Raw genomic sequence first — 54964 nt, forward strand, 5'->3', positions numbered from 1 at the left:
CGCTCACTGTCCGCCGCATCCGGCTTGCCCGGGGCCTCGGTACGCGGCTCCCCGGCCTGCTTCGCGGCGGAACCGGAACCCGACTTCGCCACCCCGAACGCAGTCTTCTCCGGCTCACCCGACCCGGACGCCCCGGCCGAATCCCGGCCACCGGCCCCCGCCACACGGGAAGCCTCGGCCGGCTCCTCCTCCGACGCGGCCGCATCCCGCTTCACGGCACGGAAGACAGCAGTGCGCTCACTGTCCGCCGCATCCGGCTTGCCCGGGGCCTCGGTACGCGGCTCCCCGGCCTGCTTCGCGGCGGAACCGGAACCCGACTTCGCCACCCCAAACGCGGTCTTCTCCGGCTCACCCGACCCGGACGCCCCGGCCGAATCCCGCTTACCGGCACCCGCCACACGGGAAGCCTCGGCCGGCTCCTCCTCCGACGCGGCCGCATCCCGCTTCACGGCACGGAAAACGGCGGTGCGCTCACTGTCCGACGTCTCCGACCCGGTACGGGGATCCCCGGAGGGCCGCTTCCCGGACGGGGCCGAGGTCTCCTCCGACCCGGCGGAACCCGAGCCGGCCGGGACGGCAGGCGCGGCCGCGCCCGGCTTCACGGCACGGAAGACAGCAGTGCGCTCACTGTCCGCCGCCTCCGGCTTCGCGGCGGAACCGGAACCCGGCTTCGCCACCCCGAACGCGGTCTTCTCCGGCTCACCCGACCCGGACGCCCCGGCCGAATCCCGGCCACCGGCACCCGAAGCCGGCTCCGGCTCCTCCTCCGCCGAAGCGGAACCCGGCGCCGCGGCCGGCCGGCGGTCCGCGGAGTCCGCCGCAGCGGCGCCCGAGGCCGACTGCGCCTGGTCGCCCGCCGGAGCGGACCCCGACTTCTTCCGCTGGTCCGCAGACGCCCCGGCCGAATCCCGGCCACCGGCACCCGAAGCCGGCTCCGGCTCCTCCTCCGCCGAACCGCCGGAGGCACCCGTCGCGACCCAGGCCGCCACCGCTTCCTTCAGCGCGTCCCGGTCCCCGGTCCCCGCCGCCTCGCGCGGGCGCAGGACCGACAGCCTCGGGTCCCGCTCCGCGGACGGCGCGGCGGACTCCGCCGTCCCCGACGCACCTTCATCTACCGACTTGTCGGGGGACTCGCCCGCCACCAGTTCCTCCTCGTTCACCGTCCGGCCGCTGTCCGAACCGTCTAACAGTGTCCCGTCTAGGGGGCATCGCCCACCCGCTAGACGAGAACGACATAGCTGCCGGTTCCCCCACAAAGCGTCCAGGCGCTCTCGACAGATGAATGTGAGAGGCGTCACCCTGTCATTCATCCACGCGGGGAGGCATGGATGGGCAGGAGCCGCAGAACAATTCCGGAGGAGCTTCTGCTGCTCGCCTTGGACCCGACCACGGGAACCACGGCGCAGCCGCAGTCGCTCGACCTCGGCCTGGCCGGGGCACAGCTAGTAGAGCTGGCTCTGGCAGGACGGATAGCCCCTGACGGGGATCGTATCGCCGTGGTGATGCCACGGCCGACAGGAGATCCGACTCTGGACTCCGCACTGGAACTGCTGCGCAGGCGCGGCAGCCCGGTCCGGGCCGTTCATTGGATCGGCGGACCCCGGCTGGGGCTCCGTCAGATTTACCTCGCCCACCTGGAGCGCTGCGGCATGGTGCATGCCGTCGCGGGACAGATGTGCGGGGTGCTGCCGACGACTCGCTACCAGGCGACGGACACGGCGATCAGCCGGGAGATCCGTGCCCGGCTCGACAGTGCGATCCGCACCGGTGTACCGCCGGACCCGCGGACCGCGGCGCTCGCCGCACTGGCCCACGCGGTCGGTCTCGGCAAGCACCTGTACCCCGGCAACGAGGGGCGGTCGTCCAGGTCCCGGCTGCGGGACCTGATCCGGCACGACCCCATGGGCGGTCTCGTGGCGCACGCCGTCATGGACGTCCAGAACGGGGCGGCGGCACAGCCGAGGCGCGACCGCGCCCCGGTCACCGCGTCGGCAACGGCCTCGGCATCGGCGGCACCCACCGCCCGGGCCACCGCCGTACCGATGCAGCCGCGCCGCACGGGTGCGATGGCCCGGGTGCCCGCGCACTGATCAGCTCCACCCGCACCACCCGCACCGCGCCCCGCTACACCCCTTGACCACCAGCGGGCGCGCACCGCACGCACCACTGCGCCACCGCCGGAACCGGCCGTCCCCCAAAGACCCGGTTCGGGAGCCGCCAGCGCGCGGGGCGGCGGGGCCGGTTCGCCGGTCCCGCCGTCCCGCGCGTCTGTCTTTCCGGTCAGTTCCCCAGCGCCGTCGCACCCTTCGGTGGCAGTCTGCTGAACATCAGACACGCAGAGAGACAGAACCAGAAGAAGGCGGAGGTGCCGTCCCCGTGGCGTCCAATGTCAATCCCACCGTCCGACGCCGCCGACTGGGCATGGAGCTGCGCAAGTTGCGCGAGGACAAGGGCATGACGGCCGAGCAGGTCGCCGAGCGCCTGCTCGTCTCCCAGTCCAAGATCAGCCGGCTGGAGAACGGCCGTCGCTCCATCAGCCAGCGCGACGTCCGCGACCTGTGCGACGTGTACGAGGTCGAGGACCGCCGGCTCGTCGACTCCCTCATGCAGATGGCCAAGGACTCCCGCCAGCAGGGCTGGTGGCACGCCTTCGGCGACATCCCGTACAGCGTCTACATCGGCCTGGAGACGGACGCGGCCAGCCTGCGCACGTACGAGCCCCAGATGGTCCCGGGCCTGCTTCAGACCCCGGAGTACGCCCAGGCCCTGATCCGCGGTGCGCTGCCGGAGACCGCGCCGGCCGACGTGGACAAGCGCGTCCAGGTCCGGATGCACCGCCAGAAGCGGCTCTCCGAGACGGACAACAACAACCCGGACGTCGGGCCGCTGCGGCTGTGGGCGGTGATCGACGAGGCGGCGCTGCGCCGGCACGTGGGGGACGCCCAGTTGATGATCCGGCAGCTCGAATACTTGATAGAGCAGTCGGAACAGCCGTACATCACCGTGCAGGTGATGCCGTTCTCGATGGGCGCGCATCCGGGCGTCAACGGGCAGTACGCGATCCTGGAATTCCCCGACGCCTCCGACTCGACGGTGGTCTACATCGAGGGCGTGACGAGCGATTTGTACCTGGAGAAGGCCAACGACGTTCAGAAGTACAGCGTGATGTACGAGCACCTGCGTGCCCAGGCGCTCAATGTCGACCAGACGCGGCAGTTCATCGGCGAGATCATCGACCACTATTCGGGCAAGCGGAAGTAAAAGCGGAGGAAACCGTCCAGGTGGCGAGGGGGGCCGGTACGGTACACCGTCACCTCCCGGCCACAGAAGGTCTGAATGGAATATGCCACCCGGTCGAGTGAATGCCCACTTCAGCCTTCGGACGGTGCAGGTAGCGTCGATCACGTCAGCCGGAGTAATGGCTGGCGAGACCCGGAACTACTCGCTGAACCGGAGAGAAACATGGCTATTCGTCAGGGTGCTACGGAAAACTGGACCAAGTCCTCTTACTCCGGCGGAAACGGCGCCTGCGTCGAAGTCAAGTCGCCCGTCATGGACGCCATCGCGGTCCGCGACTCGAAGGTGCAGGACGGTCCGTCCCTCACCTTCGCGCCGGGGTCCTGGAACTCCTTCGTCACCGACGTCACCGAGGGACGGCTGGGACGCCTCGTCTGAGCGTGACGACGTCCGCCCCGACCGTCCGCACCACGACGACGGCAGTTGAATGAGGCCCTCTCGACCGGTCGCCGTCCTGGCCGAGGGGGCTCGGCCGTGCCCGCCGCACCGGCCGCCCCGACCCGCCGCGCCCCTCAGCGCAGCCGGTCGACGAAACGATCCGTCCCCGGCACCGTCGGGATGAACGGCGCCACCAGCTCCACCCGCCCCAGACCCGCTTCCGTGACCTCCGTGTCCAACCCCTCGAACCGGTGCCAGCAGGTTCGGGGATCGGCCTCCAGGAACCACAGCAGCGTCAACCGGGTGCCGACGCCCTCCACCTGCTTGACGTATGTCATCCGGTCACCCGGCAGCGGCGTGGGCCGGAAGACCGTCACGATCGCCGCGGGTCCGCCCGCCAGCCGCTTCGGGAGGGCCCGTGAGCGCAGCCACTCCAGCAGTCGCGCCCGCTGCTCGGGGCCGTCGGCGTCGATGACCTGGAGCACCAGCCCGGCGTACGGGTGGTCGAGGGCGTGGAAGTCCCGCGGTCCGGCGGCACCGTCGCGGTAGACGGTGGCCTCGTGGTCCTGGAAGGCCGTGAAGACGTGCGTGCGGTCCTGGTAGACGCGGCCGTCGCGGTTCAGCCGCTTGTTGATGCCGACGGTCCACTTCATGTGCTCGTCGTAGCGGCCCTCGGTCACCCAGTACGTCGACAGGTAGCAGCCGGCCGTGACGGGCTGGGCGACGGCCGACTCCTCCGGGTAGCGCAGCTCCTGGAGGTCCCTGGTGGCCACCCAGCGGCGCCCGGCGTACATCCAGGGCATGGCCATGGCACCGGCGTAGTAGTGGTCGTCCTCGTACCAGCGGTTGTACGCGAACTCGTGGCCCGGGTGCGGTTCGACCATGGTGATCAGCGCGTGGCCGGGGCGGACGCCGTACGGGCCCACTGCGGCGAGCGCCGCGTAGTCCTCGGCCCGGGTGTCGCCGTCGCCGTCGCGGCCCGGCAGGCGCGTCTCGTCTGTCGTCATGGGACCGGTCTATCTGATGCAGCGTCAGTTGGGGAGGGGGCCGACACCGTTTCGCCCGCCGCCCGTTCACCTGTCGGACAGGTAGGTGCCGTCTGCACCTTTCGTGGTTAGGCTGCGCGCACCCGCCGCCCGAAGGAGTCCCCGTGCCCCCCCCGTCACCGCCCTGCCGCTGCCCGCGTTCGCCGCCAGGACGGCCGCGGTGGCGGGTTCGCCGATCCGCGACATCCTCTCCCTCACCGACCGCCCCGAGGTGGTCTCCTTCGCGGGCGGCTACCCGGCACCCGAGCTGTTCGACACCGCCGGCCTGCGCGCGGCCTTCGACGCGGCCCTGTCCGCGCCCGGTTCCGCCGCCCGGGCCCTGCAGTACTCGACCACCGAGGGCGTGCCCGAGCTCCGTGCGACCGTCGCGGCGCGCGCCACCGCCCGGGGACTGCCGACCACCGCCGACCAGGTGGCCGTCACCACCGGCTCCCAGCAGGCGCTGGCCCTGCTCACCAGCGCCCTGCTCGACCCGGGCGACGCCGTCCTGGTGGAGAACCCGACCTACCTGGCGGCGCTCCAGGGCTTCGGTCTGGCCGGGGCCCGGGTCATACCAGTCCCCTGCGACGAGGACGGCATCCTCCCGGACGCCCTGGAGGAGATCGTGCGGCGCGAGCGGCCGAAGCTGCTGTACTGCGTCCCCACCTTCCAGAACCCGACGGGCCGCACCCTTCCCGGCGCCCGCCGTGCGGCGGTCGCGGAAGTCGCCGCACGGCTCGGCCTGTGGCTGGTGGAGGACGACCCGTACGGGGACCTCCGCTACGAGGGGGCCCACGTGCCGTGGCTCGCCGCGCACCCCGGGGCGGAGGACCGTACCGCCCTGCTCGGCAGCTTCTCCAAGGTCATGGCGCCCGGGCTGCGGCTGGGCTGGCTCCGGGCCCCGGCGGCCCTGCTGCGGGCCGCCGTGGTCGCCAAACAGGCGGCCGACCTGCACACCTCGACGGTGAACCAGCTGGCGGCGGCCCACTACCTGGCCTCGGCGGACCTCGACGCCCACATCGACGGGGTCCGCGCGGCCTACCGCATCCGCCGGGACGCACTGCTGGCCGGTCTGCCCGGGGCGCTCCCGGCCGGCTCGGAGTGGAACCGGCCGGAGGGCGGCATGTTCGTCTGGGCCCGGCTGCCGGCCGGTCACGACGCGACGGCCCTGCTCAAGTCCGCCGTCGCCCATGACGTGGCCTACGTCCCCGGGGCGCCCTTCTTCACCGGCGCCCCGGACCACCGGACGCTGCGGCTGTCCTTCGTCACCCACACCCCGGCCGAGATCGCCGAGGGCCTGCGCCGACTGGGCCGCGCCCTGCGGTAACCGGGCACCTCGGCGGCCGCTCCCGGGCGGGGGCGGCTCAGCCGTACAGCTTCTCGATCTCGGCGGCGTACCGCTCGGCCACCACCGCCCGGCGGAGTTTCAGGGTCGGCGTCAGGGTGCCCGCCTCGACCGAGAAGTCCTCGGCGAGCAGGTGGAAGGCGCGGATCCGGGCGGGGCGGGAGAGCGTGGCGTTGGCCGCCTCGACGTCCCGCGCCACCAGGGCCCGTACCGCGGGGTGTTCCGCCGGCCGGTCCAGGGCGTCCGGGGCGATCCCCTCCCGGGCCGCCCAGGCCGTGATCTCGTCCGCGTCCAGGGTGATCAGCGCCACGGGATGCGGGCGGTGGTCGCCGATCAGCACCGCGCGCGAGACGTAGCGGGAGGACTGGAGGGCGAACTCGACCTCGGTCGGGGTGATGTTCTTCCCCGCCGAGGTGATGACCAGCTCCTTCTTCCGGCCGGTGATCGTCAGGAACCCGTCGGCGTCGAGCGAGCCGAGGTCGCCCGTGTGCAGCCAGCCCCCGGCGTCGACGGTCTCGGCCGTCGCGGCATCGTTGCCGTGGTAGCCCGGGAAGACCATCGCACCCCGGGCCAGCACCTCGCCGTCCGGCGCGATCCGCACCTCGCAGCCCGCGACGGGCCGGCCGACCGTGCCGGGGCGGACCGATCCGGGGTGGCTGAGGCTGATCACCCCGGCGGACTCCGTCATGCCGTAGCCCTCGTAGACCGGGATCCCGCAGGCGCGCAGGAAGTCCGAGGTGGCGGGGGCGATCGGCGCGCCGCCGGTCAGCGCCCAGGTCAGCCGGCCCCCGAAGGCGGCGCGGACGGGGGCGTACAGCGATTCGCGCGCCGCCTCGTGCGCTGCCCGCGCCTCCTCGGGCAGTCGGCCCTCCGCGGCCAGCACGCCCAGCCGGACCGCCTCCTCGAACCGCTCCCGGCCGCCCTCCGCCGACTCCGCCAGCGACAGCACCACCGAGTGCAGCTTCTCGAACAGGCGCGGCACGGAGGGCAGGTGGGTCGGCGCCACCTCGGCGAGCTCCGCCAGGACGTTCTCGATCCGGCCGCCGAAGTAGCAGAGCTCACCGCCCTGGAGCAGCGTGGTGAACTGGATCAGCTGCGCCAGCAGGTGCGCGAGCGGCAGGTAGAGGTACGTCGTGTCCCCCGGGCCGCCCCGCACCACGGGCAGGGTGGCGTCCTGGACGGCGCCGAGGTTGCCGTGGGTGAGCCGGCAGCCCTTCGGCGGCCCGGTCGTCCCCGAGGTGTAGACGATGGCCGCGTCCGCCTGCGGGGTCACCGCCTCGGCGCGGGCCCGCAGTTCCGCCTCCGCGGCCGGGGGCAGCTCCGGGAGCGCGTCCAGCAGGACCACCGCCCGCACCGCCGGGAGCCGCCCGCGCAGCGCCTCCACCCGGGCCGCCTGGGCCGCGTCGTCGCAGACCGCCACCACCGCCGCGGAGTCCGACAGCACCCAGGCCAGCTCCTCCTCCCCCGCCGTCGGGTACACCGGCACCAGGACCGCGCCCGCCGCCAGCACCCCGAAGTGGGCGTACGTCCACTGCGGCCGGGTCTCCGCGAGGAGGGCCACCCGCTCGCCCGCCACTACCCCGAGGCCCAGCAGGGCCCGCCCGGTGCGCCGGACGCGGGCGCGGAGGTCCTCGTAGGAGAGCGTGCTCCAGCCGTCCCGCGGGGCTATGCCCGACCGGAAGCGGAGCGCGTTGTGGCGCCCGTACCGCTCCCCGGTCCACTCGGTGAAGAGGGCCAGCGTGCGCGGTCGCACCGGGTCCTGTACGGCGTCCATCGTGTTCGCCTCCTGGGGTGGGTACCCCGACGCTAGGCACCGGGGCGGCCCGGACGGCATGACCGGAAGCGTCAGCACCGCTGACCCCAGAGCTCATTGGGGTTACCGTCGGTCCCATGGGGAGGCGGACGATCACCGTGCACCACGTGCGTGCGCTGCTCGCGGGGGCGCGGCGGGCCGGCATCGACACCGTGCCGCTGCTGCAAGGGGCGCAGATCCCCCCGCTGTTGCTGGGGGACGACCGGGCGCGGATCACGCCCGCGCAGTTCGCCCGGCTGTTCCGGGCGCTGTACCGCACGACGCAGGACGAGTTCCTCGGCCTGGGCGCGGTACCGAGCCGGCCCGGCACCTTCGCCATGATGTGCTACGCCTCGCTGGGCTGCCGGGACCTGGGGGCGGCCGTCGAACGGGCCGCCGCCTTCTACGGGCTCTTCCCGGGCGGCCCGGAACTGGCACTTGAGGTCGCCGACGGCGAGGCCCGGTTCACCGTGCGCGGCCCCGCCGCCGGGGACGTGGCCGGCGACCGGGACGGGGAACGCTTCCTCGCCGAATGCGTGCTGGCGATCTGGCACCGGCTGAGCAGCTGGCTCATCGGACGCCGCATCCCGCTGCTGCACGCGGCCTTCGCCTACCCCGCGCCGCCGTACGAGGACGAGTACGAGGTGCTCTTCGACTGCCCGGTCCGCTTCGGCGCCGACCGGACGGCCGCCGCGTTCGCCGCGCACTGGCTGACCGCGCCGCTCGTCCGGGAGGAGCCCGCGCTCGACGCGATGCTCCGCCGGGCCCCCTTCGACCTGCTGTCGCGCCCTGAGTACGGGACCACGGTCGCGGAGCAGGTACGCCGGACCCTGACGCGGCGGCTGCGCACCTCGCCCCGGCTCCCGGAGCTCGGCGAGGTCGCGGCGCGGCTCGCGGTGTCCCCCGCGACGCTGCGCCGCCGGCTGCACCAGGAGGGCACGTCCTTCCAGCAGTTGAAGGACCACGTGCGGCGGGACGCGGCGATCGCGGGACTGGCGGAGAGCGGCGAACCCATCGCGGAACTGGCCGCACGGCTGGGCTTCTCCGAGGACACCGCCTTCCACCGCGCGTTCCGCCGCTGGACGGGCACCACCCCGGGCGCCTACCGGATCGCCTCGGGCGGCTGACGGGAGCCGAGGCGGGCTGACGACGGGCCGACGGGGCCTGCGGGGTGGCGGCTGGGGCCAGCAAAGGTGAGCTGCGCAGTCAGCGACATGCCGACCGGTCGGTCACTACCTTCTCCTCACCTGCCCCCACACGGACCCTCGGGAGAGCCGCCCATGCGTTTCCGCAGCACCGCCCTCGCCGCCGTGGCCGCCCTCGCACTCACGGCCTCGATGCCCGCGACCGCCACCGCCACCGCCACCGCGAACGCCGACACCACCGCCGACGCCGGTGCCGGCCGCCCCGGCGACCTCGTCAGCAGCGCGCCCTCCGCCTTCCACCCGCTGCCCGGCCAGCCCACCGGCACCAAGGCCTGGAAGGTCACCTACCGCTCCACCACCGCCGACGGCGCGCCGAACGTCGTCTCGGGCACGGTCATCGTCCCGCAGGACGGACGCACCGGCCCCCGCCCCCTCGTCAGCTACGCCGTCGGCACCGTCGGCATGGGCGACTCCTGCGCGCCGAGCAACAACTTCCCCAACGGCACCGCCATGGAGGCCAACCTCATCCAGCAGCTCACCCTGCGCGGCTGGGCGGTGGTCGTCACCGACTACGAGGGCCTCGGCACGCCCGGCGTGCACACCTACACCGTCGGCCCCTCCGCCGGCCACGCCATGCTCGACGCCGCCCGCGCCGCCCTCCGCCTCCCGGAAGCCGGGCTGCCCGCGAACACCCCGATCGGCATCATGGGCTACTCCCAAGGCGGCCAGGCCAGCAGCTGGGCGGCCGAACTGCAGGGCACGTACGCACCGGAGTTGCAGGTCGAGGGCACGGCGACCGGCGGTGTCCCGGCCGACCTGATGAAGGTGGCCGACTTCAACAACGGCTCCTACGGATCCGGCCTGATCTTCATGGCGGCCGCCGGACAGGACGCCGCCTTCCCGGAGCTGAAGCTCGACTCCTACCTCAACCCGGCGGGCAAGGCCCTGGTCGGCGGCATGCGCGAAGGCTGCGTCGCCATCGACGCCATCGCCGGCTCCTTCAAGCGGATCTCCGACCTGACCACCCGCGACCCGCTCGCCCAGCCCGACTGGCGGGCCCGGCTCGCCCAGAGCAGGCTCGGCGGGACCGCCCCGGCCGCGCCCGTGTACCAGTACCACGCGCTCGGCGACGAGCTGATCCCCTACGCCGTCGGCCGCGAGCTGCGCTCCGAGTGGTGCGCGCGGGGCGCGGACGTGGAGTTCGACACCGTCTGGGTCGGCGAGCACGTCAGCGGCGTCATCACCCACTCCCCGGCAGCCGCCGACTGGCTGGCCTCCCGCTTCGCGGGCCGCCCGACCCACCCCAACTGCTGACCCCGCCGCCCGGCGCCCCGCGTTTCAGTCCCGCCGGCGTTTGAGGCGCGGGGTACGGGGCGGAGCCCCGGAAAGCCCGGCGCAGTTGGGGCCGCTCCGCGCCACGGTGCCGCACCCGCACGGGCTACCGCCCCCGGTACATCGCGTCGATCTCCCGCGCGAACTCCCGGCCGATGACCCCCCGCCTCAGCTTCAACGACGGCGTCAAGTGCCCCCGCGCCTCCGTGAACTCCCCTTCCAACAGCACGAACCGCCGTATCGACTCCGCCCGCGACACCAGCGCGTTCGCCTCGTCCACCCCGCGCTGCACGTCCGCCCGCAGCTCCTCGTCCCGTACCAGCTGCCCCACCGGCACCCCCGCCTTCTTCCGCATCTGCCTCCAGTGCGCCAGCCCCTCCCCGTCCAGCGTGATCAGCGCGGCGACGTACGGCCGGTTGTCGCCGACCACCAGGCACTGGGCCACCAGCGGGTGCGCCCGCAGCGCGTCCTCCAGGACCGCCGGAGCGACGTTCTTGCCCCCGGACGTGATGATCATGTCCTTCTTGCGCCCGGTGATCGTCAGGTACCCGTCCTCGTCCAGCTCACCGATGTCGCCGGTCGCGAACCACCCGCCGTGCTCCGCCGCCCCGCCGTTCCAGTAGCCCGCGAAGACGTGCGGCCCGCGCAGCAGCACCTCCCCGTCCTCCGCGATCCGTACCGCCGTCCCCGGCAGCGGCCACCCCACCGTGCCCAGCCGCGGCCTGAGCGGGGGCGTCACCGTCGCGGCCGCCGTCGTCTCCGTCAGGCCGTAGCCCTCGAAGACCTCCACCCCCGCCCCGGTGTAGAACGCCGCCAGCCTCGCCCCCAGCGGCGAGCCCCCGCTCAGGACGTACCGCACCCGCCCGCCCAGCGCCGCCCGGATCCGCCGGTACACGAGCGGGTCGTACAGCGCCCGTGCCGCCCGCAGTCCCCATCCCGTCCCGCCGGTCTCCCCGTACCGCCGGGCGATCTTCGCCGCCCGGTCGAAGGACGAGGCGCGGCCCATCTGTTCCGCCGTCGCCCGCGCGGTGTTGTAGACCTTCTCCAGGACGTACGGGATGGCCAGCAGGAACGTCGGCCTGAACCCGGCCAGGTCCGCCAGCAGGTCCTCCGTACGGATGCTCGGCGCGTGCCCCAGCTTCACCCGCGCCCGCATGCAGCCCACGGCCACCATCCGCCCGAACACGTGCGACAGCGGCAGGAACAGCAGGGTGGAGGCCGGTTCGGTGCTCGCGGCCCGGAACACCGGGTGCAGCAGCTCCACGGCGTTGTCAACCTCGGCGAAGAAGTTCCCGTGCGTCAGCACGCACCCCTTCGGCTGCCCGGTCGTCCCGGACGTGTACACGAGCGTCGCGACGTCCTGCGGCGTACGGACCCGCCTGCGCTCGTGCACCAGCGCCTCCGGGATCCGCTCCCCGGCCTTGACCAGCCGGGCCACGGCGCCCGTGTCGAACTCCCACAGGTGCACCAGCCCCGGCAGGTTCACCCGTTCGGCGCTGATGATGCGGGCCTGCGTGGTGTCCTCGACGGCGCAGGCCACCGCCCCCGAGTCCTGGATGATCCACCGGGCCTGGGCCGCCGAGGAGGTCGGGTAGATCGGCACCGTCACCAGGCCGGCCGCCCAGCCCGCGAAGTCCAGCAGGGTCCACTCGTAAGTGGTGCGCGCCATGATGGCGAGCCGGTCGCCGGCCCGCAGCCCCTCGGCGATCAATCCTCTGGCGACGGCCAGCACCTCGGCCGCGAACTCGGCGGCGCTCACGTCGCGCCAGCTGCCGTCCGGCTCCTTGCGCGCGAGCACGGCCTCGCCGGGCGCCCCGGCCGCGTTGTCGAACGGGATGTCACCGAGCGATCCCCGGCCGGGCGGCCCGACGAGTGCGGGCACCGCCACCTCCCGCACCACCCCGTCGATGACGGTCTTCACGGGCTGGACCAGCTGTGGCTCGGCAGGCACGGGCGTGCTCCTCGGCTCGACTCCGGAGTTACCGCCGGTAATCTACGCACGGGTAACGGCCGCTGACCAGCCCCTGAACAGGCCCTGACCACCGCGGACACGAGTCCTCCACCGGGCGCGCACGCCACGCCTTTCGCCCCGCGCTCGGCGCGGGACGAAAGTCGGGGGCTGTGGTGGGGTGCGGCGCTAGTCGGTGCAGTACCTGTTGATCGCCGCGTTGAAGGAGCTGTCGAACGCCGTCTTGTACGCCTCCTTGGCCTTCTGCTGGGCCGCCGTGTCGGCGGTCAGGCCGTTCATGTTCTGCTGGGGCGGCTTGGGCTGGGCGTTGCAGGCACCGGACTGGGCCACGGTCTTCCCCTGGGCGAAGCCCTCCTTGGCGCCGCGCGCCTGCTCGGAGGCGATCAGCTTCTGGTTGACCGCGTCCTGGGCCGCCGCGCCGCCCAGGCAGTTCGCACTCGAACCGCCGTTCTGGAAGGCCTTGTACTTGCCGGCCGGCACGTCACCGGAGGTGAACTTGCCGTCGTCGCCCACGGTGGCGGTGCCCCCGCCCGCGCCGTCGGTCTGGTCGAGGAAGGCCTTGCCCTTGGCCTTGTCGAACCCCTCGCCGGTGACGATCACCTTCGTCGCGTCACCGGCCTTCGGTTCGACGAAGCACTCGGCCGCGGCCGGGGCGGCCGGAGCGGCCTTCGGGGTCGCGGCCCATCCAGTCGCGGCCGTACCGATGGCGAGCGAACAGGCCATGAGGGGGGTGAACAGAGTGATGCGGGTTCGTTGGTTCATCGTCGTTCCTCACCTGTGGTGGGGGAGGCTGATGGAGCCACGGGGCCTGCACTGCCGGCGGGCGCACGGACTTTGCGCCCCACAGGGCCGACACAGTGCACGGGAGCGGTTGCGCTGCAACGCGTACGTCCCGATGGGCCTCCGGAAGGAGTCCGTCCGACCCATCGTCCCCCGCCCCTCCGGACCTGTCGACCGGAGCCGCTCCGTCCTAGGCCGCCGCGGCCTCGGGGGGCGGGCACTCCCGGCAGCGGCCCGGTTCCGGGGCGCGGAAGGCCCGTTCGCAGCCGTCGCAGGTCTGGAAGGGGTCCGGGCGGGCGGCCGGGCGGCCAACCGGGGCCGCGGGGAGGGGTGGCGGGACCAGCGAGGTGATCCGGTAGGCCAGGACGGCCGCCGCGCTGCGCAGGCCGTCGGGGAGGTCGGCGGCCAGCTTCCGCCCGATGACGTCGGGCGCGACCCCGCGTTCGAGCCAGGTGGACAGGCCCGGTGCGAGGCGCAGGACGTCCCGTTCGGACAGCAGCAGCCGCGGGTCGAGCGCCCGCAGCCCGGCCAGCAGGCCGATGGCGGCGGGGTGCAGGGGCGCGACCGGCTCCGGCTCTGCCTCGGGATCCGGTTCCTCGGCCTCGGGGTCCGGCTCTTCGACCTCCCACTCGGGTTCCGGCTCCGGCTCGGGCGCGGGCCGGGGCCCGGCCGCGGGTTCCGGCACCGGCTCGTGCCGTACCCGCCTCGGGCGGGGCTCGGCGGGCTCTTCCGCTTCCGCGCCCGGCTGCTCGTAGTAGTACGTCCGGGTCACCATCCGCCCGCTGTCCAGCCGTACGACGCGCCGCTCGATGTAGCCGAACTCCTCCAACTCCCGCAGCGCGGCAGCCAGCCGGATCTCCCCCTCGGGGAAGTGCGCGGCCAGCACCTTGATGCCGACGGGTGCGCCGTCCCGCATCGACTGGACGTACACGGCGACGCCGAGGGCCGTCGCCGACAGCTGGGCGTGCTGGGCGAGGTGGTTGCCGACGACCGTGAAGCGCTTGCGGTGCCGGGACTTGACGTGAATGACGCCGGATCGGTGATTCCCGGGCGTAACCCGGGCCGCGGCGCGGGGCAGCGCCCTAGAATGCGTGAGAGCCATTGGGAAGCCGTTTACTTCCTAGTTGGTCAGGCCCTCGCCCGGGATGCCAGTCCCGGCGGGGGCCGTCTCATGTCTGAGGTTGTCGGCCAGAGCATATGCCAGGCAACCCATAGGAAATCCACCCCAGTTGGCACGGTTCACCCGTCCGAGCGACGGGAGGCCGGGAGGGTTGGTCGGGTGGTCGTTCACCCTCTTCGTATGGGAAGTACAGGAACCAACCCGACCGGGTCCCGCCCCACCGCGACCCGGTGAACCGCCCCCGCACCCCCACCGACATTCCCCCACGAACCACCCGCGCCACCACGCCTCCCCCGCCGCCGCGGACCATTACCACGCGGCGACCGTCAGGGGGCGTCGGCCGCCAGCAGGTCCACCACGATCTCCGCGCCCAGCGCGTACGCCGGGACGCCCGAGGTGATCAGGGCGGTCTCGGCGACTCCGATGAGGTCGGCGACCGTCGCGCCGGCGTGCAGCGCGCCCCGGGCGTGGATCCGGGCGGGGTGTTCGCGCCCGAGCGACAGGAGCTGGCCGAAGTGGACCAGCTGCTGCACGCGCGCGCCCAGCGGGTTCTCGGTCAGCACGATGTGCCGCAGCGCCGCGAGCGCCTCCTCGGTGGGCAGCCGGTCGAAGTCCCGTGCCAGGCGGAGCCGGTCCTGCACGCCCCCCGGGACGCCGCCGAGGGTGGAGTGGTAGCGGGCCCGTACGGCCTCGGTACGGGCCTCGGGCGCCGTCGGGTCGCCCGTCATGACGCGACCCGCGCGATCGAGGCGCGCACGGCGGCCAGGGCGCCCTCGGGGAAGTCCACGGCCCCGCCGATCGCCGCCGCGGCGATCTCCGCCTCGGCGCTCTCCTCGATGGCCACCACCAGGTGGGCGGTGGCCGCCGAGTCCGGGCCGAACACCAGCAGCCCGTGGTTGGCCAGCAGGGCCGCGGACGTCGTCGGACACCGCTCCAGGACGTCGGCGATCCCGCGGACCGATACGTCGGACCCGCGCGGCCCCCACGGCACCACCGGCACCTCCTCGGGCTGCCCGAAGCGCAGCATCGGCTCGGTCCGGCACGGCAGCGGCCTATGGGCCACGGCGAAGGCGGTCGCGGAGGGCGAGTGGGTGTGGATGATCGCGCCCACCTGCGGGCGGGCGCGGTAGACGGCGCTGTGCATGGCGATGATCTCGGCGCTGACGGACCGCAGTTCGCCCGCCAGGACCCGCCCGTCGAGGCTGACGGTCGCCAGGTCCCCGGGCCGCAGTCCGCGAACGAATCCCGGCGTCAGCAGGAAGCTTTCGGCGTCGAGCCGGGCACTGAGGTTGGCGTGCCCCGAGTGCGACATCACCCCCGCCGCGAACAGCGCTTCCGCCGCCTCGACCAGCTCGTTCGCCCGCTCGGTCCCTGTCTGTGTGGTTGCCATTGCGGCACCTCCGAAGTCTGCTGCCAGCGGCTCTTCCGTTCGCCGCTGTCCTCGCGCTCCCCACTCTTCAACTTGAACTAAGGTTTAAGTCAAGCGGCGGACCGACGTACCGGTCGGGAACGGGAGGAGCGGGCCCATGCGCATGACCATCGGACAGCTCGCGGAGCTCACCGGAGTGCCGGCGTCGGCCATCCGGTTCTGGGAACGCCACGGCCTGCTGCCCGCGCCCGAGCGCCAGAGCGGGCAGCGGCGCTACCCGCCGGAGGCGGCGCAGCGGATCGTGGTGCTGCGCAAGTGCCAGCAGGCCGGGCTGACCCTGTCGGAGATCGGCGAGTTCCAGGAGGACCAGCCGCGCAGGCAGGCGATGATCCGCGCCAAGATCGCCGAGGTCGAGCAGCGCATGATCGACCTCGAACACGCCCATCAGCTCCTGGTGCACGCCCTCCAGTGCGGCGAGGAGGACATCGTCAGCTGTCCCAAGTTCCGCGATCAGATGGCCGCCTGGCAGACGCCGTCGCGCTAGCCCCGGTCCAGGAGACCTCCGCCCACACCGCCTTCCCCGGCGCGGGCCCTTGCCGTACGCCCCACCGGTCGGCGTACGCGTCGACCAGCACCAGCCCCCGCCCCGGGGCCCGCCGCACGGGCAGCAGGTCACCCCGCGTATCGGTCACCTCGATCCGCAGCAGGCCCGGACGTGCGAGCAACTCCAGGCGGAACCCCCGCCCCGGCACCCGCCCGTGGGTGACAGCGTTGGCGGCCAGCTCGGCCACGATGACGCGGGGCGCGTCCAAGGGCAGGCCCCAGCCGCGCAGTTGCTCGACGGCGAGCAGCCGGGCGAGCCGGGCCGCGCGGGGGGTGGCGGACAGGAGGACGTCATAGTGCCGGGCGTCGAGCGCGGGTCCGGCGAATTCGCTGTTCACCTCACAGAGCGTGGCGGTGCGTGCGTAGCGTGAGAAGGCGCGACGCCCTTGCGTCCGGGCTTTGTCCGGACGTTGTCCGGTGCTGTCCGGTCGGTCCGCACCGTTGCCCCGGGTAGGGGGCGTTGAGGACATCGGCTCGTCGGAGGTAGCGCGCATGGGCGTGGACAGTGACGGTACGGAAGACGCCGGCTGGGACGTCGATCCCGAGGACGAACAGGGGGTCGCGGTCCTGTCCGCGCTGGGCCGCCAGCTGCGGACCTGGCGGGAGCAGGCGGGGATGCGGGTCGCGGACCTGGGCGTGGCCATGGGGTACGGGGAGGACCTGGTCCGCAAGATCGAGTCGGGCAAGCGCATCCCGCGCCCGGAGTACCTGGACAAGGCGGACGAGGCCCTGGGGGCGGGCGGCAGGATCCGCGCGATGAAGCCGGACATGGAGCAGGTCCGGTACCCGAAGAAGGTCCGCGACTTGGCGAAGCTGGAGGCGAGGGCGGTGGAGCTGTCCGCCTACGGCAACCACAACCTGCACGGCCTGCTCCAGACCGACGCCTACGCACGCGCCTTGTTTGAGATGGCGCAACCTCCCCAGTCTCCCGAGGAAGTGGAACGGGGGGTGGCCGGACGGTTGGCTCGTCAGTCGATATTCGAGCGTGTACCCGGGCCGGCCCTCAGCTTCGTCCAAGAAGAGGTGACCCTTCGGCGGACCATCGGGGGCAAAATGGTTCTACGTAGGCAGCTCGAACGCCTGCTGGAATTGGGGCAGTTGCGGAACGTTACGATCCAAGTGATGCCGACCAACTGTGACGACCACGCCGGGATGGGAGGCCTGATCCAAGTGTTGAAGTTCGGTGACGGCACAGCGGTCGGACGCTCGGAAGGCGTGTTCAACGGCCGCCCGGTATCCGAGCCCCGCCAGCTCCAAATCTTAGAGTTGCGCTATGGCATGATCCGGGCCCAGGCTCTCTCGCCACGGGCATCCCGGGCCTTCATCGAGCAATTGCTGGGAGAAACATGACCCTCACGTCCGAAGTGCAGTGGTTCAAGAGCAGCTACAGCGACAGCAGCGACATCAATGACTGCGTTGAGGTGGCCTGGGTCAAGAGCAGTTACAGCGACAGCAGCGAAGGTGACGACTGCGTCGAGGTGGCAGCCACCCCCGCCGCCGTCCTCGTCCGGGACTCCAAGGACACCCGGATCCCCCATCTCGCCTTCGGCCCCGCCGCCTGGGCCGGGTTCGTGGCGTCCGCCCGCTGAGCCGGGAAACACCGCGGCCCCCGCCCGGACGGGGGCAGGGGCCGCGGTGCGTGCGTACGGGCGTCAGGCTGCGACGGCCACCGGGGTGCGGGCCGGCTCCTCCAGGGGGGAGGACGAGGCGGCCGCGTAGGCCTTCTTGTCCAGGATCCCCTCGCGGGCCGAGACGATGACCGGGACCACGGCCTGGCCGGCCACGTTGGTGGCGGTGCGCATCATGTCCAGGATCGGGTCGATCGCCATCAGCAGGCCGACGCCCTCCAGCGGCAGGCCCAGCGTGGAGAGGGTCAGCGTCAGCATGACCGTGGCGCCCGTCAGACCCGCCGTGGCGGCGGAGCCGACCACCGACACGAAGGCGATGAGCAGGTACTCCTTGATGCCCAGCTGGACGTCGAAGATCTGCGCGATGAAGATCGCCGCCAGCGCCGGGTAGATCGCGGCGCAGCCGTCCATCTTGGTCGTGGCGCCGAACGGGACGGCGAAGGAGGCGTACTCCTTCGGGACGCCGAGGCGCTCGGTGACCTTCTGGGTGACCGGCATGGTGCCGACCGAGGAGCGGGAGACGAAGGCCAGCTGGATGGCCGGCCAGGCGCCCTTGAAGAACTGGAGCGGGTTGACCTTGGCGACCGTCGCGAGGAGCAGCGGGTACACGCCGAACATCACGAGGGCGGAGCCGACGTAGACGTCCGCGGTGAAGGTGGCGTACTTGCCGATCAGGTCCCAGCCGTAGGTGGCGATGGCGGTGCCGATGAGGCCGACGGTGCCGATGGGCGCGAGCCGGATGACCCACCACAGGGCCTTCTGGAGCAGCTCCAGGACGGACTCGGCGAGGGTGAGCACCGGCTGCGCCTTGGTGCCGAGCTGGAGGGCTGCGATACCGGCGACGGCGGCCAGGAAGACGATCTGGAGGACGTTCAGCTCCGTGAACGGCGTGACGATGTCCTTCGGCACGATGCCGGTCAGGAAGTCGAGCCACGAGCCGTGGTGCTTGGGCAGCTTGCCGTCCTGCGGGGTGAGGCCGGTGCCGGCGCCCGGGTTGGTCAGCAGGCCGATGGCGAGGCCGATGCCGACCGCGATCAGCGAGGTGATCATGAACCACAGCAGGGTGCGGGAGGCGAGCCGCGCGGCGTTGTTCACCTTCCGCAGGTTGGTGATCGACACCAGGATCGCGAAGAAGACGAGCGGGGCGACGGCCAGCTTGAGCAGCTGGATGAAGATGTCGCCGATCTGCTCCAGCGTGGTGCCCAGCCAGCTGATGTCCTGGCTCTTGGCGAGCCAGCCGAGCAGCACGCCGAGCGCGAGACCGGTGACGATCTGGGCCCAGAACGGGAACTTGAACGAGGCCTTGGCGGCCGGGGCCGGGGCCTGGGGGGTGGCGGACACGGACACTCTCCGGGGGTGACGCGTACGGGACGACGCGTGAAAACGTGGCGAACGGGGACGCGCGGGAACGGACGGAAGGTTCCTGCGGCGGTGACGGGGGCGGTGTTGACGACGCGGTGGTGACACGGTGCGGCAGCACCCGGAAAGCGCCGGGCCGGCCGGGACCGCTGCTGTGTCGTCAGCGACAACAGCAACAGGCCGCGGACACGCGGCGGCAGAGGTCGACGTGCAGGCGCGCCACGAGCGGAACGCTCGCGGTCATCTGGTGCGCAACTGTGGTCAACATGTTGAACACGCTAACACTTCTCCTTTGAGAATCTCAAAGGCGCCCTTTGAGCCATGGTCGCGCCGGAACGCACGAACGCCCCAGCGTTACGGGTGGTGTTCCCGTGACTGGGGCGGTTCGGAGTGTGAGGAAGGTAACCGGGCAGCTGCCCGGAGCGGCGCGCTACGCGGCGCGGGCGGCGTCGTCGGCCGCGTCCTCCTGGCCGCGGTTCTCGGCGAGCTTCTGCTTCGCGCCCGCGACACGTCCGGAAATCTGCACGGACATCTCGTCGCGCTGCTTGCGCAGGAGTACGAAGGACAGCGGCGCGGAGATCAGCAGGGCGAGCAGCACGATCCAGGCGAAGTTCGCGTCGCCCAGTCCGGCGGGCACCCAGCCCAGGTTGACGAATACGGCGACGAGCACCAGGCACCCGACGAAGATGCCCAGGCGCATCGCGGTGTAGCGGATCGTCGCGCTCGGCTTGAGGGACACGGTGACCCCTTCTCTCTCGTCTTCGTACGGCGGCACGTGCCCGTCCAGTGAAGCACGCCGCGGCCGGGCTCCGGTCCGCCGGGGTCGGCGGCCCCGCGCGCCCGCCGTCAGTGCAGCGGGAGCAGCATCGTGATGTCGTCGCGGTCGTCGCCGGGGGCCACGCGGATGGCGTCGGGGACGCGGCCGACCTCCTTGTAGCCGCAGGCCGCGTAGAAGTGCTCCAGGCCCAGGCCGCCGCGGCAGGTCAGACGGATCGCCTCGATGCCGTCCAGGGACCGGGCGGCGTCGGCGACGGCCGCCATCAGCGCGCGGCCCGCGCCCCGCCCCTGGAGACCGGGGGCGATCATGACGGTGTAGGCCGTCACCCAGTGCCGCATCAGCCGGTGCGGGTTCAGGGCGAGGACGGCGGCGGCGACGACCTCGCCGGTCCCGTCCCGGCCCACGATCAGGCGGTGGTTGCCCTCCACCATCGCCACCAGGTGCTTGACCAGCGAGGGCCGCACGTCGTCGGTGGTGACCGGCGGGACGAAGCCGACCGCGCCGCCCGCGTTGCTGACGTCGGTCCAGAGTTCGAGGAGTCCGTCGCGCAGGGCCGGGTCGACGACGGGGTCCAACGTGAAAGTAAGGGTCATATCCCAAGAATATCTATTACCAAACGGGCCCGGCAATGCTTTTTCGGCGCCTCTTGCGGCGCCCGGGAGCGGCGCGAGCCCCGGTCCACCAGGACCGGGGCTCGCCACCTCCGTACAACCCTCGTGCGCGTCAGACGCGCATCGCCTGCGGCGACTCGCGCAGGTCGGCGTCCGGGCCGGGGTACTCGCGGATGATCTCGTAGCGCGTGTTGCGCTCGACCGGACGGAAGCCGGCTTCCCGGATGAGCTCCAGGAGGTCGTCCCGGCCCAGCTTGTTCGGGGTGCCGTAGTTGTCTGCGTCGTGCGTGATCTTGTACTCGACGACCGAGCCGTCCATGTCGTCCGCGCCGTGCTGAAGCGCCAGCTGGGCGGTCTGCACGCCGTGCATCACCCAGAAGACCTTCACGTGCGGCACGTTGTCGAACAGCAGGCGCGAGACCGCGAAGGTCTTGAGCGCCTCGGCGCCCGTCGCCATCGTCGTGCGCGCCTGGAGCTTGTTGCGGACCTTGCCGTCCTGCATGTCCACGAAGTCGTGCTGGTAGCGCAGCGGGATGAAGACCTGGAAGCCGCCGGTCTCGTCCTGGAGCTCGCGCAGCCGCAGTACGTGGTCCACGCGGTGGCGCGGCTCCTCGATGTGCCCGTAGAGCATGGTCGAGGGGGTCTTGAGGCCCTTCGAGTGCGCCAGGCGGTGGATGCGCGACCAGTCTTCCCAGTGGGTGCGGTGGTCCACGATGTGCTGGCGGACCTCCCAGTCGAAGATCTCGGCGCCGCCGCCGGTCAGCGACTCCAGGCCGGCCTCGATCAGCTCGTCCAGGATGTCGGAGGCCGACATGCCGGAGATCGTCTCGAAGTGGTGGATCTCGGTGGCCGTGAACGCCTTCAGCGAGACGTTCGGCAGCGCCTCCTTGAGCGCGGAGAGCGAGCGCGGGTAGTAGCGCCACGGCAGGGTCGGGTGCAGGCCGTTGACGATGTGCAGCTCGGTGAGGCTCTCGTTCTCCATGGCCTTGGCCAGGCGGACGGCTTCCTCGATGCGCATCGTGTACGCGTCCTTCTCGCCCGGCTTGCGCTGGAACGAGCAGTACGCGCAGGACGCGGTGCACACGTTGGTCATGTTGAGGTGGCGGTTGACGTTGAAGTGGACGACGTCACCGTTCTTGCGCGTGCGCACCTCGTGGGCGAGGCCGCCGAGCCAGGCCAGGTCGTCGGACTCGTAGAGGGCGATGCCGTCCTCACGGGTCAGCCGCTCGCCGGAACGGACCTTCTCCTCCAGCTCACGCTTGAGCCCAGCGTCCATGCCGGTCCTCTCTTCTGTCTGTCCTGATCTGTCCTGCACTGCCCGTGCCCTGCGCGGTCGCCGCGCCGACCCGTGTCCGGGCGGCCGCAACCGCCACCCACCGTACTCTCAGCCCTCTTCGGGCAGTTCCCCGACCCGGTTCTCCCACTTGGTGGAGAGCACGATCGTGGTGCGGGTGCGCGAGACGCCCTTCGTGCCGGAGAGCTTTCGGATGATCTTCTCCAGGCCGTCCACGTCGCTGGCGCGCACCTTCAGCATGAAGGAGTCGTCGCCCGCGATGAACCAGCAGTCCTCGATTTCGGCGAGGTCGCGCAGCCGGCGGGCCACGTCCTCGTGGTCCGCGGCGTCGGAGAGGGAGATACCGATCAGCGCGGTGACGCCGAGGCCGAGCGAGGCCGCGTCCACGGTCGCGCGGTAGCCCGTGATCACGCCCGCCGTCTCCAGGCGGTTGATGCGGTCGGTGACGCTGGGGCCGGAGAGGCCCACGAGACGGCCCAGCTCCGCGTACGAGGCACGTCCGTTTTCCCGGAGTGCCTGGATGAGCTGCCTGTCCACCGTGTCCATTACGTGGAGCCTTCCATTATTCGGCGATTCTGCGAGTCTAGGTATAGAATCTAAGGCACACAGGGGTCAACACCCTGTGATTTCATTCAACAGATCAAAGACGATCTTCAGGAGTGGTTCACCGTGTACACGATCGAGATGGCCTACGCGCACATGCGACAGCTCCAGGAGCTGGCCAACCGATCCCGCACCGACCAGCCGTCCGCCGCGCACCGCGTCGACAAGATGCGCAAGCCGCGCACCGACAAGAAGCGCTAAGCACCGCTCGCCTCCCGGGGAGCACGGGAACCTCCCAGCTCCCCCTCCCACCTGCGGTACAGCCGGTGCGGCACGCCTGCCGCGTCCAGCACCCGCCCCGCGACGAAGTCCACCAGGTCCTGGATGTGCGTCGCACCCGCGTAGAACGCCGGAGAGGCGGGCAGCACGACCGCGCCCGCCTCGTCCAGCGCCACCAAGTGCTTCAAGGTCTGCCCGTTCAGCGGGGTCTCCCGCACCGCGACCACCAGCCGGCGCCGCTCCTTGAGCGTCACGCTCGCGACCCGCTGGAGCAGGTCCTTGGACAGCCCCAGCGCCACCCCCGCCACGCACGCCGTGGACGCGGGCACGATCAGCATCCCCTTCACCGGGTACGAACCCGAGCTCGGGCCGGCGGCCAGGTCCCCGGCCCCCCAGTGGCGTACGCCGTCCAGCGTGGGCGGGGCGAAACTGCCCGGCTTGCCGTCCGCGCCGCGTTCCAGCCACTGGGCGAGGTCCTCGCGCCAATGGGCGTCACGGAACGCGATGCCGGTTTCGTCCAGCAGGGTGAGCCGCGAGGCCCGGCTCACCACCAGGTCGACGCTTTCCCCCGCCGCGAGGAGCCCGCGGAGCACCGCCGCCGCGTACGGCGTCCCGGACGCCCCGGAAACCCCGACCACCCACGGGGTGCGCTTGCCGTCAGTCATGGCTCCGAGACTATCCGGCCACCGCGAGCGGGCACGGAGTAAGGTGCCCGGACGTTCAAGGGGTGGACACGAAAGACGGGGGCGTTCGCCGTGAACCAGGTGCGCGCGGGGCGGGAAGGGCAGGCGGGACGAGCCGTACGGCAAGGGCGGGGATGCATGGGGCCGGCCCGATCGGGCCGGGGCCGCCGCGAAGCTGATGCTGGGCTGGGTCGCGCTGCTGTGGCTGGTCGAGGCCGTGGACTACGCGCTACAGGGTCAGGCCCCGCGCGGCCAGGTCCAGGACGGCGCAGACGAAGAGCGCGATCCCGATGAAACCGTTCACCGTGAAGAAGGCGCGGTTGAGCCGGGACAGGTCGTGCGGCGTGACGATCGTGTGCTCGTAGAGGAAGGCGGCCACGACGATCACCAGGCCGGCCCAGAAGAACACCCCGGCATGCGTGGCCACCGCGTACCAGGCCAGCAGGCCGGTGGTCACGACGTGCGCGCCGCGCGCCCCCCACAGCGCGGCCGGGATGCCGAAGCGGGCCGGCACCGACTTCACGCCCTCGGCGCGGTCGGCGGCCACGTCCTGGCAGCCGAAGATCAGGTCGAAGCCGCCGATCCACACGCCGACGGCCAGACCCAGGATCACCGCGTCCCAGGACCACGTACCGGTGACCGCCAGCCAGGCCCCGACCGGACCCATCGCCTGGGCCAGGCCCAGGATGGCGTGCGGGAAGTTCGTGAACCGCTTGCCGTACGGGTACACCACCATCGGGATCACGGCGAGCGGCGCGAGCGCCAGGCACAGCGGGTTCAGCAGCGCCGCCGAGCCGAGGAACACCGCCAGCGCCACCCCCGCCCCGGTCCAGGCGGAGCGCACGGACACGGCGCCCGTGACGAGTTCGCGCCCGGCGGTGCGGGGATTGCGGGCGTCGATCTCCCGGTCGATGATCCGGTTGGCGGCCATCGCGAAGGTCCGCAGGCCCACCATGCACACCGTCACGAGCAGCAGCTCGACCCAGTGCATCGTCCCGTCGAGCTGGAACATGGCGGTCAGGGCCGCGATGTAGGCGAAGGGCAGCGCGAAGACCGAGTGCTCGATCATCACCAGCCGCAGGAACGCCTTGACCCGGCCGGGGGCCCGCGGCGCGGGACCGGAACCGACCACCCCGTCGGCTGTCGTCATCATGCGAGGCTCCTGCGGAAGTCTTCGAGATCGGCGCGCAGCGCGTCGGCGTCCACGGCCGGGATCTCCAGCGTGAGCGGGGACAGCTCCTCGCCCTCCGGCGGGGTGATGGTGGACAGGAAACGGCAGTCCGCGCCGCCCGCACCGGGGTAAGCCTGGAGGCGCAGCACTTCGCCCGCCCCGACGATGAACGGCCCGGTCTCGAAGGACAGCTCGGCCAGCAGGCGGCCGGCGAAGTCCTCGGCCTCCGCGTCCCTGAGGCCCGGCAGCTCGAAACCGCCGCCCTCACCGGTCTCGTCCTCCCACATCAGCGCCCAGACGTTGCCGGGCCCCGCGAACTCCTCCGCCGAGACGCCCGCTTGTTCGGCGGCCTCGCGCACCTCCGGGTCGGCCGGGTCCAGCGTCGGTCGCACCAAGGCCACGTAGGCCGTGTCGGTGCCGATGAAGAGCTCGGGTCCGCTCACACCGATCGGGCTCACAGGCCGTACTCCTTCCAGCGGCTGTCGACCAGGGCGGCCGTCGCGGGGTCGGACTCCACCATGTCGGGCCAGCCGCCGTCGCGCGTGTAGCCCTCCTCGGGCAGCTTCTTCGTCGCGTCGATGCCCGCCTTGCCGCCCCAGAACTGCTGGTAGGAGGCGTGGTCGAGATGGTCCACGGGACCCTCCACGACCGTGAGGTCGCGGCTGTAGTCCGTGTTGCCGAGCGCCCGCCAGGACACCTCGTGCAGGTCGTGGACGTCGCATTCCTTGTCCACCACGATGATCAGCTTGGTCAGCGACATCATGTGCGCGCCCCAGATGGCGTGCATGACCTTCTGGGCGTGCTTGGGGTACTTCTTGTCGATCGAGACGATCGCGCAGTTGTGGAAGCCGCCGGACTCGGGAAGGTGGTAGTCCACGATGTCCGGGACGATGATCTTGAGCAGCGGCAGGAAGAAGCGTTCCGTCGCGCGCCCCAGCGGCCCGTCCTCGGTCGGCGGGCGGCCGACCACGATCGACTGGAGCAGCGGGCGCTTGCGCATCGTCACGCAGTCGATCGTCAGCGCCGGGAAGGGCTCCTGCGGGGTGTAGAAGCCGGTGTGGTCGCCGAACGGCCCCTCCGGCAGCATCTCGCCCGGCTCCAGCCAGCCCTCGATGACGACTTCGGCGTTCGCGGGCACCTGGAGCGGGACCGTCTTGCAGTCGACCATCTCGATGCGCTTGCCCGCGACGAACCCGGCGAACAGGTACTCGTCGATGTCCCCCGGCAGCGGCGCGGTGGACGCGTACGTCACCGCCGGCGGGCAGCCGAAGGCGATCGCGACGGGCAGCCGCTCGCCGCGCGCGGCGGCGACCGCGTAGTGGTTGCGGCTGTCCTTGTGGATCTGCCAGTGCATGCCGATGGTGCGCTTGTCGTGGCGCTGGAGGCGGTAGAGGCCGAGGTTGCGCACGCCCGTCTCCGGGTGCTTGGTGTGCGTCAGACCGAGGTTGAAGAAGGAGCCGCCGTCCTTGGGCCAGGTGAACAGGGCCGGGAGGCGGTCGAGGTCCACGTCGTCGCCGGTGAGGACGACCTCCTGGACGGGGGCGGAGTCGCCCTTCACCTTCTTCGGCGGCACGTGCACCATCGAGCCGAGCTTGCCGAACGCCTCGCGCACCCCGATGAAGCCCTGGGGCAGCTCGGGCTTGAGTAGCCCGCCGATCTTGTCGCTGATCTCGGCGTACGACTTGAGACCGAGGGCCTTGAGCAGCCGGCGGTCGGTCCCGAAGACGTTCATGGCGAGCGGCATGGCCGAGCCCTTGACGTTCTCGAAGAGCAGGGCGGGCCCGCCGGCCTTGTTGACTCTGTCGACGATCTCCCCGACCTCCAAGTAGGGGTCGACTTCGGCCTTGATGCGCTTGAGGTCGCCCTCCCGCTCCAGAGCCCGGAGCAGCGAGCGGAGATCGTCGTAAGCCATGGGGCCCAGTATCCGTCACCTACTACCCTGGGGGCGTCACCGGGGCTCCGCGTGGGCCCGCCGCCACTGCCTGGGAGTCGGTCCCGCACCGTGCTGCGCTACCTGCCGTTCCTGCTGATCATCGCGCTGACCATCTACGCCTTCATCGACTGCCTGAACACGCCGGAGGAGGAGGTCAAGCACCTGCCGAAGGTGGTGTGGGTGCTGATCATCCTGCTGTTCTCGATCGTCGGACCGGTGGTGTGGCTGTTCGCGGGCAGGACCCGGACGGCGTCCGGCGGCGGCCGCTCCCGCCGCACCGAATGGGTGGCCCCCGACGACAACCCGGAGTTCCTGCGGTCCTTGCGCGAAGAGCGCGACAAGAACGAGGACAAGGACAAGGACTGACCGCCGGCGCCCCCGCTCAGGGCCGTCGGGTGAGGGGGCGCGCGTAGGAGTCGCGCAGCTCGGCGCGGCGGGCGCGCGACCAGCCGGCGGGGGCCGTCAGCGCCGCTTCGAGGAGTTCGAAGTGCTGGTGCCAGTCCGCCAGGACCTCCGGCGGGCCGGGGCCCGGGCCCTCGCGTTCGTTCAGGAACCGGATCACCGTCGAGTCCGTGCCGACCGGCTCCAGGTGGAAGCGGATCCGGCCGAGCCCGCCGAGGGTGTACTCCACGACCCGTTCGACGTCCCAGGCCGTGATCCGGCCCGATGCCGCCGGGCCGCCGTCGAGCGGGCGCAGGGTGACGGCGCCGTCCAGGTGCCGCTCCAGGACCTCCGCCTCGCCCAGCCAGCCGCGCAGCCCGTCCGCCGTGGTCAACGCGGGCCAGAGGGCCTCGTACGCGTACGGCAGGTGCGGCTCGAAGCGGATCAGCCGGCGGTCCTCGCCGCGGCTTTCGCTGGTGCCATGGCTCACAGGAGACATGACACCAGCGTCCCACTCCCGCCGGTCAGACGCCCGCGTACGAGTGCTTGCCGTTGAGCAGGATGTTCACGCCGTAGTAGTTCCAGATCCAGCAGGCGAAGGCGAACAGCGCCAGGTAGGCGGCCTTGCGGCCCTTCCAGCCCGCGGTGGCCCGCGCGTGCAGGTAGCAGGCGTACGCGACCCACGTCACGAAGGACCAGACCTCCTTGGGGTCCCAGCCCCAGTAGCGGCCCCACGCGTCGCCCGCCCAGATGGCGCCCGCGATGATGGTGAAGGTCCACAGCGGGAAGAACGCCGCGTTGATCCGGTACGAGAACTTGTCGAGCGTGGCCGCCGAGGGCAGCCGCTCCATGACCGAGGTGACGAAGCGGCCCGGCTGCTCGCCGCGCTCCAGCCGGGCCTCGTAGCCGTCGCGGAAGAGGTACAGCAGCGTGCCGGTCGCGCCGATGTAGAAGACCGCGCCGCAGATGATCGCGGTGGAGACGTGGATCCACAGCCAGTACGAGTGCAGGGCCGGGACCAGTTGGTCGCTGGCGGTGTAGAGCCAGGTGGTGGCGATGCCCAGGTCCAGCAGGACGGTCGTGACCAGGATCAGACCCATCCAGCGGACGTTCTTGCCCAGCAGCAGCAGGATCAGGTACGCGGCGACGGCCACCGTGGAGAAGGTGAGCGAGAACTCGTACATGTTGCCCCAGGGGGCCCGCTTCACCGACGTCGCGCGCGCGACGACGCCGGCCGCCTCGATGAGGAACGCGAGCGCGGTCAGCGAGACCGCGATCCGCCCGTACAGGTCGCCCTGCTCGGTGCCGCCCGCGGCGCCGGGGCCGTCCGGGACGTCACGGGTGCCGGCAGCGGAGCGGGTGACGACCTTCGGCCGGTCCAGGACGGTGGTGCCGCCCTTGGCGCGCACCTGCACCGCCGGGGCCGCGGCGGCCTTGGCGCCGGTCAGTGCGGCGGCCGTACGGCCGACCTTGCTGCGGCTGCCGAAGATCCACTCGGCGATGTGGGCGAGGAAGGCGAGCGTGTAGACCGCCATCGACGAATAGACCAGGTAGTTGCTGATCTGGGCCAGGTTCTCATTGGCCTCGGCTGCGAGCGGCGTCATCCGCGCTCCCCTTCAACGGTTTCCTTGACAGGTTGGTCGGGCGCCGAGGGCGCCTGCTGGTGGAGCACGGCGGCGAGCGCGGCCAGCTCCTCCGGGAGCTTGGTGGACTCGCTGCGGCCCAGGGCCGCCATCTCGACCACGGTCACCCCGTCCTCGCCCCTGACCGCCCGGACCCAGATCCGGCGGCGCTGGATGAACAGGGAGGCGGCCAGGCCGCCGATGGCGGCGACGGCGCCCGCGAGGGCGAGGCCGCTGCCGGGCTGGTGGGTGATCGAGAAGGTGGCCCAGCGCTCGATGCCCTCGAACTTCACGGTGCCCGCGCCGCCCGGCAGGGTCATCGTCTCCCCGGGCAGCATCTTCTGCTTGAACAGCTGGCCCGAGTCGTCCTTGAACATCTGCATCTTCGACGTGTCGAGCTGGTAGACGTTCTGCGGCAGACCCGAGTCCACGCCGAGGCTGCCGTGCCAGGCGCTGAGCATGAGCGCCGGGAAGTCCAGGTCGGGGAACTGGGAGAACATCGTTCCCTTGCCCTCGCCCGCGTAGGTCGGCACGAACATGGCGCCGAAGCCGAGCTGTTCCTTCTTGCCGTCCTTGTCCTGGTAGCCGTCGGTGACCTTGACGGCGCCGGAGGAGGTCAGGTTGGAGTCCTGCGGCAGCATCGGCACGGCGTCCTTGAAGATCACCTTGCCGGTGGGGTCGGTCACCGAGACGATCGGCGCGTAGCCGTGGCCGAGGAGGTAGACCTTCGAGCCGTCGACCTCCAGCGGCTTGTTGACCTCGATCTCCCGCTTGTGCGGTGCGCCGTCCGCACCGTCGCGGAAGGTCACGTACGCCTTGAAGTCGCGCGCGGTGCCCTTCTGCGGGCCGGTCTTGGCGTACGAGGCGTCGAACCGGTCCAGGGTGAAGGAGAAGGGCGGCAGGTCGTCGGGGGTGAAGAAGGACCCCGACTTGAAGTCGTCGTACTGGGTGAGCGTGTTGGAGAAGCCCTTGCCGCGCAGGACGAGCTTGCCGCCCTCGGACTTGTAGAGCTGCCCCCAGGCGAAGGCCACGAGCATGACGATGAGGGCGATGTGGAAGGCCAGGTTCCCGGCCTCGCGCAGATAGCCCTTCTCGGCGGCCACCGAACTGCCGGCCGTCTCGGTGCGGAAGCGGCTGCCGCCGAGCACCTTCCCCGCCGCCGCGATGACCTCGTCGGCGGGCTTCTCCGTACGCCACGTCGTGTACGCGGGCAGCCGGTCCAGCCGCCTCGGGGCGCCGGGCGGGCGGCCGCGGAGCTGGCCGACGAACTGCCAGGAGCGGGGCAGGATGCAGCCGATCAGCGAGATGAACAGCAGCAGGTAGATCGCGGAGAACCACACCGAGCTGTAGACGTCGAAGAGCTGGAGCTTCTCGGCGACGGTCACCCAGGAGGCGTGCTCCCGCTTCCAGGTGGCGACCTTCATCGCGTCGACCTGGGTCTGCGGGATGAGCGAGCCGGGGATGGAGGCGAGGGAGAGCAGGAACAGCAGGATCAGCGCCACCCGCATGGAGGTGAGCTGGCGCCAGAACCAGCGCAGCCAGCCGGTCAGGCCGATGCCCACGGGGCCGCCGGGGGCGTCCTCCAGGGGGGCGGTGGACAGCTGCGCCCGGGCGGCGGCGTCGTCCGTCTGCTGGGACGCGTCGGTCTTCCGGGAGGCGTCGGTCTGCTGGGACGCCTCGGGGGACGCCTTGTCGGTCGTACTCATGTCCGTGTAGTCCTCAGATCCCCACCGTGAAGCCGTTGGTCCAGCTCTGCATGTCGCTGATGAGCGTGCCCCACCAACCTGTGACGAGCAGCAGTCCGGTGACGATCAGCATGCCGCCGCCGATCCGCATCACCCACGCGTAGTGCCGCTTCACCCAGCCGAACGCGCCGAGCGCCTTGCGGAACGCGAGCGCCGTGAGGATGAACGGCACGCCGAGGCCGAGGCAGAACACCGTGGTCAGCAGGGCGCCGCGGCCCGCGGTCGCCTGATCGATGGAGAGCGTGTTGACGGCGGCGAGGGTGGGCCCCATGCAGGGGGTCCACCCGACGCCGAAGAGTACGCCGAGCAGGGGCGCGCCGATCAGACCGGCGGCCGGCTTCTTGTGGAAGCGGAACTCGCGCATCGTCAGACCGGGGATCGCCCCCATGAAGAACAGGCCGAGCAGGATCACCAGGCCGCCGAGGACGCGGGCTATGACGTCCTTGTTCTCCGCGAGCGTGTCGCCGAAGTAGCCGAACAGCGCGCCCGTCGAGACGAAGACCGCCGTGAAGCCGAGGACGAACAGGCTCGCGCCGGCCAGCATCCGGCCGCGCCGGGCCTCGGCGAGGTCGGCGCCGCCGACGCCGGTCACGTACGAGAGGTAGCCCGGGACCAGCGGCAGCACGCAGGGCGAGAAGAAGGAGACCAGGCCGGCCAGCAGGGAGAGCGGCAGCGCGAGCAGCAGCGCCCCGTTGAGGACGGTGGTGTTCACGCCGGTCGCCTCGGCGGCGAGGAGGTGGAGCTCGGTGCCCACGGGGTCACTTCTCCGCGAGCAGCGGGTCGATCATCGAACGCAGCCGGCTCTCGTTGAGCGCGACCAGCGTGCGGGCGGCGATCTTGCCCTCCTTGTCGAGGACGACCGTGGAGGGGATCGACTGCGGGTTCAGCGTGCCCTTGGGGAAGCGCAGGATCAGCCGGCCGTCGGGGTCGTAGAGGCTCGGGTAGGTGATCCCGAAGTTCTCTTCGAAGGCGGTGGCGTTCTGCTTGCTGTTGTCGCGGATGTTCAGGCCGACGAAGGCGACGTCCTTGCCGCCGTCGGCCAGCTCCTTCGACACCTTCGCGAAGTACGGGGCCTCGGCCCGGCACGGCGGGCACCAGGAGCCCCAGACGTTGAGGACGACGACCTTGCCCTTGAGGGTGGTCGTGTCGAGCGTCTTGCCGTCGACCGTCTCGCCGTCGAGCTTGGGCGCCTGGGTGCGCTCGCCCTTGGCGACGGTGGAGATGCCGCCGGAGCCCGCGACGTAGTTGCCGCCGGCCGAGCCGGAGGGCTTGCTGCTGGCCGAATCCCCGCACGCCGTAAGGGTGAGGGCGCTCGCGAGGGTCACCGCGGTCAGCAGGCTGACGCGGCCGCTGGTCGAGCGGCGGCTACTTCGGCGGGCAAGCGCGCGGCTAAGGCTCATGTGAAAAGTTTCGCATGACCGATTTGCGGATCTTCCGCGCCCCCCGGGCGTGTGTTAAGCCGCTGGTCAGCTGAGGGAGAGATACGTGCGCCAGCCACCGGCCGGCTCCTGGCCGGGGGTGAGGGCGCGCAGCTTGGCGAGGAGGCGCGGGTCCTGGACGTCGAGCCAGTCCGCGAACTGCCGGAAGGATACGAGCCGTACGTCCCTTTTGTCCGACATGCCCTTGAGGGCTTCCTCGACGGCGTCCATGTAGATCCCGCCGTTCCACTCTTCGAAATGATTTCCGATGAACAGGGGCGCGCGGTTCGTCTCGTACGCCCGCTTGAAGCCGCTCAGGTAGGCGCCGGTGGCCTGGGTGCGCCAGAACGGGTAATTGCCGGGAACGCCCCGGGTGGTGTTGACGGACTGGTTGGCGAGGATGTTGTAGTCCATCGACAGCACCTCGAAGGAGTGCCCGGGGAAGGGCATCGACTGGAGGGGCAGGTCCCACATGCCCTCCCGCTTCTGCGGCCACCGCTGGTCGCCGCCGGGCGAGGAGGCGTCGTAGCGCCAGCCGAGCTTGCGGGCGGTGGGCAGCAGGTTGTCCTGGCCGAGCAGGCAGGGGGTGCGGGCGCCGACCAGTTCCTTGCCGTAGTCGAAGGGCAGCGGTTCGAGGTCGGCGAAACCGGTGTTCGTCCGCCAGTTGGTGACGAACGACACGGCCTGGTCGATCTCGCTCCGCCAGTCCTCCTGGCTCCAGTGGGCGACGGAGCCGGAGCCGGTGCAGAAGTGGCCGTTGAAGTGGGTGCCCACCTCGTGGCCGTCCAGCCACGCCTGGCGCACGTGGGTGAGGGTGGCGCGGATGTGCTCGTCGCTGAGGTAGCCGATGTCGGAGGCGCCGACGGGGTTGCCGGGCGGCCGGTAGAGGTCCCGCTTGGACTCGGGCAGCAGGTAGAGGCCGGAGAGGAAGAAGGTCATGGCCGCGCCGTGGTCCTTGGCGACCTTGAGGAAGCGCGGGAAGAGGCCGTTGCCCACCTCGCCGGCGCCGTCCCAGCTGAACACCACGAACTGGGGCGGGGTCTCGCCCGGCTGGAGCGGGACGGGCGCGGCCGGCTGGTGCGGCTGCGGGCCGGTGTCGGCGGTGGAACCGTCGCCGATCGGCTTGACGGGGGACGCGCCGCCCCCGGTGCCGCCCCGGGGGTTCGCGGGGCCGGGGCTGCCCGGGCCGGGCGCGCCGCCGCCGCACCCGGCGAGGCCGGCCGCCGCGGCGCCAAGTCCGAGGCCGAGCAACGCCCTTCGGCTGAAGTCGCGCACATCGCTCATGAAATGTCATACAAGCGGACATTCACGGGGAGCGGGAGAGCGACACGGCCCCCCGGAGCGACTTGTACGAAAATAGGCCAATCCTTGGCCCATCCCAGGCCGGGCCCGCGGTGGCGGGAGGCGCGGGTCCGGGACGGTGCCGGGCGGCCGGGGCCCGCAGCCCCGTACCGCCCGGCCGGGGCCTACGCGCCGAAGGCCTTCGACTTCCCCTTCACCGGCTTGGCCCCCGCCAGCAGGTGCGCCGGGACCAGGTCCCGGGCCGGCTCGCTGTAGCCCACCGACACCAGCGCATCGCCCTGGAACGTGAACGAGGTCAGCGACGCGAGCGTGCACTGACGGCGGCGCGGGTCGTGCCACAGCCGCCGCTTCTCCGCGAAGCTGCGCACGATCCAGATCGGCAGCTGGTGGCTCACCGCCACCGCCTCGTGCCCGCGCGCCGCGTCGCGCGCCGCCTCCAGCGCGCTCATCATCCGCACGACCTGCTCGACGTACGGCTCGCCCCAGGACGGCCTGAACGGGTTCGTCAGGTGCTTCCAGTTCGCCGGCTTGCGCAGCGCCCCGTCACCGACGCCGAACGTCTTGCCCTCGAAGACGTTCTCCGCCTCCAGCAGCCGCGCGTCGCTCGCCACGTCCAGGCCGTGCGCCTTCGCGACCGGCGCGGCCGTCTCCTGCGCCCGCTCCAGCGGGGAGGACACGACGTAGGTGATGTCGCGCGACTGCAGGTGCTCCGCGACCCGCTCGGCCATCTGCCGGCCCAGGTCGGAGAGGTGGTAACCGGACCGGCGGCCGTAGAGCACGCCGTCCGGGTTGTGCACCTCGCCGTGCCGCATCAGGTGGACGACGGTGATCTCGCCCGGTGTGCTGCTGCTCATACGGTGGCCTCCGCGGCGGCGCGGGCGGCGGCGGGCAGGGCGGCGGCGATGCGCTCGACGGCCTGCTCGTCGTGGGCGGTCGACACGAACCACGACTCGAACGCCGACGGCGGCAGGTAGACGCCCTGCGCCAGCATCGAGTGGAAGAAGCCGTTGAAGCGGAAGGCGTCCTGCTTCTTCGCGTCGTCGTAGTTCTTCACCTCGTCCTCGGTGAAGAACACCGAGAACATGTTGGAGGCGGTCTGCAGCCGGTGCGCGACGCCCTCCTTGGCAAGCGCCTCGGTGACCAGCCCCTGGATCTGCCGCGACACCGCGTCGACCTTCTCGTACGCCGCCTCGTCCAGCAGCCGCAGCTGCGCGAGGCCGGCGGCGGTGGCGACCGGGTTACCGGAGAGCGTGCCCGCCTGGTAGACCGGGCCGGCCGGGGCCAGGTGGCCCATCACGTCGGCGCGGCCGCCGAACGCCGCGGCCGGGAAACCGCCGCCCATGACCTTGCCGAAGGTCATCAGGTCCGGCTTGACCCCGTCGACGCCGTACCAGCCGGCGCGGGAGGTGCGGAACCCCGTCATCACCTCGTCGGAGATGTACAGGGCGCCGTTCTCCCGGCACAGGTCGGCCAGGCCCTGGTTGAAGCCCTCGCCGGGGGTGACCACGCCCATGTTGCCGGGCGCGGCCTCCGTGATCACACAGGCGATCTCGCCGGGGTGCGCGGCGAACGCCGCCCGGACCGCCTCCAGGTCGTTGTAGGGGAGCACGATCGTGTCGCCGGCCTGAGCGCCCGTGACGCCCGGGGTGTCGGGGAGCGCGAAGGTCGCCAGCCCGGAACCGGCGGAGGCCAGCAGCGCGTCGACGTGCCCGTGGTAGCAGCCGGCGAACTTGACGACCTTGGCGCGGCCGGTGAAACCGCGGGCCAGCCGGATCGCCGACATGGTCGCCTCGGTGCCGGACGACACCAGACGCACCTGCTCGACGGGTTCGATGCGCGCGACGATCTCCTCGGCGAGCGCGACCTCGCCCTCGCCCGGCGTACCGAAGGACGTGCCGCGGGCGACGGCGGCCTGGACCGCCTCGATCACGGCGGGGTGGGAATGGCCGAGGATCATCGGCCCCCACGAGCAGACCAGGTCGACGTACTCGCGGCCATCGGCATCGGTCAGATACGGACCGGTACCAGACACCATGAACCTGGGCGTACCCCCCACGGCGCGGAACGCGCGCACGGGAGAGTTCACGCCGCCGGGCGTCACTACGGACGCGCGCGCAAACAGGTTCTGCGAGACTGGGGCTTCATACGGATACGGGTAGCTCACACCAGCCATGGTCTCAGAGGCCGCGACGGACTTGCGGACGGGCGTTTCACCGCGCCGCCCCGGGGGAGGTCACTGCCATGATGATCAGGCTGCGTGGCGGGGGCCACGGGGCCGGGGCAGGTAATACCAGTCGGGTGGAGATATGCAACGCGGTGGTGGACCGGGCGAGGGTACGGACGGCCTGGACCCGCAGCGCGCCCGTGATGCCCGCCGTCGCGGCAAGCACCGGCGGCGCGGCACCGAGGCCGCCGATGCGGTACCCGAACCCGTCCGGCCGCCGGACGACCTGCCCAAGGGCCGCGGCATGGGGGTGACGTACAAGTACTTCGGCGCCCCGGACGGCGCCACGGCGGCGCGCGTGCCCGTCACCATGCGGCCCGAGGAACTCGGCGGCGACGAGCTGGGCATGGGCGGCCTGTTCACCAAGATCAAGCCCGAGACGATGGCGGCCATGGTCCTGACCGGCATCGAGGGCATACCCCTGCACAAGGTGCCCCCGCTGGAACTGGTCGTCCTGCACCCCGACTACGCGGTGGTCAAGCTGCCGATGACGGTGGTGGACCCGCTGCGCGGCGTCGGCGAGGAGTCGGTCGGCGCGGCTGCCTTCATCTGGTCCACGGTCCCGGACCGCGGCGGTCCGAGTGACGCGTTCAACGTCTACCAGCTCCTGCACGAATGGCAGGACTTCTCCCACCGCCTCCACGAGGCGGGCCACCAGGCGTACTGCCTCGTCTGGCCGTGAGGCGCGGCCTCACCCGGTCAGGGTCTTGAGGGCGCGTTCGCGCAGCGGGGCCAGTCGGATGCGGGGGGCGCCGTTGTGGACGGCGTTGGTGGCGATGACCACGTAGCGGCCGGTGGCGGGGGCGAGGTAGAGGCTCGTTCCGGTGAAGCCGTGGTGGTAGGCCACCGTTCCGCCGGCGGCGAGGACCCAGCCCAGGCCCCGGTAGAGGCCCGGCTCGATCTCGGCCTGCGGGGCGAGGCTCTCGCGCAGCCACCGGCAGAGCGGGCTCGCGTCGGCGGGATCCCCGGTGGCGGGGTCCGCGTGGGCGGGGTCCGGGTGGGCGGGGCTCGGGTGGCTGGGGCGCGAATGGCCGCCCAGCAGGTGCTCGGCGTAGGTGGCGAGGTCGGCGGCGGGCGCGAACACCCCGGCGTGGCCGGCCACCCCGCCCATCGTCGCCGCGTTCTCGTCGTGCACCCAGCCCCAGAGGCGGTCGTGGCCGTCGGGGTGCTCGGTCGGCGCGACGTCGGGCGCCTGGGGGACCGGACCGTAGCTGGTGCGGCCCATGGCCAGCTCGGCCCAGAAGGCCGCGGCCTGGCGGTCCAGCGGCTCGCCGCCGACATGGGCGAGGGCCAGGCCGAGCAGGATGTAGCCGCGGTTGATGTAGCGGTGGGTGCCGGGCAGGTTCTCCATCAGCTCGCGGCAGATCAGCTCGTGCAGGGGCCGCGAGGTGAGGTCGTACAGGTCGAGGCGGGTGGCGGCCTGGAGACCGGAGGTGTGCGACAGCAGCTGGCGAATGGTGGCTTCGCCGCTGGGCATGTGGCCCTCCATCGGCGGCAGGTACGCCCGTACCGGGGTGTCGAGGTCGAGCAGCCCGTCCGCGACGGCCCGGCCCACGAGCGGCCAGGTGGCGGTCACCTTCGTCAGCGAGGCCAGGTCGTAGACGGTGTTCTCGTCCGGGGCCTTGGGGTTGGTGTACGGGGAGACGACCCCGGCGGAGATCACGGTCCGCTCCCCCGTGGCCGTACCGCAGACGACGACACCGCCGGGGGTGGCGCGGGCGGCGACGGTCTCGGCCAGCGTGTCGCGCAGCCCGTGGGTCTCGGCGGTCGTGAACGGTACGGCCTGGGTCATCTCTGCCTCCGGGGTCGTGCTGGGCGGTGGTGATCTCCGCACTTAGCGTGGCCAGCGCGGGCACGGCCCGCCCGCCGCCGCGCCGGACCGTCCGCCGGGTCCCCCGGGCGGGTGCTCCCCGTACGCCCCACGTCCTTCGGCTCCTGCGCGGGGTCAGCGGCGCAGGGCCGTCGCCCGGCGCATGTGTGACAGTTTCTCGGGATTGCGCACGGCGTAGAGGCCGGTGATCAGGCCCTCGTCCATGCGCAGCGCCAGGACGGTGTCGAGTTCGCCTTCGATGTGCAGGACCAGCGCGGGGTGCGCGTTGACGTGGGCCGGCCGCAGCGCCGCCGCGGTGAGCCTGCCCAGCCCGGCGGCCAGCAGCCGGGCCACCTTGTCGGCGCCCACGACGGGCCGCAGGACGGCCTGCTTGATCCCGCCGCCGTCGCCCAGGAGGACCACTTCCGGCGCGAGGAGGTCGAGCAGGCCCTGTAGGTCACCCGTCTCGACCGCACGCCGGAACGCCTCGAACGCGTCGCGGGTCTCGGTCGGGGAGACCACCCCGCGCGGCCGGCGCGCCGCGACGTGTGCCCGCGCCCGGTGGGCGATCTGGCGGACCGCGGCCGGGCCCTTGCCGACGGCGTCGGCGATCTCGTCGTACCCCAGGTCGAACACCTCGCGCAGCACGAACACCGCCCGCTCGGTCGGCGCGAGCGTTTCCAGCACCAGCATCATCGCCATGGAGACGCTGTCGGCCAGCTCGACGTCCTCGGCGACGTCCGGTGCGGTCAGCAGCGGCTCGGGCAGCCACTCGCCGACGTACGTCTCCTTGCGCCGGCCGAGCGCGCGCAGCCGGCTCAGCGCCTGGCGGGTGGTGATCCGGACCAGGTACGCCCGCCGGTCCCGCACCGCGGCGAGGTCGACGCCGGCCCACCGCAGCCAGGTCTCCTGGAGGACGTCCTCCGCGTCGGCGGCCGAGCCGAGCAGCTCGTAGGCGACGGTGAACAGCAGGTTGCGGTGGGCGACGAACGCCTCGGTGGCGGGATCCGGGCCCGCGCCGCCCGCGGGTCCGCCGTACTCGCTGTGCTGTCCGCTCTCCACCGGCTGCTCCTCGCCCGTTCGCTCCGACGCTGACACGCGCACAAGACGCCGCTCCCCCGGAGTCTGTGACACCGCCGCGTCGTGGCGCTCGTCACAGGGCCGCACCTGTCACACGGAGCGGGCCGCCGGCATCTCTTGTGCGTCCCGGCAACACCACGAGTGAGGACGACGTCATGGAAACCCGGTTCAACCTGTTCGAGAACGAGATCGCGCTCAAGTTCGCCAAGCGGTTCGCCAACACCGCTCTGGTGACCCATCAGTCGCCGCTGGCGAAGTCCACGCAGGAACTGGTGTCGCTGCGCGCCAGCCAGATCAACGGCTGCGGCTGGTGCGTCGACATGCACACCAAGGAGGCCGCGGCCGCCGGTGAGACGGCGGTCCGGCTCCACCTGGTCGCCGCCTGGCGCGAGTCCACCGTGTTCACCGACGCCGAGCGGGCGGCGCTGGCGCTCGCCGAAGAGGGCACCCGGCTCGCCGACGTCCACCAGGGCGTGTCCGACGAGACCTGGGCCGAGGTGCGCAAGCACTACGACGACGACGAGACCGCCGCGCTGGTCTGCCTGGTCGCCCTGATCAACGCCGCCAACCGGCTCGCGGTGATCGTCCACCAGCAGGGCGGTTCCTACGACCCCGGCGCGTTCGCCGCCGCCCTCGGCTGACCACCACCCCGCGCCGGGGCGGCCCGGCCGGCCGCTACGCCGGTCGCGGTCGCGGCCGGTCCCGGCAGGTCACCGGCGCCGGTCGGGCGGGGGCCGTGGCCTGATCGGCCGCTGCGCCGCCGCGCAAGCGCCCCCGGGCTCCGCCCGGGCCTCGCGGGGCTCCGCCCCGCACCCCGCGCCTCAAACGCCGGCGAGGCTGAAAATGCCACCCCCACCACCGTGCGCGGCGCGGGTCCGGGCGGAACCCCAGCCCCTCACCGCCGGCGGCGCGGGGGCGGGGGCGGGGTCCGCCCGGACCAGCGGGCGGGCGGGCCGAGCCGACGGGCGGGGCGGGGAGGCGGGCGGGGCCGGGAGGCTTCGGCGGGCGGGGCCGGGAGGCTTCGGCGGGCGGGGCCCGAAATTCCCACCGGACCGCCGGAGGCCAATGGCATGCTGGCAGGGTGAACGGACCCGGCATTCAGCTCACCCTCGCACCCGAACTGCACGTCTTCGCCGCGCCCAGCCGGCGGGCCGAGCGGGTTCCCACCGTGACCGACGGCGCCTCCAGCCTCGGGCACGTCGTCGAGTCCGCCGGCGTCCCGCTCACCGAGGTCGGCCGGCTGCTCGTCGACGGCCACGAAGTGCCCGTCTCGTACGTGCCCCAAGCAGGCGAGCTGGTCGAGGTGTTCGGCGTCGACCGCCCCCAGCGGATCCCGCAACACAGCGACGACGGCACCACCCCCCTCCGGTTCCTCCTCGACGTCCACCTCGGCACGCTCGCCCGCCGCCTGCGCCTGCTCGGTGTCGACGCCGCCTACGAGAACGAGGACATCGGCGACCCCGCCCTCGCCACCCGCTCCGCCGCCGAGCACCGCATCCTGCTCTCCCGCGACCGCGGCCTGCTGCGCCGCCGGGAGATCTTCGCCGGGGCGTACGTCTACAGCGACAATCCCGACGAACAACTGCGCGACGTACTCAGCCGCTTCGCCCCGCCCCTCGCGCCCTGGACCCGCTGCACCGCCTGCAACGGACCGCTCCGCGAGGCCGACAAGGTCAGCGTGGGCGACCGCCTCCAGCACGGCACGCAGCGCTCCTACGACGTGTTCGCCCAGTGCACCGACTGCGAGCGTGTGTACTGGCGCGGCGCCCACCACGCCCGCCTGGAGCGGATCGTCTCCGACGCCCTGGCGGAGTTCGGCGACGGCAACAGCAGCGCCGGCGGCAGCTCCAGCAGCAGCGGCAAGAGCCATGGCGACGGTGACGCCGCCGCGTGACGTGCGGCAGACTGCCGAGGCATGACTGCCGCTGAGGACCACACCCCCAACGCCGTCGTCGACGTCGCCGTCGTCGGCGCCGGCCCCACCGGGCTCCTGCTCGCCGGCGACCTCGCCGCCGCCGGCCTCTCCGTCACCCTCATCGAGCGGCGCCCCCGCACCGCCGCCAATCTGACCCGGGCCTTCGCCGTCCACGCCCGCACCCTCGAACTCCTCGACGCGCGCGGCGTCGCCGACCAGCTCGTCTCCACCGGCCGACGGATCGACCGCTTACGCCCCTTCGGTGGCATGGCCCTCTCCCTTCAACGGCTGCGCTCCCGCTACCCCTTCGTACTGATCACCCCCCAATATGAGACAGAGAAACTCCTGGAGCGCCGAGCGCTGTCCACAGGGGCGGTCATCCGATATGACTGGCAAGTCACCGGCCTCCACCAGGACGACGACACCGTCACCCTCGACGTCACCACCCCCACCGGCCCCGTGCGGCAGACCGCCCGCCACGTCGTCGGCACCGACGGCGTCCGCTCCACCGTCCGCCAGGCCCTCGGCCTCCCCTTTCCCGGCCGGGCCGTCGTCCGCTCCATGGTCCTGGCCGACGTACGGCTGACCGAGCCCCCCGAGGACTTCCTCGCCGTCAACGGCAGCGCCGACGCCTTCGCCCTCGTCGTCCCCTTCGGCGACGGCTGGTACCGCGCCATCGCCTGGCACCGCCACGGCCGCGCCGCCGACACCGACCCCGTCGGCCTGGAAGAGCTGCGCACCATCGCCCGCGCCGCCCTCGGCACCGACTACGGCATGCACGACCCCCGCTGGATGTCCCGCTTCCACAGCGACGAGCGCCAGGTCCCCCACTACCGCGTCGGCCGCGTCTTCCTCGCCGGGGACGCCGCGCACGTGCACTCCCCCGCCGGCGGCCTCGGCATGAACACCGGCCTCCAGGACGCCGCGAACCTCTCCTGGAAGCTCGCCGCCGCCCTCGGCGGCCACAGCCCCGACCCCGAGGCCCTCCTCGACAGCTACCACCGCGAACGCCACCCCGTCGGCCGCCTCGTCCTGCGCGCGAGCGGCGCCCTCGTCCGCACCGCCATGGTCAGTGACCCGGCCCGCCGCGCCGCCCGCGCCCTCGGCGCCGCGCTCCTCGCCCGGCTGCGCCCGGCCCGGGAACGCGCCCTCGGCATGATCTCCGGCATCGGCATCGCCTACCCGCCCCCGCCGGGCACCCGCCGCCCCACCGCCGCGGGCCGCCGCGCCCCCGACCTGCCCCTCGCCGGCGGCCTGCGCCTCTACGAGGCCCTGCGCACCGGCAGCTTCGTCCTCATCACCCCTCCCGGCCGGCCCACCCCGCCCGGAAGCCCGCTCGCCCACCACCACTGGCCCACCGGGCGGCGGACGGCGGCCGTCCTGGTGCGCCCCGACGGCTACGTCGCCTGGAGCTCCGCGCAGGCCGACGACCCGGCCACCGCCGCCGCCGTCGCGTCCTGGCTCCTCCCGCAGCCCGCACCGCACAAGGAGCGGCCCGTCCGTCCGCAGGAGGAGTAGCCACCCGCAACCGCCTCAGAACGAGTACGCGTCCCCGGTGTCCAGCGCGAGCACCGCGTGCTCGTTGTTGCCGCTGTTGCGGTCGGATGCGCCGCCGTCCCACCAGGTGTCGACCCGCACCACCACCTCCGGAACCCGCTCCCGCAGCCCGAGCAGCAGCCCGATGTGCCGCCCCTGCCCGTGCGCGGGCAGCGGGCCGGTCTCGCAGACCACCTCCCGCCGCCCCGCCCGCGCGCAGCCCTCGGCCAGCTCCTGCCGGTCGCCGAGGTCCGCCGACAGCCGTACCCGCAGCGTGGCGTCGGCCACCGCGTTCGGCCCCTCGTTGTGGGGGACCAGCCACACCCGCAGCCGCCCCCGGTCCAGCAGGACCCGGCCGTGGTACGAGACGTCCGCCTCGGGCTCGGGCGTCCGGGCCCCGGCACCGCCCACGCTCCCCGCACCGCCCAGCACCAGCAGGCCGGCCACCACCACACTCCGTACGGCACCACGGCGCACCGCCACCACCTCCACGCGCGGACGCTAGACCGCCCGGACGGCCGCCGGTCGGACCATCACACGAACGAGGGCGTGCCGCACCCCCTCACGGCGGCCAACCAGCGGCACCGTGCCATCCGCCTATGCTGGCCGGGAATCGCCCGTACGAACGAACGACGAACGAGGAGCACGCCCATGAGCCCCGCCACCCGGACCGCCGTCATCACCGGCGCGAGCAGCGGCATCGGCGCGGCCACCGCCCGGCAGCTCGCGGCGGCCGGCTACCACGTCGTCCTCACCGCGCGCCGCAAGGACCGCATCGAGGCCCTCGCCGCCGAGCTCGCCGCCGCCGGGCACGAGGCCACCGCCCACGCCCTCGACGTCACCGACCGCGCCGCGGTGGACGCCTTCGCGGCCTCCCTCCAGCGCTGCGACGTGCTCGTCAACAACGCCGGCGGGGCGATCGGGGCCGAGCCCGTCGCCACCGGCGACCCGGCCGACTGGCGCACGATGTACGAGGTCAACGTCATCGGCACGCTCAACGTCACCCAGGCCCTCCTGCCGGCCCTCGTCGCCTCCGGCGACGGCACGGTGGTCGTGCTGTCCTCCACCGCCGGGCACTCGACGTACGAGGGCGGCGCCGGCTACGTCGCCGCCAAGAACGGCGCCCGCGTCCTCGCCGAGACGCTCCGCCTGGAGATCGTCGGGCAGCCCGTCCGCGTCATCGAGATCGCCCCGGGCATGGTCAAGACGGAGGAGTTCGCGAAGACCCGCTTCCGGGGCGACGCGGAGAAGGCCGAGAAGGTCTACGCGGGCGTCGCGCACCCCCTGTCCGCCGACGACGTGGCCGACACCATCACCTGGGCGGTGACCCGCCCCAGCCACGTCAACATCGACCTCCTGGTGGTCCGCCCCCGCGCCCAGGCCTCGAACACGAAGGTCCACCGCGAACTCTGAGCCCGGCCGCATCACTGGTTCCCGAGGGCGGCCACGAGGAGCCCGAAGACGTGGTCCGTCTCGGGGATCAGCGTCGCCTCGATCCCGTCGTCGGTGTGCCCGGCGAGGGTGAGTTCCTGGATGCGGCGGAACAGGAGGCGGTCCGCCGCCGCGATCAGGGCGGCCGCGGCCCTGGGCGCGATGGCCGGGGCCGCCTCCGGGGTCAGGCCGGCCAGCGCCGTGGCGAGGGCCTCCTCGCGCTGGTCGTGCAGTTCGCGCAGCCGGGCGCTGAGGGTGGGGCTGTCGGCGACCATGCGGGCGAACGCGGGACCGGTGAACCCGACGACCTGGCTGTGCTCCAGGAGCGCGGCGCGAAAGGCCCGTCCCACCGCGCTGAGCGGCGCCTCGCCGGGAGCGCACCCGGCGACGCTGCGGGCCAGCCCCTGGGTGAACACCTCGTGGTGGTCGAGGGCCAGGTCCTCTTTGCGGGGGAAGTAGTTGGTGACCGTCTTCTTGGCGACGCGCGCCGCCGCGGCGATCTCCGCGACCGTGGTCCGCTCGAAGCCCTGCTCGATGAAGAGCCTGGTGGCGCGGTCCGAGATCAGCTGCCTGGTCTCCTGCTTCTTGGACTCACGGAGCCCCGTTCCGTCAGCACGCATGAGCAAATCTTACCCTCGGCGTAAAAATCCTCTTGCCAATGACGGCCTCTCCGCCTAAATTTACCCTCGTCGTAAATTTACCCCCAGCGCACGGCCCGCCAGGCGCCGTGGCACGGGCAGGAAACACGTCCGGCCGGCGCGCCGCCGACCAGTAGCCGAAGGAGTCGCCATGCGCGTCACGACCACCACCCTGTCCCTCACCGTCGCCGACGTCGACGCCTCGCGGGAGTTCCTCTGCGCCCACCTCGGCTACCAGGTCGCCACGGCCGCCGACGGCTTCGCGTCCCTGGCCCGCCCCGAGGACGACGCCGCGGCCGACGTCGTCCTGCTCCGCCGCGGCAACGAGGTGCTCCCGCCCGAGCAGCGCGACCGGCAGGCCTCCGGCCTGATCCTGGCCCTCACCGTCACCGGCATCGAGGCCGAGGAGCGGCGCCTGCGCGACGCGGGTGCGCCCATCACCATGCCGCTGCGCGAGGAGCCCTGGGGCGAGCGCCTGTTCCAGCTGACCGACCCGAACGGCATCGTCGTCCAGCTCGTCGAATGGGCCGCCCCGCAGCCGCCGGCGTCCGCCCCGTACGTGATCACGCCCACCGCCGAGAACGTCACCGAAACACCGAACGCCCGCATGACCGCCCTGGCGGGCCCCAGCCGCGGCAGCACGGAACTCAGCACGTGGACCGTCTCGATGGCGGGCGGCCAGAGCGGCCCCCAGCACTCCGTCACCCGCGAGCAGGTCTGGACGGTGACCGCCGGCGCCCTCGAAGTCACCTCTGCCGGCCGCACCGAAAAGGTCACGGCCGGCCAGACGCTCATCCTCCCGCCGCACACCCTGCGCCGGGTCCACGCCCCCCAGCCGGCCGAGGCCCACGTCGCGATGCGCTCGGACGCGGCGGTCTCCGTACCCGGCACCCCGGGCACCCGCGCCCTCCCCTGGGCCCGCTGACCCCGCGCGCCGGAGCGCCGGAGCGCCTTCTCAGCCCTTGACGCAGATGACCTGCTTGAGCTTGGCCACCACCTCGACCAGGTCGGTCTGCTGGTCGATGACCTGCTCGATCGACTTGTACGCGCCCGGGATCTCGTCCACGACGCCGGAGTCCTTGCGGCACTCCACGCCCTTGGTCTGCTCCGCGAGGTCCCGGGCCGAGAAGCGCTTCTTGGCCGCCGTCCGGCTCATCTTCCGGCCGGCGCCGTGCGAGGCGGAGTTGAAGGACTTCTCGTTGCCGAGCCCCTTCACGATGTACGAACCCGTCCCCATCGAGCCGGGGATGATCCCGAAGTCACCGCTGCCGGCACGGATCGCGCCCTTCCGGGTGACCAGCAGGTCCATCCCGTCGTACCGCTCCTGCGCCACGTAGTTGTGGTGGCAGCTGATCTCCTGCTCGAAGGAGACCTTGGCCTTGCGGAACTCCTTGCGGACGACCTCCTTGAACAGGCTCATCATCACGGCGCGGTTGAACTTCGCGTACTCCTGCGCCCAGAAGAGGTCGTTGCGGTACGCCTCCATCTCCGGGGTCGCCGCCAGGAACACGGCCAGGTCCCGGTCGACCAGACCCTGGTTGTGGGAGAGCCCGCGGGCCACCTCGATGTGGAAGTTCGCCAGCTCGTTGCCGATGTTGCGGGAACCCGAGTGCAGCATGAGCCAGACCGAACCGGACTGATCGAGACAGAACTCGACAAAGTGATTCCCTGATCCCAGCGTTCCGACCTGCTTTGCAGCCCGTTCCCGGCGGAATTTGACCGAATCGGCGAGGTAGTCGAACCGCTGCCACAGGTCGTCGTAGGCCGCCTCCTTCGCTCCGAAGCCGTACAGCCGCCCCGGGTCCACGGGCTCCTTGTGCAGGCCCGCACCCACCGGGATCGCGCGCTCGATCTTCGACCGCAGCACCGACAGGTCGCCCGGGAGGTCGTTCGCCGTGAGGGAGGTCTTCACCGCCGACATGCCGCAGCCGATGTCGACGCCGACCGCCGCCGGGCAGACCGCGTCCTTCATCGCGATCACCGAACCGACCGTGGCGCCCTTGCCGTAGTGGACGTCCGGCATGACGGCCAGGCCCTTGATCCACGGGAGCGTCGCCACGTTGCGCAGCTGCTGCATCGCGTGGTCCTCGACCGACGCGGGATCGGTCCACATCCGGATCGGAACTTTCACCCCGGGCACCTCTACATACGACATAACAGCCTCAAAACCCCGTTAAACACAGGAAAGTCGGAATACGCAAAAAGCCTCGCTCATGGCTCCAAAGCGGACAAGGAACCGGCGCCGGCACCAGCGTGTGCGATAGACATTGTGTCCAGCCGTGCCCCAGCCACGGCAAAGCAATTTTCCTGACCGCCGGGCAGCCGGCCGGCCGAAGGGAGCCATGGGACGTGCAGCGCAAGGCAGTACGACGGCGGGCCCTGCCAGGCGTCGCGATGCTCACCGCGCTCGTGGCCGGGGTCACCGGCCTCACCGGGTGCACCGAGACGAGCAAGCCCGGGATCACCACCGACGCGAAGGCCGGCGGCAGCACCGTCCCGCCCGCGCAGCCGGGGAAGTACCGCTACCTGCCCGCACCGTGCAAGGCCGTCGACGCCAAGCGGCTGCGGGCCATGCTGCCGGCCGACGAGAGCCTCACCGGCGAGCAGCGCGAGCAGCTCTACGCCGGGACCGCGGACGCCTCGTACGACGCCGACCGGCGCGTCGGCTGCCGGTGGACCGCGCAGACGCCCTCGGAGACCCGGCTGCTGTCCGTCGGCTTCGAGCGCGTGGTCTCGTACGACCGGGCCGCCGCGAGCGACGACGACAAGGCACGGCAGGTGTACGTACGCCGCCTCACCGACGCGCACCTGCCGTTCCCCGGCGCTTCGGCGACACCTCCCACGCCCGCCGCGCCCGCCGCGCCCGCCGCCTCCAGCGCGCCCCCGAACCCGGGCGGCGGCCCGGGCACCAGCGCCGGCCCCAGCCCCGTCCCCACCGCCGCGCCGGAGCTCGGCTCCCGCGTCCTGGAGGGACTCGGCAACGAGGCCTACATCGAGGACAAACTGAGCCCGGCCGGCACCACCGCCCCCCAGTCGCGCACCGTGCGGACGGTGTTCCGCACTTCGAACGTCATCGTCACCATCGAGTACAGCGTCCAGCCCGCCCAGCCGGGCGCCGCCCCTTCCAGCGCGGAAACCCAGGACAAGGTGAGGCAGTTGGCGCAGGCGCTCGTCGAGCGCTTCAACGACTGACCGCACGCGCCGGCAGGGGGCGTGCGCGGCCCGCGTGACGGCGCGCACAGCAGCCGGGCGCCGGGTCGGGCTACCGTTGTTCGAGTCCCGCGCCCGAACCGCGCCGACACCAAGGGCCGCACAAGGGCCGCAGCAAGGCCCGCACGAAGGCCGTAACAGGCCCCGTGAGACGGCCCCAACGACTGAAGGAACCATGCACCGATCAGCCTCGCGCCTCACCCGCGTCCTCGCCTGCGCAGCCGTCCCGGTGATCCTCACCGTCGCCGGATGCTCCTCCGATTCGGGCAAGGCCTCGGGCTCGGACGGCAAGAAGTCCGATTCCTCCGCATCCTCCAAGCCGGGCGGGAAGAAGGCGCCCGCTCTGGAGAAGGTGGCGTTCAGCACGCTGCCGGAGCCCTGCAAGGCGGTGCAGACGAAGACCATCGACGCCCTCGTGCCCGAGGCGAAGGACAAGAACGGCACGGCGACGAAGTCGAACGACCTCTCCAGCCGTGCCAGCTGCTCCTGGAACGGCCTCGACGAGGACGGGCTCAAGGGCTCGCAGTACCACTGGCTGTCGATCTCGCTGGTCCGCTACGACTCCCACGCCTCCCTCGGCAGCGGCAACAAGCGCGCCGAGGACCAGTACAACAAGCAGGTCGAGACGGCGAAGAAGGTCGACGGCGCCCACGACGTCAAGGTGGAGCAGGCCGGCGGGATCGGCGACCAGGGCACGTCCGTCGCCTACGGCGTGAAGAAGGACGTGGACTTCTTCAACACCACCGTCGTCGTGCGCGACAAGAACGTCGTGATCACCCTCGACTACAACGGCGCCGCCTACGAGGGCGCGGCCGCCCCGGACCAGGGCAAGCTGCTCCAGGACGCCATCGCCGCCGCCAAGGAGACGGCCGCCTCGGTCGAGGCCGCCGGCACCGGCCAGCCGGCCCCCAACCAGCCCGCAGGACAGCCCGCCGCGAGCCAGCCCGCCCCCGGACAGGGCGCGCCCCAGGGCGGCGCCCCGCAGCCGTCGCAGTCGGCGCAGGAGTCCAAGTCCCCGGAGCCCTCGAAGTCCGCGGAGCAGTAGGAAACGGCGGGGGCGGGGGCAGCGGTAGGGCTGACATCCAGTCACCCGTACTCTGTGCCTGCCCGGGCTCGTAACAGCTCCCGGCAGCAGCTCGTAGCACGTCGAAGGGGAGGGGATCACGGGTGGCCGCGATGCAGCTGACTCGTACGCACCGGATACTCATCGGGGTCGTGGTCGCCGGAGCCGTGGTCATCGCGGGCATCGGTTTCGCGGGTTCGTACTCCGCGGTGCGCGCGCTGGCCTTGAAGAAGGGTTTCGGCAACTTCTCGCTGGTGTTCCCCATCGGCATCGACGCCGGCATCTGCGTGCTGCTGGCGCTCGACCTGCTGCTGACGTGGATCCGCATACCCTTCCCGCTGCTGCGCCAGACGGCGTGGCTGCTGACCGCCGCGACGATCGCGTTCAACGGCGCGGCCGCCTGGCCGGATCCGCTCGGTGTCGGCATGCACGCCGTGATCCCGATCCTGTTCGTGGTCACCGTCGAAGCGGCCCGGCACGCGGTCGGCCGGATAGCCGACATCACCGCCGACCGGCACATGGAGGGCGTCCGGATCACCCGCTGGCTGCTCTCCCCCGTCCCCACGTTCAAACTGTGGCGCCGGATGAAGCTGTGGGAGCTGCGCTCGTACGAGCAGGCGGTCGGCATGGAGCAGGACCGGCTGATCTACCAGGCCCGCCTCCAGGCCCGCTACGGGCGTGCCTGGCGCCGCAAGGCCCCCGTCGAGGCGCTGATGCCGCTGCGCCTGGCCCGCATCGGCGTGCCGCTCGCCCACACGGCCCCGACGGGTCTCGCCGCGGCCGGCATCGAGCCGCTGCTGCTGCCCCCGGCCGAGCCGGAAGCGGCGCCCGCGGCCCCGGCCCTGGAAGCCGTGCCGCAGGCCGAGGTGCCCGGAACCCCCGCCCCGCAGGCCCCGGCCCCCGACACCCGGCCCGGCGCCACCGAGCCCGTGGTCCCCGGCCCCCTCCCCGCGCAGCTGCCCTTCGCGGTGGAGCCGACCGCCATGCCCGCGGCCCACAACAGCGCCTGGTTCGCCGCGCCCCTGGCCCCCCAGGCGGCGTACGAGGGCGGCTACAACCCCCAGTACGTCGAGGGCCTGGAGCCGACCCCGGTCATGCCCCCGGCCGGCCCGGACCAGCCGGAGCAGGCCCCCGGGCCGCAGACCGCCCCGGACCCGGACATCGACGAGGTGAAGTTCGCGGAGGCCGCCTACGAGGTCTTCCGCGCCTTCCTCGACGAGCACTCGCAGTTCCCGACCCCGGAGCAGGTGGACATACACCTCTCGGACCGCCACGGGATAGTGCACCCGCGCAGCGCCTCGATGATCCGCCGCCTGATGCCGGAGCTCAAGCTCCGCTACCAGCGCGACCTGGAGAACGAGCACATCGCGTAGGCGGGCCGGCCACGGCGGAAGGGCCCGTACCCCCGGTCGGTTCCAGGGGTACGGGCCCTTCTCAGGTCCTGCGGACCGGTACTGCGGCCGCTCAGGCGGCGAGCAGCTTGCGCACCCGGTCCGCCCCCACCGCCAGCAGCAGCGTGGGCAGCCGCGGCCCGGTCTCCCGGGTCACCAGCAGCCGGTACAGCAGCGCGAAGAACGTGCGCTGCGCGACCTTGAGCTCCGGCGTCGGCTTGGCGTCGGGCTCCAGCCCGGCCATCACCTTCGGCACGCCGTAGACCAGCGTGGTCAGCCCGTCGAGCGACCAGTGCGAGTCCAGCCCCTCCAGGAGCAGCCGCAGCGACTCCCGGCCCTCGTCGTCCAGCGAGGCCAGCAGCTCGGTGTCCGGCTCCTCGCGCACCAGGGTGCGCTGGTCGGCCGGGACCTGGGTGGTGATCCAGTTCTCGGCGCGGTCCAGCCGCGGCCGGACCTCGTCCAGCGAGGCCAGCGGCCGCTCCGGCTCCAGGTCGGACAGGATGCGCAGCGTCTGCTCGTCGTGCCCGGCGGTGATGTCGGCCACCGAGGCGAGCGTGCGGTACGGCATGGGGCGCGGGGTGCGCGGCAGCTCGCCCGCGGCGGTCCGCACGGCGCGGGTGTGCGCGGCGGCGTCGGCGGGCAGTACGGAGCCGTCGGCGACCTTGGCCTCCAGCTTGTCCCACTCGTCGTACAGCCGCTGGATCTCCTGGTCGAAGGCGATCTTGAAGGACTGGTTCGGGCGGCGGCGCGCGTACAGCCAGCGCAGCAGCTGCGGCTCCATGATCTTGAGCGCGTCGGCCGGGGTCGGGACCCCGCCCTTGCTGGACGACATCTTGGCCATGCCGCTGATGCCGACGAACGCGTACATCGGTCCGATCGGCTGCTCGCCGCCGAAGATGTGCACGATCTGCCCGCCGACCTGGAACGACGAGCCGGGCGAGGAGTGGTCGACGCCGGAGGGCTCGAAGATGACGCCCTCGTAGGCCCAGCGCATGGGCCAGTCGACCTTCCAGACCAGCTTGCCGCGGTTGAACTCGCTGAGCGCGACCGTCTCGGTGAACCCGTCCTCGGAGCAGACGTAGGTCAGCTCCGTGGTCGCGTCGTCGTACGAGGTGACCTTGGTGAAGTCCTTGCCGCACTGGCCGCAGTACGGCTTGTACGGGAAGTACTCCGCGCCTTCGGCGCTGCCGTCGTCCTCGGCGGCGGCGCCCGAACCCTCGGCGGCCTCCAGCTCGGCCTCGTCCACCGGCTTCTGCTGCGGCTTCTTGCCCGGCTTCTGCTTCGTGCGGTACTGGTCGAGTACGGCGTCGATGTCCGCGCGGTGCTTCATCGCGAACAGCACCTGCTCGCGGTAGACGCCGGTGGTGTACTGCTCGGTCTGGCTGATCGGGTCGTACTCGACGCCCAGCTCGGCCAGCGACTCGACCATGGCCGCCTTGAAGTGCTCGGCCCAGCTGCCGTACGCGGACCCGGCCGGGGCCGGGACGGCGGTCAGCGGCTTGCCGATGTGCTGCGCCCAGCTCTCGTCCACGCCCTCGACGCCCGCCGGCACCTTGCGGTAGCGGTCGTAGTCGTCCCAGGACAGGACGTGCCGGACCTCGGTGCCCCGGCGGCGGATCTCGTCGGCGACCAGGTGCGGGGTCATGACCTCGCGCAGGTTGCCCAGGTGGATCGGGCCGGACGGGGAGAGTCCGGACGCGACGACGACAGGTTTGCCGGGTGCTCGGCGCTCCGCCTCGGCGATGACCTCGTCCGCGAAACGGGAGACCCAGTCGGTCTCGGTGCTGCTCTGAGCCACGACACGTCCTTCTATCTCGAATGCTGGCTTACGCCATTCTCCCAGACGGAACGGGCCGCTTCGGGGTTGCTTTTCTCCCGGGAAACCGCAGGGCCTCCCGTGGGATACTCGGGCTTTGTCGGAACAACCAAGTTCACCTCCAAGCGTGCCCCCGGGCGCGACCTCACAGGAACGGCAGCTCATGGCCTCGGTCCCTTCCCTCGCTTCGTCCGTCAACCAGCGCGTCGCGGACGCCCTCGCCTCCGCGCTGCCGGAGGCCGGTGCCGCGGACCCGCTGCTGCGACGTAGCGACCGGGCCGACTTCCAGGCCAACGGCATCCTGGCGCTCGCGAAGAAGGCCAAGGCCAACCCGCGCGAGCTGGCGGCGGGCGTGGTCGGCGCGATCCCCACCGGTGACCTCATCCAGGAGATCGAGGTCTCCGGACCCGGCTTCCTCAACATCACGATCACCGACCGGGCGATCATCGAGACCCTGGCCGCCCGCGCCGCCGACGACCGCCTCGGCGTGCCGTACGCCGCGAACGCCGGCACCACGGTGATCGACTACGCACAGCCCAACGTCGCCAAGGAGATGCACGTCGGCCACCTGCGCTCCGCCGTGATCGGCGCCGCGATGGTCGAGATCCTGGAGTTCACCGGCGAGAAGGTGGTCCGCCGCCACCACATCGGCGACTGGGGCACCCAGTTCGGCATGCTCATCCAGTACCTCCTGGAGCACCCGCACGAGCTGGACCACAAGGCCGACGGCGGCGAAGAGGTCTCCGGCGAGGAGGCCATGTCCAACCTGAACCGCCTCTACAAGGCCTCGCGCGCCCTCTTCGACTCCGACGAGGAGTTCAAGACGCGGGCCCGCGCCCGGGTCGTGGACCTCCAGGCCGGGGACCCGCAGACCCTCGCGCTGTGGCAGCGGTTCGTGGACGAGTCCAAGATCTACTTCTACTCCGTCTTCCACAAGCTGGACATGGACATCCAGGACCCGGACGTCGTCGGCGAGTCCGGCTACAACGACATGCTCGCCGAGACCTGCAAGCTGCTGGAGGACTCGGGCGTCGCCGTGCGCTCCAACGGCGCGCTGTGCGTCTTCTTCGACGAGTACAAGGGCCCGGACGGCAACCCGACGCCCCTCATCGTCCAGAAGTCGGACGGCGGCTTCGGCTACGCCGCGACCGACCTCTCCGCGATCCGCAACCGCGTGGGCGACCTCAAGGCCGACACCCTCATCTACGTGGTGGACGCCCGCCAGTCCCTGCACTTCAAGATGGTCTTCGAGACGGCCCGCCGGGCCGGCTGGCTGAACGACGGGGTCAAGGCCGTCCAGCTCGCCTTCGGCACCGTCCTGGGCAAGGACGGCAAGCCGTTCAAGACCCGTGAGGGCGAGACCGTCCGCCTGGTGGACCTGCTGGACGAGGCCGTCGAGCGGGCGACCGCCGTCGTGCGCGAGAAGAGCGAGAAGATCGGCCTGACCGAGGAGGAGATCGTCTCCAACGGCCAGTACGTCGGCATCGGCGCGGTCAAGTACGCGGACCTCTCCACCTCCGCCGGCCGCGACTACAAGTTCGACCTCGACCAGATGGTCTCGCTGACCGGTGACACGTCCGTGTACCTCCAGTACGCGTACGCCCGTAACCGCTCGATCCTGCGCAAGGCGGGCGAGGTCCGGCCCGTCGCGCACCCGGAGCTGTCCCTGGCCCCGGCCGAGCGGGCGCTGGGCCTGCACATCGACCAGTTCGGCGAGGTCGTCGCGGACGCGGCCGCCGAGTACGCCCCGCACAAGGTCGCGGCGTTCCTCTTCCAGCTCGCGACGCTCTACTCGACCTTCTTCGACCAGTGCCCGGTCCTCAAGGCCGACACCGCCGAGCAGATGGAGAACCGCCTCTTCCTCTGCGACCTGACCGCCCGCACCCTCTCCAAGGGCATGGCGCTCCTCGGCATCCGCACGCCCGAGCGCCTCTGACGGCCCTCAGGTCCGCTCAGAGCGTCTCCGAGACGGCGCCGGGCAGCCAGTCGGCCGTGCGGGAGAAGGCGAAGCCCAGCTCCCGCGCCCGGTCGTTGGCCATGGCGTAGTGCCGTTCGAAGGAGAACGGCGACGCGACCCGGCCCGCCGCGACGGTCCGGTACACGGGCCGCCGCCCGGTCTGCCCGGCGATCACGGCCACCAGGTCGCGTACGTCGAGCAGACCGTCGGAGCAGGCGTTCACCGGGCCGGTGAACCCGCTGTCCGTCGCCGCCCACAGCAGCACCTCGGCCAGCTCCCGGTAGTGGATGAAGACCGTGGGCAGCGCTCCGGCGTGCACGGCGATCTCCCGCCCCCGGGTGACGTGCTCGACGTAGTGCGCCAGCCGGCCGGTGAACTCCCGGGCGCCGCCGCCGAGTACGTGGGCGCTGCGCACGCAGGCGAAGTCGAACCGGCCCTCGCGGGTGAAGACCGCCTCCGCCTGGCGCTTGCCCTCGGCGTAGTGCGCCTCCCGGTGGGCCGCGTCGTGCCAGGGCAGGTCGGTGCGCACCGGCCAGCCGGCCGGGTCCACGACGTCCTCCGCGACCGGCGTACCGGGCGCGACGGCCGCGAGCGCCCCCGGCGCGGCGGTGGCCGGGTCGTACACCTCGATCGTGGAGGTCATCACGTACCGCCGGGTGCGCCCGGCGAAGGCGCGAACGGCGATCGCGGCCTGGACGGGGGTGTAGCAGACCTGGTCGACCACCACGTCGAAGGTGCGGGTGCCGAGCGCGGCGGTGAGGGCGGCCTCGTCGTCGCGGTCCACGACGAGGTGCTCCACGCCCGCCGGCGGCGGGGCGGAGCCGCGGTTGATCACCGTCACCCGGTGTCCGGCGGCGTGCAGCCGCTCGACGAGGAGTTTGCCGAAGTACCGGCTTCCGCCGATGACGCAGACCTCTTGCTTGTGAACCTGGGGCTTGTCGACCGTGTGCATGCCACCATCCTGAAGACGTACGGTCCCCGGCAGAAGTGCCCACTTGCTGCCCGCGTGTTAAGGAAAACTGTTGATCGATGTGCAGCGGCTCCGAGTCCTGCGGGCAGTGGCCGAACACGGCAGCTTCAACCGGGCCGCGGCAGCCCTGCGCCTCACCCCCTCGGCCGTCTCCCAGCAGATAGCCGCCCTGGAACGCGGCCTCGGCGCGCGGGTCGTGGCGCGCAGCACCCGCGGGACCGCCCTCACCCCCGCCGGGCGGATCATGGTCGGCGCGGCCGAGTCGGTCGCCGCCGAACTCGCCCACGCGACACGACAGGTCGACCGGCTCGGCACCGGCCGCACCCGGCTCACCCTCGCCACCTTCACCAGCGGCGGCCGGCTCCTGCTCCCCGACGCCCTCGCCGCGCTGACGGCCGCCCACCCCGACACGGTCGTCCACGTCCGGGAGGACGAGCCCGAGGACAGCCTGCCCCTGGTCCGCCGGGGCGCCGTGGACCTCGCGCTCGCCTACCGCTTCGACGGCCCGCTGCCCGCACGCACCGGCCGCAGCCCCGCCCCGGAGTGGATCCCCCTGATGGAGGACCCCCTCTACGTGGTCCTGCCCGAAGGACACCGCCTGGCCGGCAGCGCGGCGCTCGGCCTCGCCGAGCTGGCGGACGAACCCTGGGTGCTCGGCTGCCTCAAGACCGAGGCGTACCTGCGCCGTTACGCCGAACGCGCCGGCTTCGACCCCCAAGTGCGCGGGACCACCACCGACTACTTCTTCGCCCGCTCGCTCGTCGCCGCGGGCCTGGGCGTCTCGCTGATCCCGTCCATCGCCCTGGCCCCGCCGGTACCGGGCCTGCGCGCCGTCCCGGTCGAGGCGCCGGCCCCGACCCGGCACATCGGCGTCGCCACCCTCGGCCACCACCGCGACCAGCCGGAGCTCACCACCCTGATCCGCGCCCTGCGGGACCGGGCGGCGGCGCGGCCCGACCTCCTGCTGTGACGCGGAACACAGGGAACCTTCCGCAAGTCCGTCCCCTCTCCAGGGCGTTGG

General features: G+C 72.1%; 54 protein-coding genes and 1 pseudogene. 22 read left to right on the forward strand and 33 right to left on the reverse strand.

The annotated features are described in order from the left end of the window. Positions 1-1160 (reverse strand): annotated as a pseudogene (locus ACWGH1_RS18540) (hypothetical protein); the annotation flags it as partial. 168 nt (positions 1161-1328) lie between these two features. On the opposite strand from ACWGH1_RS18540, the gene ACWGH1_RS18545 reads away from it, so the two are divergent. The 3 genes from ACWGH1_RS18545 (at position 1329) to ACWGH1_RS18555 (ending at position 3675) form a co-directional block, all read left to right on the forward strand. Further along, a complete protein-coding gene (locus tag ACWGH1_RS18545; protein ID WP_453357760.1) occupies positions 1329-2090 on the forward strand; it encodes a GOLPH3/VPS74 family protein in 762 nt (253 codons plus the stop codon). A gap of 286 nt (positions 2091-2376) precedes the next feature. Then, on the forward strand, positions 2377-3261 hold the full coding sequence (locus ACWGH1_RS18550; protein ID WP_453352659.1) for a helix-turn-helix domain-containing protein: 885 nt from the start codon (positions 2377-2379) through the stop codon (positions 3259-3261). 201 nt (positions 3262-3462) lie between these two features. Then, positions 3463-3675, forward strand: coding sequence for a DUF397 domain-containing protein (locus ACWGH1_RS18555; RefSeq protein ID WP_136216547.1), 213 nt, complete (start codon positions 3463-3465; stop codon positions 3673-3675). Between the two features lie 134 nt (positions 3676-3809). Here the strand turns inward: ACWGH1_RS18555 and ACWGH1_RS18560 are convergent, their stop codons facing one another. Further along, positions 3810-4682, reverse strand: a complete 873-nt coding sequence (locus tag ACWGH1_RS18560) for a hypothetical protein (protein ID WP_453352660.1) — start codon at positions 4680-4682, stop codon at positions 3810-3812. 199 nt (positions 4683-4881) lie between these two features. On the opposite strand from ACWGH1_RS18560, the gene ACWGH1_RS18565 reads away from it, so the two are divergent. Beyond that, positions 4882-6027 (forward strand): aminotransferase-like domain-containing protein, encoded by a 1146-nt coding sequence (locus ACWGH1_RS18565; protein WP_453352661.1) that lies wholly within the window; start codon positions 4882-4884, stop codon positions 6025-6027. 37 nt (positions 6028-6064) lie between these two features. Here the strand turns inward: ACWGH1_RS18565 and ACWGH1_RS18570 are convergent, their stop codons facing one another. Beyond that, the gene (locus ACWGH1_RS18570; RefSeq protein ID WP_453352662.1) at positions 6065-7819 is read right to left on the reverse strand and encodes an AMP-dependent synthetase/ligase; all 1755 of its coding nucleotides are present in this window, start codon (positions 7817-7819) and stop codon (positions 6065-6067) included. 116 nt (positions 7820-7935) lie between these two features. On the opposite strand from ACWGH1_RS18570, the gene ACWGH1_RS18575 reads away from it, so the two are divergent. Both ACWGH1_RS18575 and ACWGH1_RS18580 read left to right on the forward strand, forming a co-directional pair. Continuing rightward, entirely contained in the window at positions 7936-8964 is a 1029-nt protein-coding gene (locus ACWGH1_RS18575) for an AraC family transcriptional regulator (RefSeq protein WP_453352663.1), read from the forward strand. A 153-nt stretch (positions 8965-9117) separates the two neighbouring features. Next, complete coding sequence (locus tag ACWGH1_RS18580) at positions 9118-10296, forward strand: lipase family protein (protein WP_453352664.1); 1179 nt, start codon at positions 9118-9120, stop codon at positions 10294-10296. A gap of 124 nt (positions 10297-10420) precedes the next feature. On the opposite strand, the gene ACWGH1_RS18585 is transcribed toward ACWGH1_RS18580, so the two are convergent. From ACWGH1_RS18585 to ACWGH1_RS18605, 5 genes are all read right to left on the reverse strand, one after another. Beyond that, positions 10421-12265 carry an AMP-dependent synthetase/ligase gene (locus tag ACWGH1_RS18585; RefSeq protein WP_453352665.1) on the reverse strand — a complete coding sequence of 615 codons (1845 nt, stop codon included), beginning with the start codon at positions 12263-12265 and terminating at the stop codon, positions 10421-10423. A gap of 186 nt (positions 12266-12451) precedes the next feature. Beyond that, positions 12452-13045 (reverse strand): hypothetical protein, encoded by a 594-nt coding sequence (locus ACWGH1_RS18590; RefSeq protein ID WP_453352666.1) that lies wholly within the window; start codon positions 13043-13045, stop codon positions 12452-12454. 208 nt (positions 13046-13253) lie between these two features. Then, on the reverse strand, positions 13254-14165 hold the full coding sequence (locus ACWGH1_RS18595) for a helix-turn-helix domain-containing protein (RefSeq protein WP_453352667.1): 912 nt from the start codon (positions 14163-14165) through the stop codon (positions 13254-13256). A gap of 344 nt (positions 14166-14509) precedes the next feature. Next, positions 14510-14911 carry a carboxymuconolactone decarboxylase family protein gene (locus tag ACWGH1_RS18600; protein ID WP_453352668.1) on the reverse strand — a complete coding sequence of 134 codons (402 nt, stop codon included), beginning with the start codon at positions 14909-14911 and terminating at the stop codon, positions 14510-14512. Further along, on the reverse strand, positions 14908-15573 hold the full coding sequence (locus tag ACWGH1_RS18605; protein WP_453352669.1) for a class II aldolase/adducin family protein: 666 nt from the start codon (positions 15571-15573) through the stop codon (positions 14908-14910). The genes ACWGH1_RS18600 and ACWGH1_RS18605 overlap by 4 nt, the downstream gene beginning before the upstream one ends. A gap of 136 nt (positions 15574-15709) precedes the next feature. Here ACWGH1_RS18605 and ACWGH1_RS18610 point away from each other — a divergent pair, with 136 nt between their 5' ends. Next, positions 15710-16096 (forward strand): MerR family transcriptional regulator, encoded by a 387-nt coding sequence (locus tag ACWGH1_RS18610; protein WP_453352670.1) that lies wholly within the window; start codon positions 15710-15712, stop codon positions 16094-16096. On the opposite strand, the gene ACWGH1_RS18615 is transcribed toward ACWGH1_RS18610, so the two are convergent. Beyond that, on the reverse strand, positions 16041-16493 hold the full coding sequence (locus ACWGH1_RS18615) for an ATP-binding protein (RefSeq protein WP_453352671.1): 453 nt from the start codon (positions 16491-16493) through the stop codon (positions 16041-16043). The genes ACWGH1_RS18610 and ACWGH1_RS18615 overlap by 56 nt on opposite strands. Positions 16494-16647: 154 nt before the next feature. Here ACWGH1_RS18615 and ACWGH1_RS18620 point away from each other — a divergent pair, with 154 nt between their 5' ends. Both ACWGH1_RS18620 and ACWGH1_RS18625 read left to right on the forward strand, forming a co-directional pair. Next, on the forward strand, positions 16648-17505 hold the full coding sequence (locus tag ACWGH1_RS18620) for a helix-turn-helix domain-containing protein (protein ID WP_453352672.1): 858 nt from the start codon (positions 16648-16650) through the stop codon (positions 17503-17505). Beyond that, entirely contained in the window at positions 17502-17744 is a 243-nt protein-coding gene (locus tag ACWGH1_RS18625) for a DUF397 domain-containing protein (protein WP_453408833.1), read from the forward strand. Before ACWGH1_RS18620 ends, ACWGH1_RS18625 begins: the two co-directional genes overlap by 4 nt. A gap of 63 nt (positions 17745-17807) precedes the next feature. On the opposite strand, the gene ACWGH1_RS18630 is transcribed toward ACWGH1_RS18625, so the two are convergent. The 5 genes from ACWGH1_RS18630 to ACWGH1_RS18650 all read right to left on the reverse strand — a co-directional run bounded on the left by ACWGH1_RS18630 (position 17808) and on the right by ACWGH1_RS18650 (position 22371). Continuing rightward, entirely contained in the window at positions 17808-19130 is a 1323-nt protein-coding gene (locus ACWGH1_RS18630; protein ID WP_453357145.1) for a dicarboxylate/amino acid:cation symporter, read from the reverse strand. 442 nt (positions 19131-19572) lie between these two features. Next, the gene (locus tag ACWGH1_RS18635) at positions 19573-19881 is read right to left on the reverse strand and encodes a DUF4229 domain-containing protein (RefSeq protein WP_453357146.1); all 309 of its coding nucleotides are present in this window, start codon (positions 19879-19881) and stop codon (positions 19573-19575) included. 107 nt (positions 19882-19988) lie between these two features. Beyond that, positions 19989-20513 carry an N-acetyltransferase family protein gene (locus ACWGH1_RS18640; RefSeq protein WP_453357147.1) on the reverse strand — a complete coding sequence of 175 codons (525 nt, stop codon included), beginning with the start codon at positions 20511-20513 and terminating at the stop codon, positions 19989-19991. 130 nt (positions 20514-20643) lie between these two features. Then, complete coding sequence (mqnE, locus tag ACWGH1_RS18645; RefSeq protein ID WP_453353238.1) at positions 20644-21807, reverse strand: aminofutalosine synthase MqnE; 1164 nt, start codon at positions 21805-21807, stop codon at positions 20644-20646. A gap of 108 nt (positions 21808-21915) precedes the next feature. Beyond that, positions 21916-22371, reverse strand: coding sequence for an Lrp/AsnC family transcriptional regulator (locus ACWGH1_RS18650; RefSeq protein WP_136216558.1), 456 nt, complete (start codon positions 22369-22371; stop codon positions 21916-21918). Between the two features lie 123 nt (positions 22372-22494). Here ACWGH1_RS18650 and ACWGH1_RS18655 point away from each other — a divergent pair, with 123 nt between their 5' ends. Continuing rightward, positions 22495-22629, forward strand: coding sequence for a hypothetical protein (locus ACWGH1_RS18655; protein WP_268250203.1), 135 nt, complete (start codon positions 22495-22497; stop codon positions 22627-22629). Here the strand turns inward: ACWGH1_RS18655 and ACWGH1_RS18660 are convergent. The 4 genes from ACWGH1_RS18660 to ACWGH1_RS18675 all read right to left on the reverse strand — a co-directional run bounded on the left by ACWGH1_RS18660 (position 22626) and on the right by ACWGH1_RS18675 (position 26413). Then, entirely contained in the window at positions 22626-23312 is a 687-nt protein-coding gene (locus tag ACWGH1_RS18660; RefSeq protein WP_453353239.1) for a UbiX family flavin prenyltransferase, read from the reverse strand. The two genes, ACWGH1_RS18655 and ACWGH1_RS18660, sit on opposite strands and share 4 nt — an antisense overlap. A 247-nt stretch (positions 23313-23559) precedes the next feature. Next, positions 23560-24483 (reverse strand): menaquinone biosynthesis prenyltransferase MqnP, encoded by a 924-nt coding sequence (gene mqnP, locus ACWGH1_RS18665; protein WP_453353240.1) that lies wholly within the window; start codon positions 24481-24483, stop codon positions 23560-23562. Continuing rightward, positions 24480-24959 carry a hypothetical protein gene (locus tag ACWGH1_RS18670; protein ID WP_453353241.1) on the reverse strand — a complete coding sequence of 160 codons (480 nt, stop codon included), beginning with the start codon at positions 24957-24959 and terminating at the stop codon, positions 24480-24482. Before ACWGH1_RS18670 ends, mqnP begins: the two co-directional genes overlap by 4 nt. Further along, positions 24956-26413: a menaquinone biosynthesis decarboxylase gene (locus tag ACWGH1_RS18675; protein ID WP_453353242.1), complete on the reverse strand. Its 1458-nt coding sequence runs from the start codon at positions 26411-26413 to the stop codon at positions 24956-24958. The genes ACWGH1_RS18670 and ACWGH1_RS18675 overlap by 4 nt, the downstream gene beginning before the upstream one ends. Positions 26414-26503: 90 nt before the next feature. Between ACWGH1_RS18675 and ACWGH1_RS18680 the strand changes: the two genes are divergently transcribed. Further along, positions 26504-26800: a PLD nuclease N-terminal domain-containing protein gene (locus ACWGH1_RS18680; RefSeq protein ID WP_453353243.1), complete on the forward strand. Its 297-nt coding sequence runs from the start codon at positions 26504-26506 to the stop codon at positions 26798-26800. Between the two features lie 16 nt (positions 26801-26816). Here the strand turns inward: ACWGH1_RS18680 and ACWGH1_RS18685 are convergent, their stop codons facing one another. From ACWGH1_RS18685 to hemL, 8 genes are all read right to left on the reverse strand, one after another. Further along, a complete protein-coding gene (locus ACWGH1_RS18685; protein ID WP_453353244.1) occupies positions 26817-27314 on the reverse strand; it encodes a hypothetical protein in 498 nt (165 codons plus the stop codon). A gap of 25 nt (positions 27315-27339) precedes the next feature. Then, positions 27340-28419 (reverse strand): c-type cytochrome biogenesis protein CcsB, encoded by a 1080-nt coding sequence (gene ccsB / locus ACWGH1_RS18690; protein WP_453353245.1) that lies wholly within the window; start codon positions 28417-28419, stop codon positions 27340-27342. Next, complete coding sequence (gene resB, locus ACWGH1_RS18695; RefSeq protein ID WP_453353246.1) at positions 28416-30143, reverse strand: cytochrome c biogenesis protein ResB; 1728 nt, start codon at positions 30141-30143, stop codon at positions 28416-28418. Before resB ends, ccsB begins: the two co-directional genes overlap by 4 nt. Positions 30144-30156: 13 nt before the next feature. Further along, a complete protein-coding gene (locus ACWGH1_RS18700) occupies positions 30157-30936 on the reverse strand; it encodes a cytochrome c biogenesis CcdA family protein (RefSeq protein WP_453353247.1) in 780 nt (259 codons plus the stop codon). Positions 30937-30940: 4 nt separating this feature from the next. After that, positions 30941-31582: a TlpA family protein disulfide reductase gene (locus ACWGH1_RS18705; protein ID WP_453353248.1), complete on the reverse strand. Its 642-nt coding sequence runs from the start codon at positions 31580-31582 to the stop codon at positions 30941-30943. Positions 31583-31648: 66 nt separating this feature from the next. Next, positions 31649-32875 (reverse strand): hypothetical protein, encoded by a 1227-nt coding sequence (locus ACWGH1_RS18710; protein ID WP_453353249.1) that lies wholly within the window; start codon positions 32873-32875, stop codon positions 31649-31651. 191 nt (positions 32876-33066) lie between these two features. Further along, the gene (locus ACWGH1_RS18715) at positions 33067-33756 is read right to left on the reverse strand and encodes a histidine phosphatase family protein (protein WP_453355605.1); all 690 of its coding nucleotides are present in this window, start codon (positions 33754-33756) and stop codon (positions 33067-33069) included. Then, the gene (gene hemL / locus ACWGH1_RS18720; RefSeq protein WP_453355606.1) at positions 33753-35075 is read right to left on the reverse strand and encodes a glutamate-1-semialdehyde 2,1-aminomutase; all 1323 of its coding nucleotides are present in this window, start codon (positions 35073-35075) and stop codon (positions 33753-33755) included. The genes ACWGH1_RS18715 and hemL overlap by 4 nt, the downstream gene beginning before the upstream one ends. Positions 35076-35370: 295 nt before the next feature. Here hemL and ACWGH1_RS18725 point away from each other — a divergent pair, with 295 nt between their 5' ends. Beyond that, positions 35371-35808 (forward strand): hypothetical protein, encoded by a 438-nt coding sequence (locus ACWGH1_RS18725; RefSeq protein ID WP_136216611.1) that lies wholly within the window; start codon positions 35371-35373, stop codon positions 35806-35808. A gap of 9 nt (positions 35809-35817) precedes the next feature. Here ACWGH1_RS18725 and ACWGH1_RS18730 read toward each other — a convergent pair whose 3' ends face one another. Further along, on the reverse strand, positions 35818-36918 hold the full coding sequence (locus ACWGH1_RS18730; RefSeq protein WP_453355607.1) for a serine hydrolase domain-containing protein: 1101 nt from the start codon (positions 36916-36918) through the stop codon (positions 35818-35820). A 153-nt stretch (positions 36919-37071) separates the two neighbouring features. After that, complete coding sequence (locus tag ACWGH1_RS18735) at positions 37072-37998, reverse strand: RNA polymerase sigma-70 factor (RefSeq protein ID WP_453355608.1); 927 nt, start codon at positions 37996-37998, stop codon at positions 37072-37074. A gap of 173 nt (positions 37999-38171) precedes the next feature. On the opposite strand from ACWGH1_RS18735, the gene ACWGH1_RS18740 reads away from it, so the two are divergent. The 3 genes from ACWGH1_RS18740 (at position 38172) to ACWGH1_RS18750 (ending at position 41449) form a co-directional block, all read left to right on the forward strand. Then, positions 38172-38657: a carboxymuconolactone decarboxylase family protein gene (locus ACWGH1_RS18740; RefSeq protein ID WP_453355609.1), complete on the forward strand. Its 486-nt coding sequence runs from the start codon at positions 38172-38174 to the stop codon at positions 38655-38657. Positions 38658-39097: 440 nt separating this feature from the next. Further along, complete coding sequence (locus ACWGH1_RS18745) at positions 39098-39910, forward strand: Mut7-C RNAse domain-containing protein (protein ID WP_453353855.1); 813 nt, start codon at positions 39098-39100, stop codon at positions 39908-39910. A 21-nt stretch (positions 39911-39931) separates the two neighbouring features. After that, positions 39932-41449: an FAD-dependent monooxygenase gene (locus ACWGH1_RS18750; protein WP_453353856.1), complete on the forward strand. Its 1518-nt coding sequence runs from the start codon at positions 39932-39934 to the stop codon at positions 41447-41449. A 15-nt stretch (positions 41450-41464) separates the two neighbouring features. Here ACWGH1_RS18750 and ACWGH1_RS18755 read toward each other — a convergent pair whose 3' ends face one another. Beyond that, the gene (locus ACWGH1_RS18755) at positions 41465-41959 is read right to left on the reverse strand and encodes a hypothetical protein (RefSeq protein ID WP_453353857.1); all 495 of its coding nucleotides are present in this window, start codon (positions 41957-41959) and stop codon (positions 41465-41467) included. Between the two features lie 159 nt (positions 41960-42118). Here ACWGH1_RS18755 and ACWGH1_RS18760 point away from each other — a divergent pair, with 159 nt between their 5' ends. Continuing rightward, complete coding sequence (locus tag ACWGH1_RS18760; RefSeq protein ID WP_453353858.1) at positions 42119-42880, forward strand: SDR family NAD(P)-dependent oxidoreductase; 762 nt, start codon at positions 42119-42121, stop codon at positions 42878-42880. A gap of 11 nt (positions 42881-42891) precedes the next feature. Here the strand turns inward: ACWGH1_RS18760 and ACWGH1_RS18765 are convergent, their stop codons facing one another. Beyond that, a complete protein-coding gene (locus ACWGH1_RS18765; RefSeq protein ID WP_453353859.1) occupies positions 42892-43518 on the reverse strand; it encodes a TetR/AcrR family transcriptional regulator in 627 nt (208 codons plus the stop codon). A 169-nt stretch (positions 43519-43687) separates the two neighbouring features. On the opposite strand from ACWGH1_RS18765, the gene ACWGH1_RS18770 reads away from it, so the two are divergent. After that, the gene (locus ACWGH1_RS18770) at positions 43688-44461 is read left to right on the forward strand and encodes a VOC family protein (RefSeq protein WP_453353860.1); all 774 of its coding nucleotides are present in this window, start codon (positions 43688-43690) and stop codon (positions 44459-44461) included. Between the two features lie 30 nt (positions 44462-44491). On the opposite strand, the gene ACWGH1_RS18775 is transcribed toward ACWGH1_RS18770, so the two are convergent. After that, positions 44492-45691, reverse strand: coding sequence for an RtcB family protein (locus tag ACWGH1_RS18775; RefSeq protein ID WP_453353861.1), 1200 nt, complete (start codon positions 45689-45691; stop codon positions 44492-44494). Positions 45692-45885: 194 nt separating this feature from the next. On the opposite strand from ACWGH1_RS18775, the gene ACWGH1_RS18780 reads away from it, so the two are divergent. The 3 genes from ACWGH1_RS18780 to ACWGH1_RS18790 all read left to right on the forward strand — a co-directional run bounded on the left by ACWGH1_RS18780 (position 45886) and on the right by ACWGH1_RS18790 (position 49182). After that, a complete protein-coding gene (locus tag ACWGH1_RS18780) occupies positions 45886-46728 on the forward strand; it encodes a DUF3558 domain-containing protein (RefSeq protein WP_453353862.1) in 843 nt (280 codons plus the stop codon). 193 nt (positions 46729-46921) lie between these two features. Beyond that, entirely contained in the window at positions 46922-47791 is an 870-nt protein-coding gene (locus ACWGH1_RS18785; RefSeq protein ID WP_453353863.1) for a DUF3558 family protein, read from the forward strand. A gap of 131 nt (positions 47792-47922) precedes the next feature. Then, positions 47923-49182 (forward strand): DUF2637 domain-containing protein, encoded by a 1260-nt coding sequence (locus ACWGH1_RS18790; RefSeq protein ID WP_453353864.1) that lies wholly within the window; start codon positions 47923-47925, stop codon positions 49180-49182. Positions 49183-49273: 91 nt separating this feature from the next. Here the strand turns inward: ACWGH1_RS18790 and lysS are convergent, their stop codons facing one another. Then, complete coding sequence (gene lysS, locus ACWGH1_RS18795) at positions 49274-50998, reverse strand: lysine--tRNA ligase (protein ID WP_453354983.1); 1725 nt, start codon at positions 50996-50998, stop codon at positions 49274-49276. 181 nt (positions 50999-51179) lie between these two features. Here lysS and argS point away from each other — a divergent pair, with 181 nt between their 5' ends. Then, positions 51180-52952 carry an arginine--tRNA ligase gene (argS, locus tag ACWGH1_RS18800; RefSeq protein WP_453354982.1) on the forward strand — a complete coding sequence of 591 codons (1773 nt, stop codon included), beginning with the start codon at positions 51180-51182 and terminating at the stop codon, positions 52950-52952. A gap of 16 nt (positions 52953-52968) precedes the next feature. Here the strand turns inward: argS and ACWGH1_RS18805 are convergent, their stop codons facing one another. Next, the gene (locus tag ACWGH1_RS18805) at positions 52969-53925 is read right to left on the reverse strand and encodes an NAD-dependent epimerase/dehydratase family protein (RefSeq protein ID WP_453354981.1); all 957 of its coding nucleotides are present in this window, start codon (positions 53923-53925) and stop codon (positions 52969-52971) included. A gap of 70 nt (positions 53926-53995) precedes the next feature. Here ACWGH1_RS18805 and ACWGH1_RS18810 point away from each other — a divergent pair, with 70 nt between their 5' ends. Next, entirely contained in the window at positions 53996-54913 is a 918-nt protein-coding gene (locus ACWGH1_RS18810; protein WP_453354980.1) for a LysR family transcriptional regulator, read from the forward strand. The last annotated feature ends 51 nt before the right edge of the window (positions 54914-54964 follow it).

It is taken from the genome of Streptomyces sp. NPDC054883 (genome assembly GCF_053610645.1).

Excerpts from the sequence above, each read along its gene's own strand:
- ACWGH1_RS18740 (WP_453355609.1), top strand. The coding sequence starts at position 38,172 with ATGGAAACCCGGTTCAACCTGTTCGAGAACGAGATCGCGCTCAAGTTC.
- ACWGH1_RS18610 (WP_453352670.1), top strand. The coding sequence starts at position 15,710 with ATGCGCATGACCATCGGACAGCTCGCGGAGCTCACCGGAGTGCCGGCG.
- ACWGH1_RS18705 (WP_453353248.1), bottom strand. The coding sequence starts at position 31,582 with ATGAGCCTTAGCCGCGCGCTTGCCCGCCGAAGTAGCCGCCGCTCGACC.
- ACWGH1_RS18605 (WP_453352669.1), bottom strand. The coding sequence starts at position 15,573 with ATGGCAACCACACAGACAGGGACCGAGCGGGCGAACGAGCTGGTCGAG.
- ACWGH1_RS18650 (WP_136216558.1), bottom strand. The coding sequence starts at position 22,371 with ATGGACACGGTGGACAGGCAGCTCATCCAGGCACTCCGGGAAAACGGA.
- ACWGH1_RS18725 (WP_136216611.1), top strand. The coding sequence starts at position 35,371 with ATGGGGGTGACGTACAAGTACTTCGGCGCCCCGGACGGCGCCACGGCG.
- ACWGH1_RS18675 (WP_453353242.1), bottom strand. The coding sequence starts at position 26,413 with ATGGCTTACGACGATCTCCGCTCGCTGCTCCGGGCTCTGGAGCGGGAG.
- ccsB (WP_453353245.1), bottom strand. The coding sequence starts at position 28,419 with ATGACGCCGCTCGCAGCCGAGGCCAATGAGAACCTGGCCCAGATCAGC.
- ACWGH1_RS18595 (WP_453352667.1), bottom strand. The coding sequence starts at position 14,165 with ATGGCTCTCACGCATTCTAGGGCGCTGCCCCGCGCCGCGGCCCGGGTT.
- ACWGH1_RS18545 (WP_453357760.1), top strand. The coding sequence starts at position 1,329 with ATGGGCAGGAGCCGCAGAACAATTCCGGAGGAGCTTCTGCTGCTCGCC.
- ACWGH1_RS18785 (WP_453353863.1), top strand. The coding sequence starts at position 46,922 with ATGCACCGATCAGCCTCGCGCCTCACCCGCGTCCTCGCCTGCGCAGCC.
- ACWGH1_RS18775 (WP_453353861.1), bottom strand. The coding sequence starts at position 45,691 with ATGTCGTATGTAGAGGTGCCCGGGGTGAAAGTTCCGATCCGGATGTGG.
- hemL (WP_453355606.1), bottom strand. The coding sequence starts at position 35,075 with ATGGCTGGTGTGAGCTACCCGTATCCGTATGAAGCCCCAGTCTCGCAG.
- ACWGH1_RS18770 (WP_453353860.1), top strand. The coding sequence starts at position 43,688 with ATGCGCGTCACGACCACCACCCTGTCCCTCACCGTCGCCGACGTCGAC.
- ACWGH1_RS18575 (WP_453352663.1), top strand. The coding sequence starts at position 7,936 with ATGGGGAGGCGGACGATCACCGTGCACCACGTGCGTGCGCTGCTCGCG.
- ACWGH1_RS18730 (WP_453355607.1), bottom strand. The coding sequence starts at position 36,918 with ATGACCCAGGCCGTACCGTTCACGACCGCCGAGACCCACGGGCTGCGC.
- ACWGH1_RS18685 (WP_453353244.1), bottom strand. The coding sequence starts at position 27,314 with ATGTCTCCTGTGAGCCATGGCACCAGCGAAAGCCGCGGCGAGGACCGC.
- ACWGH1_RS18790 (WP_453353864.1), top strand. The coding sequence starts at position 47,923 with ATGCAGCTGACTCGTACGCACCGGATACTCATCGGGGTCGTGGTCGCC.
- ACWGH1_RS18580 (WP_453352664.1), top strand. The coding sequence starts at position 9,118 with ATGCGTTTCCGCAGCACCGCCCTCGCCGCCGTGGCCGCCCTCGCACTC.
- ACWGH1_RS18560 (WP_453352660.1), bottom strand. The coding sequence starts at position 4,682 with ATGACGACAGACGAGACGCGCCTGCCGGGCCGCGACGGCGACGGCGAC.
- ACWGH1_RS18765 (WP_453353859.1), bottom strand. The coding sequence starts at position 43,518 with ATGCGTGCTGACGGAACGGGGCTCCGTGAGTCCAAGAAGCAGGAGACC.
- argS (WP_453354982.1), top strand. The coding sequence starts at position 51,180 with ATGGCCTCGGTCCCTTCCCTCGCTTCGTCCGTCAACCAGCGCGTCGCG.
- ACWGH1_RS18555 (WP_136216547.1), top strand. The coding sequence starts at position 3,463 with ATGGCTATTCGTCAGGGTGCTACGGAAAACTGGACCAAGTCCTCTTAC.
- ACWGH1_RS18715 (WP_453355605.1), bottom strand. The coding sequence starts at position 33,756 with ATGAGCAGCAGCACACCGGGCGAGATCACCGTCGTCCACCTGATGCGG.
- mqnE (WP_453353238.1), bottom strand. The coding sequence starts at position 21,807 with ATGGACGCTGGGCTCAAGCGTGAGCTGGAGGAGAAGGTCCGTTCCGGC.
- ACWGH1_RS18600 (WP_453352668.1), bottom strand. The coding sequence starts at position 14,911 with ATGACGGGCGACCCGACGGCGCCCGAGGCCCGTACCGAGGCCGTACGG.
- ACWGH1_RS18590 (WP_453352666.1), bottom strand. The coding sequence starts at position 13,045 with ATGAACCAACGAACCCGCATCACTCTGTTCACCCCCCTCATGGCCTGT.
- ACWGH1_RS18625 (WP_453408833.1), top strand. The coding sequence starts at position 17,502 with ATGACCCTCACGTCCGAAGTGCAGTGGTTCAAGAGCAGCTACAGCGAC.
- ACWGH1_RS18570 (WP_453352662.1), bottom strand. The coding sequence starts at position 7,819 with ATGGACGCCGTACAGGACCCGGTGCGACCGCGCACGCTGGCCCTCTTC.
- ACWGH1_RS18660 (WP_453353239.1), bottom strand. The coding sequence starts at position 23,312 with ATGACTGACGGCAAGCGCACCCCGTGGGTGGTCGGGGTTTCCGGGGCG.
- ACWGH1_RS18640 (WP_453357147.1), bottom strand. The coding sequence starts at position 20,513 with ATGACCCTTACTTTCACGTTGGACCCCGTCGTCGACCCGGCCCTGCGC.
- mqnP (WP_453353240.1), bottom strand. The coding sequence starts at position 24,483 with ATGATGACGACAGCCGACGGGGTGGTCGGTTCCGGTCCCGCGCCGCGG.
- ACWGH1_RS18760 (WP_453353858.1), top strand. The coding sequence starts at position 42,119 with ATGAGCCCCGCCACCCGGACCGCCGTCATCACCGGCGCGAGCAGCGGC.
- ACWGH1_RS18805 (WP_453354981.1), bottom strand. The coding sequence starts at position 53,925 with ATGCACACGGTCGACAAGCCCCAGGTTCACAAGCAAGAGGTCTGCGTC.
- resB (WP_453353246.1), bottom strand. The coding sequence starts at position 30,143 with ATGAGTACGACCGACAAGGCGTCCCCCGAGGCGTCCCAGCAGACCGAC.
- ACWGH1_RS18620 (WP_453352672.1), top strand. The coding sequence starts at position 16,648 with ATGGGCGTGGACAGTGACGGTACGGAAGACGCCGGCTGGGACGTCGAT.
- ACWGH1_RS18750 (WP_453353856.1), top strand. The coding sequence starts at position 39,932 with ATGACTGCCGCTGAGGACCACACCCCCAACGCCGTCGTCGACGTCGCC.